Consider the following 57,035-nt stretch of genomic DNA (forward strand, 5'->3'; position numbering starts at 1 on the left):
ACGCCCGCGCCCCGCACCACCGCCCTGGTGCTCGACACCGGGGACACCGTCGCCTCCCCGCACCGCGCGCTGTGCGGTCCCGGCGGCGCCTTCTTCGAGGCCTGGCACCGTCTGACGGCTCAGGGCGTCCGCCCCGCCGTGGTCCTGGCCGAGCACGCGCACGACACGCAGCACCTGACCGCCCGCGGCATCACCGCGACGGTCACCCCCGAAGAGGTCGACTGACTCCCCCGTCCAAGGAGCTCATCAGCAATGACCCGCATGTCTCGTACGCCCGGTACACGCCCCGCCCGTCGCACCGTCGTCCTTGGCTCGGCCGCCGCCGCTGCCGCCCTGGCCCTGCCCTCCGTGCCCGCCCGGGCGGCGGCGCGCGGCGCGAGAGCCGCCACCGCGAACCTCCAGCCCTACGCGTCCTACTGGTTCCCGGACTCGCTGCCCAGCGGCACCCCCGGCACCGGCATCACCTGGCGCTCCCTGAAGTCGTGGACGGCCGCGTCCGACGCCGACCTGGCGTTCAACAGGTCGACGGTGCCGCTCGCGCCGCGCTTCACGCCGGTCCCGGTGAACACGACGGCCCGCACCGACCAGGCCAGGATCACCTCGCTGGTCTCCTTCGGCCCGACGGCGTCCAACCCGTCGCAGGGCGGGCCCACCGCCTCGTACTACGCGCTGACGCACTGGGCGTACATCGACGAACTCGTCTTCTGGGGCGGCTCGTCCGCCGAGGGCATCGTGCTCGCGCCCAACGCCCCGGTGGTGGACGCGGCGCACCGCAACGGCGTGACCGTCCTCGGCAACATCTTCCTGCCGCCCGCCGCGTACGGCGGCCAGTTGCAGTGGACCCGCGACCTCGTGCAGAAGGCGGCGGACGGCACCTTCCCCCTCGCGCAGAAGCTGGTGGACGTCGCGGTCGCGTACGGCTTCGACGGCTGGTTCGTGAACGCCGAGACCGGCGGCGGCGACGCGGCGCTCGCCACGCAGATGATCGCGTTCCTCAAGGAGCTCAAGCGGCTCGGCTCCGCGCACGGGCTGCGGATCGACTGGTACGACTCGATGGTCGAGTCGGGTTCGGTGTCCTGGCAGAACGCTCTGAATGGGCAGAACCAGGACTTCTTCGTGCAGTCGGACACCTTCTTCGTCAACTTCAACTGGACGGCTTCCGGGCTGAGTTCGTCGGCGCAGCTCGCCGAGTCGCTCGGCCGTGACCGCTACGAGCTGTGGGCCGGCGTCGACGTCGAGTCGAACGGCTGGAACACGAACGTCGACTGGGACGCGGTGATCCCGGCCGGCGCCGCGCACACCACCTCGTACGGCTTCTACCGTCCGGAGTGGACCTACAAGCACCTGGCCGCGGGCAGCACGCCGGGCCAGTTCCACGCGGCGGACGACCAGTTCTGGACCGGTACGTCGCTGGACCCGTCCCGCGCCTCGACCGGTTCCTGGCGCGCTCCGGCCACCGCCGTCGCGGACCGCTCGACGGTGTCGTCGCTGCCGTTCGGCTGCTCCTTCAACACCGGGCACGGTCTGGCCTGGTACGAGCGCGGAACGGTTCGCTCGACCGCCGCCTGGAACCAGCTCGGCGTGCAGGACCGGCTGCCGGGCCGCCGCTGGGTCACCCGCACCACGGGCAGCCGCCCCTCGGTCACCCTGGACTTCGCGGACGCCTGGCGCGGCGGCTCCAGCCTGCTCGTCGACGGCGACCTGAACGCGCCGGTCGTGGTCGAACTGCACGGCACCCGGCTGCCGTTGAACGCCGCTACGACGGTGACGCTCGCCCAGCGCGCGGCGTCCGGGTCGGTCACGGTCGAGGTCGGCGTGGCGCTCCAGGAGCCGGACAACCCCGGCGACCCGCTGACGTACTCGTTCCTGCCCGCGGGCACGGCCGGCGGCAGCTGGGCGGAGGCGACCGTGCGCCTCTCCTCCCTCGGCGCGGGCACGATCCACGGCCTGGCGCTGCGGCTCACCGGCACCGGCGCCGTGACGTACCGGCTCGGCGCGCTCCTGGTCCGGGACGCCGACGAGCAGGTCCCGGCGCCCAGCGCGCTCAAGGTCGACCAGGCGTCGGGCGACGGCCAGTTCCGCCTGTCGTGGCGGGCCGCGTCCGGCCACGTACGCCACTACGAGCTGTCCCGCGTCCTCAAGGACGGCACCCGCCGCTTCCTCACCGGGACCTGCGCGAACGCCGCGTACGTGACGGGGCTCGCCGCCGAGCGGGGCGAGCGCGCCGCCACCTTCGAGCTGCGCGCCGTCGGCGAGCTTTACACGACGTCCGCACCGATTACCGTCACTCACACCTGGTAACACCCGCACACCGCGCACCACTGAGCTCTACCCGCACCACTGGCAACACCACGAGAAGTTGGAGTCCCTCCATGCATGACGACCGCGCCCTCGTAGAGGCCCGCCTCAAGCGCGTGCTCGACGAGCGCATACGCCCTGCCGTGTACCCGCAGTCGGTGCCGTTGGCGGTCGAGGCGTGGACCGCGCCCGGTGAGCCGGTGCCGATCGCCGAGGGCCTGGCCGCGACGCACGAGCCGGTCGCGGTCGGCGACGCATGGGGGGCTCCGTGGGCCACGACCTGGTTCAAGGTGACCGGCGAGGTCCCGGCCGCGTGGGCGGGGAAGACCGTCGAGGCGGTCCTCGACCTCGGCTTCGACGAGCGGATGCCCGGCTTCCAGTGCGAGGCGCTCGTCTACACGCCTGACGGGGAGCCGATCAAGGCGGTCAACCCGCGCAACCAGTGGGTGCGGGTCGGCGACCCGGCGACGGGCGTCCTGGGCGGCGAGCGGGTCGAGTGGCACCTGGAGGCGGCGTCCAACCCGGTGCTGCTCGGCGACAACCCGTTCCGCCCGACCGACCTCGGCGACAAGGACACCGCGGGCGACGAGCCCCAGTACCGCCTGGAGCGGATGGACCTCGCAGTCTTCGACCGTACGGTGTGGGAGCTCGTCGCCGACCTGGAGGTGGTCGGCGAACTGATGGAGCAGCTGCCCGTCGAGGGCGGCCGGCGCTGGGAGCTGCTGCGCGCGGTCGGCCGCTGCCTCGACGCGATCGACCTCCAGGACGTCAACGGCACGGCGGCAGCCGCCCGTTCGCACCTGACCGGCGTCCTGTCGGCGCCCGCGGACGCCTCCGCGCACCGCATCAGCGCGGTCGGGCACGCGCACATCGACTCGGCGTGGCTGTGGCCGCTGCGCGAGACGGTTCGCAAGGTGGCTCGCACGACGTCGAACATGACGAACCTCCTGGAGTCGGAGGACGAGTTCGTCTACGCCATGTCCCAGGCGCAGCAGTACGCCTGGATCAAGGAGCACCGCCCCGAGGTCTACGCGAAGGTCAAGAAGGCGGTCGCCGAGGGCCGGTTCGTGCCGGCCGGCGGCATGTGGGTCGAGTCCGACACGAACATGCCGGGTTCGGAGGCGATGGCCCGTCAGTTCGTGCACGGCAAGCGGTTCTTTCTCGACGAGTTCGGCGTCGAGAACGAGGAGGCGTGGCTGCCCGACACCTTCGGCTTCGCCGCCGGTCTCCCGCAGATCATCAAGGCGGCGGGCTCCAAGTGGCTGCTGACGCAGAAGATCTCGTGGTCGCAGATCAACAAGTTCCCGCACCACACCTTCAACTGGGAAGGCATCGACGGGACCCGCATCTTCACGCACTTCCCGCCGGTCGACACGTACAACTGCTCCATGCTGGGCCGTGAGATCGCCCACGCCGCAAGCAACTTCAAGGACAAGGGCGTCGCCAAGCACTCGCTCGCGCCGACCGGCTGGGGCGACGGCGGCGGCGGCACGACCCGCGAGATGATCGCCAAGGCGAAGCGCATGAAGTCGCTCGAAGGCTCGGCGCACGTCACGTGGGAGACGCCGAAGGAGTTCTTCGAGAAGGCGGAGGCCGAGTACGCGAACCCGCCGGTCTGGGTCGGCGAGCTGTACCTGGAACTGCACCGCGCCACCCTCACCAGCCAGGCGCGGACGAAGCAGGGCAACCGCCGCTCGGAACACCTGCTGCGCGAGGCGGAACTGTGGGCGGCGACGGCAGCGGTCCGCACCGATTTCGCCTACCCCTACGCCGATCTGGACCGCATCTGGAAGACGGTCCTGCTGCACCAGTTCCACGACATCCTGCCCGGCTCCTCCATCGCCTGGGTGCACCGCGAGGCGGAGAAGACGTACGCGGCGGTGGCGGCCGAGCTCACCGCGATCATCGACGCGGCGCAGCGCGCACTCGCGGGCGAAGGATCGCAGGAGCTCGTCTTCAACGCGGCGGCGCACGAGCGCTCCGGCATCGCGGCGGGCGGCGCGGGCGCCCCGGCGCTGTCCGGCACGGTGGAGCTGACGGCCCGCCCGGACGGCGGCCACATCCTGGACAACGGCCTGCTGCGCGTCGAGATCGACGCCCGCGGCCTGGTCGTCTCGGCCTACGACATCGAGGCGGACCGCGAGACGGTCGCGCCGGGCGCGGCGGCGAACCTCCTCCAGATCCACCCCGACTTCCCCAACATGTGGGACGCGTGGGACGTCGATGAGTTCTACCGCAACGTGGTCACGGACCTGACGGACGTGGACACGGTGCAGGTCCTCGCCTCGACCCCGGCCGGGGTCTCGATCGAGGTGGTCCGCTCCTTCGGGGCCTCCCGCGCCACCCAGGTCCTGACGCTGGCGGCGGGCACCAAGCGCCTCGACATCGACACCGAGGTGGACTGGCACGAGACGGAGAAGTTCCTCAAGGCGGCCTTCCCGGTGGACGTCCACGCGGACCGGTACGCGGCGGAGACCCAGTTCGGGCACCTGTACCGCCCCACCCACACCAACACCAGCTGGGAGGCGGCCAAGTTCGAGGCCTGCAACCACCGCTTCCTGCACCTGGCGGAGCCCGGCTTCGGGGTCGCCCTGGTCACCGACTCGACGTACGGCCACGACGTGACGCGCACGGTACGGGAATCCGACGCGGGCACGACCACGACGGTCCGCCTCTCGCTGCTGCGCGCCCCGCGCTTCCCCGACCCGCACACGGACCAGGGCGTGCACCGCTTCCGGTACGCCCTCGCCCCCGGCGCCGGCGTGGTCGACGCGGTCCGCGAGGGCTTCGCGATCAACCTCCCCGAACGCCGCGTCACCGGCTCGGGCACGGTCGCCCCGCTGTGCTCGGTGGCGTCGGACGCGGTCGCGGTGAGCGCGGTGAAGCTGGCCGACGACGGCTCGGGCGACGTGGTGGTCCGCCTCTACGAAGCCGGCGGCGGCCGGGCCCGTACGTCGTTGCGGCTCGGTTTCCCTGCGGCCTCGGTGGTCGCGACGGACCTGCTGGAGCGCCCGCTCGCGGCCGCCGCGGCGTACACCGTGGAGGACGGTGAAGTGGCGCTGTCGCTGCGGCCGTTCGAGCTGGTGACATTGCGGTTCGGGCGCTAGGTCCGGACCCGGGTACGGCGCGGAGGCAGGGCAGGGTGGCCCCGCCCCCGCGCCGTACCCGTCAGTGCCTCCTGGTCACACGCGATGCCGTCCTCGTCGCGGTCCGGCTCGAGGCTGCAGCCGGGCTCGCCCCTGTGCAGCGGCGCCTTGTCCGCCACCCGCACCTCGATGCGGTTCCGGTGGTGGACGCTGCCACCGCCCACTCCGCTGTCGTGGTCCGAGGCACTACCGGAGCCGGAGTCCTGGTGCCGGTCCGGGTTGGGATCGGGATCCGGGTCACGCCGGGTGTACCGATCGGCCGGGCAGGCGTCCTTCGGCTGTACGAGGGCCAGGTCGACCGACGTCGTTCCAGGGTCGGTGCTCTCCTCGCCGGAGCGCGGGTCCTGGCCAGGTGCCGGCATCGGGCTGACGCATGACGACGGAGGTCGCGTCACCGTCCACGCCCACCACGCAGGCGACGGCCTGGTTGTCGAATCGGTAAGCCCAGGCCTCGATCAGCTGTGGCGGCTGCGGCACGACAGGGGGCACGACCCGCACGAGGTCTCCGAGGTGCGCGCCGGTCCTCTGGACGCGGAATCGCTCCACCGCCACGCTCTCCGCCTCGCGCTGCAGCTCGGCGGCTGTGGGCGGGCGCGACTGCAGGCCGACGGCAGGGCGAACTCCGCGCGCCCGGGTACGACTGCCGCCACCGCCCGAGGCGCGGCGCCTACCGCCGACGGTTCTGGACGCGAGGGGCACACCGGCTCCAACCCGAATCCCACTGAGTCCTTCCCGGCACCCACGACACATACAGCTCATACAGTGCGCATCACCACGCAAAAAGAGTCATGGTCATGCCCGGTCACCGTCGAGGCAGGGACGCTTCTCCGACCGGATCCATCCGGAGAGGCGAGTGGGGTCAGACAGCAACCACATGCACATCCGGCGGCGCCAGCACCTCCAGATAGGCGCGGAGGTCATCCGGATCACTCGTGAAAATCACCGCGCTGCCGTGCCTGGCTGCCGCCAGCGCAACCCAGGCATCCACCGCATCAGGACGCTTCTTGACCGGCAGCGCCGCCCGCCCCAGAGTGGTACCGATGCGCCGCCAGTCAGCAAGGTCCGGACCCGTCGCACAGGCCAGACACTCCGGACGGCCCGCCTTCGTCTCGCGCATCGGCGGCTCGGACGTACGGGCCTGCGGGACAGCACAGTCCTTGAGCACGCCGGACAAGGCGTGCACGAGCGCCGGTCGCGGCCGCCACACCTGAGCCAGGACCGGGCCGAGTACCAGCGCCCGGTGCGGGGCCACCCGCACCCCTTCATGAAGCGCCGTCGCCTTCGCCTTGCGGTCGGCGAGCGCGATGAGCATGCCCGTGTCGTACACCGGCACCCGAGCGTTCACGCGGCATGCCCCGGGCGGTCATGGCCATGGATAAGGCCAAGCGCCTCCTCGACCTCCCGCCGCTCCTGCTCCGTCAGTTCCACGGGCTCCGCGGCCTGCTCGCCGGACAGCTCCCCGGCCTCCCGCTCCGCCCGGGCGATCAGCGCATCCACTCCGGCGAACTGTTCCTCTATGGCGTCACTCTCCGCCATCTGCCGCGTCGCGGCATGCACCAAATACGCCGAGACATCCATGCCGGCGCGCTCGGCGTGCCGTCTGATGCGCTCGGCCTGGGCCTGATCGAGGCTGATGCTGATCCGAGTCTTCGCCATACAGCTAGCGTATGACGCGTATTACGAACCTTCAAGCGGCTATCGGTGCCGGGCCCCGAAGGGGCGATCACGCACGTCGCAACCCAGACAGCCGCCCCCAGCCCGACATCAAGGTGCCCACGCCCTAGGCCGACCACGCGTACTCCCGCTGGTAGTACTCGATGTCGTACCTGGCCTGCCCGAACAGGTCCTTCAGGTCAAACGTGTTCCCCTGCACCGGCACCGCGCCCATGGCCCACCCTCGGTCCGGACACCCTTCGCGGCATCAACTCCCCTGATCCCGCGGCGACTTACTCAGCGTATGGGGCCTCTTGCGGTACGTGAAGAACGCGAACCGCCCGGGGCACCGCGCACCAACGTCGACCTCGGTCGCCCCATCCGGGCCAGTACACGGAGATGCCCGTGCAGGGGCAGCCCCTGCACGGGCATCTCCGGTCCGCCGCCGTCCGGCCGCGCTCAGCTCTCGTCCGGCGCCAGCGTCAACGAGATCGAGTTGATGCAGTACCGCTGGTCGGTCGGCGTGGGATACCCCTCGCCCTCAAACACGTGCCCGAGATGCGAGCCGCAGCGCGCGCACCGCACCTCCGTGCGGACCATTCCGTGCGAGCGGTCCTCGATGAGCTCGACCGCGTCGGAGTCCTTCGGGTCGTAGAAGGACGGCCAGCCGCAGTGCGACTCGAACTTCTCGGTGGACGTGAACAGCTCCGCGCCGCAGGCACGGCAGGAGTAGACGCCCGTGGTCTTCGTGTCCGTGTACTCACCGGTGAAGGCGGGCTCGGTGCCGGCCTGGCGCAGTACCGCGTACTCCGCCGGGTTCAGCTCCGCGCGCCACTGCTCGTCCGGCTTCTCGACGTCGTACGCCATGTCAGGTGCCTCCTCAGCCCTTCAAGTGGTTCAGAATGCGCGGACCGAGGTCCGTGACGTCGCCCGCGCCCATGGTGAGAACGAGATCACCGGGCTTGGCCATTCCCGCGATCGCCGCGACGGCGGCGTCCTTGTCGTGGGCGGCCTGGACGTCGGCGCCCGCGGCGCGGGCCGCGTCGATGATGAGCTCGCTCGTGATGCCCGGGATCGGGTCCTCGCGGGCCGGGTAGATGTCGAGGACCACCGAGGCGTCGGCGAGGGCGAGGGCGTCGCCCATCTCCTTGCCGAGCTCCTGGGTGCGGGAGAAGAGGTGCGGCTGGAAGAGGACGAGCAGGCGCGAGTCGTCGGCCGCCGCGCGCATCGCCTCCAGGTCCGCCGACATCTCGGTGGGGTGGTGGGCGTAGGAGTCGATGACCTGGACGCCGCTCTCCTCGCCCTTGAGCTGGAGGCGGCGCTTGACGCCCGTGTACGACTTGATCGCCGAGGCGAGATTGCGCGCCGGGATGCCCATGGCGACGCCCGCCGCGAGGGCCGCGACCGCGTTGTGCGCGTAGTGGCGGCCGGGGACCGAGACGGTGAAGGTGAGCAGCTTGCCGTCGAGGAGGACGGTGACCTCGCTGGTCAGGCCGCGCGGGGTGATCTTGTGGATCCGGATGTCGGAGGACTCGGACTCGCCGTACGTGACGATGTTGAGGGAGGTCTTCTCGCGGATCCGGCGGGTCAGCTCGGCCGCGCCCGACTGGTCGGCGGCGATGACCAGGGTGCCGCCGGGGACGATCTTCGTCGTGAACGTCTCGAACGACTCGTAGATCTCGTCCATCGACGCGTAGTTCGCGTGGTGGTCGAGCTCGACGTTGAGGATGATCGCGACTTCCGGCTTGTACTTGTGGAAGCTGCGGTCCGATTCGTCGGCCTCGGCGACGAAGATGTCGCCCTCGCCGTGCAGCGCGTTGGAGCCGGGGGCGTCCAGGTCACCGCCGATGGCGTAGGACGGGTTCAGGCCGAGCGAGGAGAGCGAGACCGCGAGCATCGACGTCGTGGTCGTCTTGCCGTGCGTGCCGGCCACCGCGATCGGGCGCAGGCCGTCCATCAGTCCGGCCAGGGCGTCGGAGCGGTGCACGACCGGGATGCCGAGCTCCTTGGCGCGGGCCAGCTCCGGGTTGTCCTCGCGGATCGCGGAGGAGACCACGACGCAGGTGGTGTCCGGGGCGACGTGCGCGGCGGCGTGGCCGATGTGCACCGTGGCGCCGAGCGCGCGCAGGGCCTCGGCAGTGGCGGACTCGCGTGCGTCGCTGCCCGCGACCTGCGCGCCGCGCTGGGCCAGGATCTTGGCGATGCCCGACATTCCGGCGCCGCCGATGCCGATGAAGTGCGGTCGGTCCATGTCGCCCATGGACTGGGGCAGGCCGGATGCCATGCGTGTTTCTCCCCTGGGGTGCCGGTGCGGTGCTGGTGCGTGTGCGGTTCTGAAGCGTGCTGGTCCGGGGCCGGTGCGGCCGCGGGCCGGGCCCAGCCTATTGCCTCGGCCGGGGCCGCCCCGCACCCAGCACCGCGCCTCGCTACGCCTTGCTGTGCGAGAACAGCTTCAGAACCGGCACGCCGACCTTGTGGCGGGCCTGCGAGGCCCAGTCGCGGTGGAAGAACTCCTCGACGTAGTGCGGGTCGGTCAGCACAATCACCTCGTCGGCCTTCACCTCGTCGACCAGGGCCTTGAGAGCGTCCAGGGGGTGGTCCTCGATGAGCCTGCCCTCCGCTGCGCTGCCCGCCTGGCGCAGTGCGGTGAGGGAGACCTGGAGGGCCTGCTCGGCGGGCCCCTTCGCCTCGTCGCCCTCGGGTACCTCGCCCTCGCGTGTCGCCTCGTCCAGTTCGCCCATCGCCACGTCGTCGATGGCGCGCAACAGCCGGTCGGCCTGGTCGCCGCGGGGCTGGAGGAGCACATGGAAGGAGACCTCCTCGTCACCGTGCAGAGTGGTGACGAACTCCACGTCGGCGGACGTCAGGGCCTTCTCGATCATCAATACGCTCGTGAACACGACGGGCGCCCTTCTTCTCCTACCGTGGCCCGTCCTTCGACGGGTCCCTGCGGAACTGCGGAAACCATCCTGCCCCGTGTTTTCACGGGGTCTGCGAGATTTAGTGTGCCCAGCGGAGGCTAAACGGAACGGATCATTCCGGCGAGTGTCGCCTCCGACGGTAACGGGAGAAGAGAAAACCGTCCTCTTCCAGGAGAGAGACCAGCTCGAAACGTTCCGGCACAGCCAGCGTCGAGCCGCCCGCGATGCGCTGGGCGTCCCCGGCGGTGAGCATCGGCGACATCGTCAGACAGAGCTCGTCGAGCACCCGCCCGGCCACGAACTGCCCCAGCATCCGCGGCCCGCCCTCGGTGAGCAGCCTGCGGTGCCCGCGCGCGGCGAGCTCGGCCACGGCGCGGTCCGGCTCGACCGTCGCGCCGTCGCCCGCGAGCAGCACCTCGGCCCCGGCCTTGCGCACGGCCTCGATCCGGTCGGCCGGTGCGCCCGCGCCGGTGATCACGTAGGTGGGCACCAGCGGCGAGGTGAACAGGGGCAGCGAGAGGTCCAGGTCGAGGCTGGCGCTGATCACCGCGATCGACGGGGCCGGGCCCTGGCCCGCCGCCGCACGGCGCGCGGCGAACGCCTCCCGGGCGCGGGCCGGCCGGTACCCCTCCTGGCGGACCGTCTGGGCACCGACCACCACGACGTCGGCGAGGCCGCGCAGGGTGCCGAAGATGCGCATGTCGGTGTCGTTCGAGAGGGGCTGGGAGCGGCCGTCGTGCTGGGCCGCGCCGTCCAGCGTGGAGACCATGTTGGCGCGCAGCCAGGGCTCGTCGCCGGTCCGCGGCGGGTACGCGTAGGCGTCGGCGAGCTCGTCGAGGCTCCACTCCCGCCCCACCGGCCCCACCGGCCGCCCGGGGCTCTCCGCCCCCTCCCGGCCCGCGTGATCTGCTGTTTCGTACGTCACAGGGAACAGGCGTCGCATGACGTGCAGTGTGGCACGGCCACTAAGCTGATGAGCTGTGTCGTCCTCCACCGAAGCCAACGGATCGTCCCCGGTGGGCATCAGCCCCATACCCGGTGCGGCTCCGCTGTCCCTGTGCGCCCGCGAGCCGCACGTCCCCGCCGAACGTCTGGTCGCGGAGATGGTGCCGCCGCCCCGGTTCGCCTCGGCCCGCTTCGACACCTACATTCCGGACCCGAACCAGCCGAGCCAGACCCAGGCCATTCAGGTGCTGAGCGGGTTCGCGGCGGGCCTCGGCGGGGCACACGCCTCCGGGGCCGGCAAGAAGCGCGGGTTCCTCGGCTTCGGCAGGAAGCCCGCCGCCCCGGCGGGCCCCCGCGGCGTCTACCTCGACGGCGGCTACGGCGTCGGCAAGACCCACCTCCTCGCCTCCCTCTGGCACGCCACCCCGGCCGAGCCGCAGCTCAAGGCGTTCGGCACGTTCGTCGAGCTGACGAACCTGGTCGGCGCGCTCGGTTTCCAGCAGACGGTGAAGACGCTCAGCGACCACCGACTGCTCTGCATCGACGAGTTCGAGCTCGACGACCCGGGCGACACCGTCCTCGTCTCCACACTGCTCGGCAAGCTGGTCGAGGCGGGCGTCGCGCTCGCCGCCACGTCGAACACCCTGCCGGGCAAGCTCGGCGAGGGCCGGTTCGCCGCCGCGGACTTCCTCCGTGAGATCCAGGGCCTCTCGGCGCACTTCCGCCCGCTGCGCATCGACGGCGAGGACTACCGCCACCGGGGTCTGCCCGAGGCTCCACCGCCGTTCTCGGAGGAGCAGGTCACCAAGGCCGCGTACGCCACCGAGGGCGCTTCGCTCGACGACTTCCCGCACCTTCTGGAGCACCTCGCGCGCGTGCACCCGAGCCGGTACGGCGCGCTGACGGACGACCTGAAGGCGGTCTGCCTGACGGACGTCGCCCCCGTCCCCGACCAGTCGACGGCCCTGCGGCTCGTCGTGCTCGCCGACCGGCTCTACGACCGCGAGATACCGGTCCTCGCCTCCGGCCGCCCCTTCGACGAGCTCTTCAGCGAGGAGATGCTCAACGGCGGCTACCGGAAGAAGTACTTCCGGGCGATCTCCCGGCTGACGGCGCTGGCCCGGGACGCGAAGGGGCTCGTCCACGCATAGGGGGCTCGTACGGCACCGGAGCGGCAGGGTCACTTCCGGCGGCGGCGCCGCCGCTCGGCCGCACCGGCCACCACGAGGCCCACACCGAGGGCGAGCAGCAGGTAGAAAGCTCCCCACCCGGCGCTGCCCGGCCAGCCCTCGGCCGGGTGCTCGATCCGGTTCAGCACCGTGAAGACCACCCACAGCAGGCCGAGCCTGGTGGCCACCTTCCGCCAGGGCGGCAACGGGAGCGGGTCGACGGGGGCGCCGTGCTCCATCGCCTCGTACGTCATGCGTTCCCATCGGACGACCAGCGCGAGGAGCGTCCCGGGGACCACCGCCACACCGGCGATCGAAGGCGCATCGGAGAACTCGACACGCCACCCTGCGATCAGGCAGATGGACAGCATCAGCACCATGAGCCCCACGCCGAACAGGGCTCCCGAGCGCCCCGGATGCCGCCAGACGCGCCGCTGGAACCGCGTCGGCCGGCGCCGCACGTCAAGGCTCCACTGGCTCCGCCGATAGCGGACCCCGGCCCGGACCACCCATCCGTCGACCACACGTACGGCCTGCAGCAACACCTGGCCCCCCTCCCCGGTAGCGGGAGGCACGGTAGAACAGCGACACGAGTAACCGCACCCCAACTGGCGTTGCTACGCGCGTGGTTCCCGTGACGCGGGACGCGTGATAGACACAGCCGGGTCACAGTTCCTGTCCGCCAGCAGGAGGTTGCACCCATGTCACGCACCGCACGCACCACAGATGCACGACAGTCCGCAACACGACGTCAGATCCTGGCCCGCACCGGCGCGTTGGGGGTGGGGATCGCCTTCGCCGGTGAGCTGTCCGAGCTGTTCGCCGGTTCGGCCGCGGCCCAGGGGAGCTCCGGATACGGCCCGTTGGTCGAGGACCCGGCCGGACTGCTCGACCTGCCGGAGGGGTTCAGCTACAAGGTCCTGTCCCGCGAGGGGGACCAACTCCGTTCCGGGGAAGGCAGAGTACCCAGCAATCACGACGGCATGGCCGCCTTCGGGGGCAGACACGGCCGCGTGCACCTCGTGCGCAATCACGAGAACCGCGTCACGGGACGCATCCCGGTGCCGACCGTGGAGGGCATCACGTACGACCCGATGGGCAAGGGCGGTTGTACGGCGCTCACCGTCGACCGGCGGGGCGACGTCCTGTCCGAGCGGGTCGCCATCGCGGGAACCGCGGTCAACTGCGCCGGTGGGCACACCCCTTGGGGTACATGGCTGACCTGCGAGGAGACCGAGGACAAGGCCGGGACGAACGGCTACACCAAGGACCACGGGTTCATCTTCGAGGTCGACCCGGTCGACCCGCGTCGCTCGGGCGCGGTGCCGCTGACCGCGATGGGCCGTTTCCAGCACGAGGCGGTCGCCGTCGATCCGCGGCGCGGTGTCGTCTACGAGACGGAGGACGCGTTCCAGAAGCCGTTCGGCCTCTTCTACCGGTTCCTGCCCGACAGGCCCGAGGGCGGCCTCGGTTCGCTGCGCGCGGGCGGCCGGCTGCAGGCGATGCGCGTGCCCGGGGTGCCCGATCTGTCGGCGGTCCAGGAGACGGGTGCGACGTTCGGCGGCGTCGAGTGGGTCGACGTGCCCGACCCGCTCGCGGTCCAGACCCCCATCCGCAACCAGGACTTCGGCCCGAAGGGCATCACCCACGCCCAGAAGCTGGAGGGCTGCTACTGGGGCGGCAGCTGCGTCTACTTCGTCTCGTCGTACGCGCGCAGCCGCGAGGGCTCGGCCGCCGACCACTTCGGGCAGATCTGGCGCTACGACCCGTCGTCGCGCCGCCTGACCCTGGTCATCGTGTTCGGCCCGGACACCGATGTGCAGCTGCCGGGCGAGGAGCCCGACAACATCTGCCTCGCGCCCAGCGGCGGCCTGATGGTGTGCGAGGACGGCGAGGGCGCGCAGCACGTCTTCGGCGTGACCAGGAAGGGCGAGGTCTACCCGATGGCGCGCGGGCGGCAGAACATCGGCACGGCGCAGGAGCCCGCGTGGGGCGAGTTCGCCGGGGTCACGTTCGCGCCGGACGGCGACACGATGTACGTCAACTGCTACACGCCCGGGACGACGTTCGCGGTGACGGGTCCCTGGCACCCGTAGCAGTCCCGGCCGCTCCCCCGCACGGCGTGGGGAGCGGCCCCGGCCCGGCGCTGTCCTGATTTGGCCGGTGGGGCGCCGCGTGACACGCGTGGGGCGTGGGCAGGGTGCCAGCATGGACGAACGGTCAACCACAGCTTGGGAGTTCACCGACGACCGCGGGCATCTGGCCGCCGCGCCCGAGCCACCGGCCCGCGTCGCGGCGTACATACAGGCCGGTGCGAGCCTGTGGGATCTCGGGATACGCCCCGTCGGCATCTTCGGCTCGTACCACGACGGGGACCGCCCCGACCGGGCCAAGTCCGGTGCGCTGCCGCTCGACGACATCGCCTACCTGGGCGCGGGGGCGGACCTCGGCCTCGACGCCGTGCTCGGCGTCCGGCCGGATCTCGTGGTCGCGCTGACGTACGGGGGCGGGCAGGTCTACGGGATCGAGCCCGACACGGCGAAGCACCTGGAGGAGCACGTCCCGGTCGTGGTGATCGACGTGGGACAGGGGCGGACGCTGAGCGGCGTACGCGAGCGGTTCGCCGAGCTCGGCCGGTCGCTGGGCGTCACGGAGAGCTCGGCGGCGCTGACCGAACTGACGCGCGTGGAGAACGAGTTGGCGGCGCTGACGGAGGCCGGCGGCGGCGCGAGGCGGGTGCTCGCCCTGTCGCCGGGCGGCCCCGGCAGCGTGCATCTGGCGCGGCCCGCCAAATGGCCGGACCTGAGCGCCCTCACGGGCCTCGGCGTGCACACCGTCGAGCCGCCCGAGGGCCCCGGCGCCAACTGGCACACCGGCTCCTGGGCCGACGCGGCCGAACTCGCCCCGGACATCGTGCTGTTGGACGCCCGCGCCAACGCGGCACCGAGCACGGAGTACGCCGGCGAAGCCCACTGGGCCGCCGTGGCCGAGCGCGCCGTCGTCCTGCCGTGGAACCCGGAGATCCCGGCCAGCGCCACCGCGCACGCGGCGTTCTTCGGACGACTCGCGCGGGCGCTGCGCGGCGACGGCTGAGTCACGCGGGCGAGGCCGGCGTTCAGCCCGACGGCTCGTCCGGGACCGGCTGATCGGGGTGGACACCGCCGGAGCGCGGGGCACCCCTGCGGCCGGTGCCCGACTCGTCGGTCTCCGGCATGGTCTCGTCCGGGGTCGCGGCCTCGTCCTCCCCCCGCTCGCCGGGCACATCGAGCGGATCGCCGTCGTGCGCGCCCGCCTGCTGGTCGGGCAGGTCACGGGGGACCGCCGGCGGACGCCTGCCGGGGGTCTCGGGGCGCACGTCGGGTCCGGGGGCGGGGTCGGGGTCGGGGTTCCTCGTCACAGCCGTCCTTTCTCGCGGTTCGTCTCTCGGGGTTCGTCGGGTCTCCTGCGCCGGTCGGGTTTCCGTGCCCCCGGTTCCTCAAACTCGGCGTTTCCGTCCCGGAAGTTGTGGGCACCCGCGCGGCAGTCCAGGTGCCGTTGAGGGAGACGGAAATGGAGTGGTTGGACGGGGCAGCCTGTGTGCATGAGGACCCCGAGCTGTTCTTCCCGGTCGGCACGACGGGTCCCGCCGTGCAGGACGTCGAGGCCGCGAAACAGGTCTGCCGGCGCTGCCCCGTCGTCGCCGAGTGCCTTGAATGGGCCGTGACGACGGGGCAGACCAGCGGGGTCTGGGGCGGGACCTCCGAGAGAGAACGGACCGGGCTGCTCAGGGCCGAGCGGCGCCGCCGCGCTGTCCGGGCTCATTGACCGGGCCCGTTGAGGGGGCGGCCGGAACGCCTACCCGCGTGGGTGGTTGAGATCGCCCGTCGGCCGCGGGCCGTGCGTGGTTGCTCGCGCAGTCCCCCGCGCCCCTGACCGCCGGCCTCTGGCCGAACCGCCCACCCGCATGGGCAGTTGAGATCGTCCGTCGGTCGCGGGCCGGGCATGGTTGCTCGCACAGTTCCCCCGCCCCTGACCGCCCGCCCCCGGCCGAACCGCCCACCCACGTGGGCAGTTGAGATCGCCCGGCGACCGCAGGCCGCGCATGGTTGCTCCCGCAGTTCCCCGCGCCCCTGACCGCCCGCCCCCGGCCGAACCGCCCACCCGCATGGGCAGTTGAGATCGTCCGTCGGTCGCGGGCCGGGCATGGTTGCTCGCGCAGTTCCCCCGCCCCTGACCGCCCGCCCTCGGCCGAACCGCCCACCCACGTGGGCAGTTGAGATCGCCCGGCGACCGCAGGCCGCGCATGGCTGCTCGCGCCCCCAACAACCGGGCCCACCCCCGAGGCTCACCCCAGGGGACTCAGGCCCCTCCCTTCCCACCCGAGAACCGGCCCCCGGTCCGCACCCCCGTGACCGTCGTCGTACCGAACGCCCACCACACCAGCATCGTCACCCCGGCGCCGGCCAGTGCCCCGGCCGCCGTGTCCGTGAGCCAGTGGGCGTGCAGCCACGTGCGGCTCCACATCATCGTCAGGGTCAGCCCCAGCGCCACCGGCCACCACGCCCGCCGCCGGCCCTCGGGCACGCAGATCGCGCCGATCAGGATCACGGTCGTCGCCATCGTCGCCGCGTGCCCGGACGGGAACGACCCGTGGTCCACCGCCACCAGGGGGTGCGCGGGACGCGGCCGGTCCACCAGGTGTTTGAGGGCCTGCACCGCGATCTGCGTCGCCAGCGTCGCGGCCAGTACCAGCAGGCCCGCCCTGAACCGGCGCAGCACGAAGAGCAGGAGCATCGCCGCCGGCGGGACCAGGCCCCCTTGCGGCCCGCCGAACCAGTTCAGCGCGGAGGCCAGATCCTGCGCAACTCCCTGGTGGGGGCCGCCCATCCAGCCCAGCCAGGTGTCGTCGACCCCCCTGGAACGGCGGGTGCCGGTCCGCCCTGACGGTCGTACCCACCAGCACGGGCACCACGAGCAGGGCGAGCCCTCCGGGAAGCAGGAGCTTCGCGCGGGCAGGCGGGGGCGCGGTGACAACAGACATGTGAGGGCCTTTCCAGGCTTGCCGTACGGCACGACTCGGAGCGCCGAGATAGTTACACGTGTCACTGCTCGCGCGCCAGACCCGGGGACCTGAAGCTCACCGATCGCCGGGCGCCCCCGCGGCGTCAGCCCGTCGACGACTCCCGCACCTCGATGTGCGCCGCGGAGCGGAACCGCTCCCCCGGTGTCACCGAGGGATCCGAGATCAGCCGGTCGACCAGCGCCGCGACCTCCTCCGGTTCGGGCAGCCTCGTGCGGACGCTCGTCAGGCGCGGCCGCAGCAGCCGCGCGAGCAGCAGATCGTCCGCCCCCACCAGCGCGACGTCCCCGGGGATGCCGACCCCGGCGTCCTGCAGCGCCCGCATCAGCAGCATCGCGTACTCGTCGTTGTACGCGAAGACCGCGTCGAGCCCCGACTCCCGTACCCGCGCGGCCACTTGGGCCGCCGACTCCTCCGTGTGGGCGAGCGGCAACGCGGTCACCGACGCTCCGGGAAACACCCGCGCCGCCGCCTCGGCCCCGGCCAGGCGCGGACCGCTGAAGGGTTCGAGGCCGTGTTCGCGCGGCACCACCACACCGAGCCTGCGCCGCCCCCCGGCGAGCAGATGCGCCGCCGCCACGGCCCCGATCTCCTCCTGGTCCATCGTGATCCCGTGCGCCCCGGGCGCGGGCGGCGGGCCGAAGGAGAGCACGGCCCGGGTGCCGGAGCGGCGCAGTATGCCGACGGAGGCCGCGGTGAGCGGGGCGCCGAACGCGGCGAGGACCGCCGCGGGACGCAGCTCGGCCCAGGCGCGGGCGGTGTCCTCGGGCGAGCGGTCCGCCCGGGCGCCGTGCAGCACCCCGGTGTAGCCGTGGCGCTCCAGGGCGGTCTGGAACCGGGCGACGAACGCGGAGAACAGCGGCCCGAAGGCGGGGACCCGGTCGGCCGGCACCGCGATCAGAACCAGCGCGCTGCTGCCGGAGCGCAGCGAGCGGGCGGCGGCGTGCGGCACATAGCCCAGTTCCTGCGCGGCCTTCTTGACCTTGGCCTGGGTGGCGGCGCTGACCTTGCCCGCCGCCTGCCCGTTCAGGACGTAACTGACGGTGGCGCGGGAGACCCCGGCATGGCGGGCGACCGCGGCACTGGTGGGCGCGGGCGCGTTCTGGGCGCGGACGTTGTCGGCACGGTCGTTCATGGCTGATCCGCATCCTTTCACAGCGCCCTGCGCCGCTCGGGCCGGGATTTTCCGCCGGAGGTCTGGCGCGAACCCGACCAGGGGTGCTAAAAACCGTTCACACGCGTCACTTACACGTGTCATCACAGCTCTCGGAGCAGCACGGTGACCCTGCCGCGTCATGTCCCGTACATCCCGTCATGTCCTGTACATCCCGTCATGTCCCGTCTCGTCATGAGGAGGAGGGCAACGTGGCCCTTTCCGCTCAGCGTGGCCCCCGGCCCGACGCCGTCCCCGGCGCCACGACCCCCGCCGGCACCACCGCTCCCGCAGCCACCCCGCGCGGCCTGCTGCCCCTGCTCACGCTCGGCAACACCGCGATGTACACCCTCTACATCGGCGTGGGCGGCGTGCTGCTGCCGCTGCAGATCGAGCACATCGACAAGGCCGACAAGGTCGCGCTGCTCGGTGTGGTGAGCGGTGTCAGCGCGATCTTCGCCACCCTCTTCAACCCGGTGGCCGGAGCCCTCTCCGACCGCTCGGGGCGGCGCAACCCCTGGATCCTGTGGGGCGGCCTCGCCTCGGTCGGCGCCATGGCACTGCTCGGCAGCGTGCAAACGGTGCTGCTCGTGACGATCGCCTGGTGCCTCGGCCAGGCCACCATGAACGTCTTCCAGGCCGCGATCACCTCCGTGGTCCCCGACCGCGTCCCGCTCTCCGGGCGCGGCCGGGCGTCCGCGGCCGTGGGTCTCGGGATGCCCGTCGGGTCGACGCTCGGCGCCGTGCTCGGCGCCGCGTTCACCGACCACCTCGGCACCGGGTATCTGGTGCTGGGCGCGTTCGTCGCCGTCGCCGCCGTGCTGTTCACCGCCTGTACGCGCGAGGAGAAGCGGCCCGCGCCCGAACCGGTGCCGTGGAAGCGGCAGGCGGCGGCGTTCATGAACGCGCTGCGCGACCACGACTTCAAGTGGGCCTTCATCGGGCGGGCGTTGCTCGTCCTGGGGTACTTCTGTGTCTTCGGCTATCAGCTCTACATTCTTGATGATCACATCTCGCTGCCGAAGGGAATGGAGCCCGCCGATGCCGTCGCGATCCTCACGCCGGTCTCCTCGGTGGCGATGGCCGTGGCCACGCTGGTCGGCGGTGTGCTGTCGGACCGGCTCGGGCGGCGCAAGCTCTTCGTCGGAGTGTCGGCCCTCGTCTCCGCCCTCTCGCTGCTGATCCCCGCCCTCTGCCCGACCTGGCCCGCGATGCTCGTCTTCGCGGTGCTCAACGGGCTCGGCTTCGGCTGCTTCATGGCCGTCGACAACGCACTCGTCACGATGATCCTGCCGAGCGACGGCGACGCCGCCCGCGACCTCGGTGTGCTGAACATGGCGAGCGCGGGCCCGCAGATCCTCGCCCCGTTCGTCTCCTCGGTGATCGTGTCGGCGTGCGGCGGCTACACCTCCCTGTTCTTCGTCGGCGCGGCGCTGTCCGTGCTCGGCGCGCTCGCCGTCCGCCCCATCCGGGGCGTGCGCTGAGCACCGTACGTACGTAGCGATACGCGCGCACGCAGATCCACGCAGAGAAAGGCACCCTCGATGAAACTGCACACCCGGGAATGGGGCAGCGGTGACCGCGTCGCCCTGCTGGTCCACGGGATCATGTCGGACCACCGCACCTGGCGCCGGGTGGGGCCCGCGCTCGCCGCGCGCGGGTACCGGGTGATCGGCGTCGATCTGCGCGGGCACGGCGAGAGCGGGCGCGGCGGGTACTCCGCCGAGGGCTTCGCCGACGACCTGGTGGAGACGTTGCCGACGGGCGCGGAGCTCGCCGTCGGGCACTCCCTGGGCGGGATGGCTCTCGCGCTCGCCGTGGAGCGGCTCGCGCCGCGCCGCGCGGTGTACTCGGACCCGGCGTGGGCGCTCGGAAGCACCCCGGTGGACCCGGCGCTGTTCATGGAGTTCCGCGGCGCGAGCCGGCAGATGATCGCGAACCTCAACCCGCGCTGGGAGGAGGCCGACATCGATGTGGAGCTGGCGACGCTCGCGGCCTGGGACCCGCGGACGGCGCTCGCGGTCGCGGGTGAGCACGCGGTCGACCGGACGCCGGAGCGCGCCGTCGTGCCGTCGCTCGTGCAGGCCGCCGACCCGAGCTTCCTGGTCTCCGACGCGCTGAAGGAGGAGCTGGTGCGGCGCGGGTTCGAGGTGCGGACGGTGGCGGGCGCGGGACACACCGTCCACCGGGACGACTTCGACGGTTTCATGAAGTCGCTGGAGGGCTGGCTGTGAGCGGGAGCCGGGTGACCGCGCTGACCACGAGCGGCGAGGTGCGCGGGGAGCGGCTGCGCGGCGGCGTCGAGCGCTACCTCGGGATCCCGTACGCGGCCGATCCCGTCGGCGAGCTGCGGTTCCGCCCGCCGGTGCGGCCGGCGCCGTGGACCGGGGTGCGCGACGCCCGCGCGGCGTCGCCCGCCCCGCCGCAGGGCCCGGACTTCCTCCTGGAGAACGTCGTCGGGGCCGACCGGGTCGCCACCGACGAGGCGGGCTGCCTCACCGTCAACGTCTGGACGCCCGGCGGGAGTACGGTCGCGCGGCCGGTGATGGTGTGGGTGCACGGCGGGGCGTACGTCCAGGGGTACGGGCATCAGGTGTGGACCGACGGCGCCCGGCTCGCCGAGCGGTACGGCGTCGTGGTCGTCTCCCTCAACTACCGTCTGGGCGCGTTGGGTTGGCTGTACGTCGCCGAGCTGCTCGGCGACGCCTACGCCGCGTCCGCCAATCTGGGGCTGCAGGACCAGATCGCCGCGCTGGCCTGGGTGCGGGACAACATCGGGCGGTTCGGGGGCGATCCGCGCCGGGTGACGGTGTTCGGCGAGTCCGCGGGCGGCGGCAGTGTCGCCGCGCTGCTCGGGGCGCCCGCGGCCCGGCCGCTGCTGCACCGGGCGATCCTGCAGAGCCCGCCGCCACGCGAGGTGCACTCCCTCGACACGGCCCGCGAGGCGGCGCGCGCCTATGCCGGGGTGTTGAAGGAGCAGACCGGCAGCGACGACGTACGGGCCGCGACGGCCGGTCAACTCCTTGCGGCACAGGAGGAGTTGATGGCCCGCTCGACCCTCGGGTCGCTGCCGTTCCGGCCCGTGGTGGACGGCTCCGTGCTGCCGCTGCATCCGCTCCAGGCCCTGCGCAACGGCTGCTGCGCGCACATACCCGTGATCGCCGGGACGACCGAGCACGAGGGGCGGCTGTTCGTCGGGCTCGCCGGGCCCGTGGTCGAGGACGAGGTGGCGGCGGCGCTCGCAGCGGACTTCCCGGACGCGGGGCACCGTGAGCGGGCGGACGCCGTCTACCGCGCCCAGGAAGGGGATTCGGCGACCGCGCGGATGGCGGGGATCGTCACGGACCGGCTGTTCAGGGAGCCGACCGACGCGTTCCTGGACGCGGCGGCCGAGGGCGGCGGGCGCGTGTGGTCGTACCTCTTCCGGGAGCGGACACCGGTCCTCGGCGGGCAGCTCGGCTCCCCGCACACGCTGGAGATCCCGTACGTGTTCGACGTACTGGACGCTCCCGGGCTCGACGCCTGGGTGGGGGACGCCCCGGACCAGCGGCTCGCGGACGCGATGAGCGGTGCGTGGGCGCAGTTCGCGCACGAGGGGGCGCCCGCGCATCATCTGCTGCCGTCCTGGCCACGGTTCACGGCGGCCGAACGGGCGACGCTGCTGCTCGGCGGTGCCCTGCCGGGTGATCCGGTGGGCCGGGTGGCGTTTGACCCGTTCGGGGAGCGCAGGGCGCTGTGGGGTGAGACCGCCGTCCAGGAGGACGCCTACTGACCGATTAATCCCATTTGCGGGGTTATCGTCGCGGCGTGATCAGCTACCGCTCCCTCCGCCGTGCCGCTCTGACCTGCGCCGTCGGCGCGCTCGCCCTCGGGGCCACCGCCTGCTCCGGTGGCTCCGAGGCCGCGCCCCCGGGGCGGGCCGGGCGGCCCGCCGCCAGTCCATCGGCCGCGGCGACGCCGACCGGGCCGCCCAGACTCGCCCCGGGCCCGTCCGGACTCACTCCCGTCTTCAAGAACGCCCCGCGCGCGAGAAGCGCGAAGGAGCGCACGGTCGCGCTCACCTTCGACGCAGACATGACCGCGGACCAGGGCCCGCGCGCCGCCGCGGGCGAGCACTTCGACAACCCGCAACTCATCGCCACACTGCGGAAGTTGAAGGTTCCGGCGACGGTGTTCATGACGGGGCGCTGGGCCGACGAGTACCCGGCGCAGGCGAAGGACATCGGCGCCGACCCGCTCTTCGAGGTCGCCAACCACTCGTACAGCCACTACGCCTTCACCGGCGACTGCTACGGCCTGCCGACGGTGCCCGCCCCGAAGATGCGGGCGGACGTGGAGCGGGCGTTCACCGCGTTCCGCAAGGCCGGCGTGCGGCACGTCGTGCCGTACTTCCGCTTCCCCGGCGGCTGTTACGACAGCCGGTCGCTGCGGGCCCTCGCGCCGGCCGGGGTCACGGCGATCCAGTGGGACGTGGTCAGCGGCGACGCGTTCGCGACGGACGCGGGCGCGGTGACCCGGCAGGTGCTCGACGGGGTGCGCCCCGGGTCGGTCGTGGTGATGCACTGCACGCGCAGCGCGGCGCCGACGACGGAGCGGGTGGTGCGGGACGTGGTGCCGGCGCTGCGGGCGAAGGGCTACCGGTTCGTCCGGGTCTCCGAACTGGTCGGGGCGGCGGCCCGCACGTCCTGACGGCCGGGGCGGGGCCCGAGCGTCCTGACGGTCGGGGCGGCGGCCCGAGCGTCCAAACGGTCGGGGCGGCGGCCCGCACATCCTGACGGTCGAGGCGGCGGCCCGAGCGTCCAGACGGTCGAGGCGGGGCCCGAGCGTCCAGACGGTCACGACGACGGCCCGCACATCCTGACGGTCAGGGCGGAGCCCGAGCGCCCTGATGGTCGGGGCCGCGGCCCGCGCGCCGTGACGGCCGAACGCCTACGCTGGACGGTATGGCCGACTACTGCGCTCCCGACGACACCCGCCCCGCCCCTGCCGAGGAGGGGCCGTTCGCCGAGTGCGTGCTGTGCCGGAAGCCGACGGAGTACCCGGAGGCCACGAAGGGCGCGACGCTGTGCCCGGTCTGCGAGTGGCAGGAGGCCCAGCGCACGGCCTGCTCCGGCTAGGGCGACCAGGGCTCAGCGGCGGCCGGAGAGGCGGCAGGCGGCCGCCCCGCAGACCGCCGCCAGCGCCACGGCGCCCACGAGCGGCAGCAGCGGGAGCCTGATCACGCCGTCCTGCGACCCCGTGATCAGGGCGGTCACCGCCGCGCGTGCCGGAGAGCCGGGCGCTACCAGGGCGAGCAGTGCGCACAGCAGCATGGCGGCTACGCCTGGACCGGTGGCCCGCACCACCGGCCGGACGGTCACGGCACCCACCGCGGCGCCGACCAGCGCGCACACCAGCATGGCGAGGAACCCGGCGCCGACCGCGGGCAGCACCGCCAGCTTCACCCGGTGATCGGTACTGGCGGCGTCACTGATCAGGGCGACGACGCCGGTCGTCACGGTGCCGATGACGGCCGTCGCGAGGAACCCGGTGACCAGGCTCGCCAGGTGAGCGCGCCAGGGCCCGGTCGCGGCGGCGGTGCAACTGCGGGCGGCGGGCGGCTCGTTGGAGACGCAGATCCGCACCAGCCAGGACCCGACCGGCAGCAGGAAGGCGGCGGCGTACCCGAGCGAGTCGAGCACCGGCTGCCCGCTCTGCACGCCGACGCCCACGAAGGCCGCGTACAGAACCACGGGCGCGAGCCAGCGCTGCGAGCGCAGCAGCAGCCCGGACTGATAGGCGAGAAGGGCGCCGCTCATCGGCTCTCCACGGGGTTCTCCACGGGGTTCTCCGCCGGGCTCCCGACCGGCTCGCGCACGGCGGTGATGTGCCACGGCGGGCGGGCGTTCAGCAACGTACGCAGGACGAGGTCGGAGTGGGTGACGGGCGCGGCGACCCGGACGGTGCGGGCGTCGACACGGCTGAGGGTGTGCGGGCGGGGCAGCTCGGGCGGCTCACCGGCGCCGCGGGCCTCGATCACGACCTCGTCATACGGTCCTGATGAACCGTCACCATCGCTCACCGTCACCAGACTTGTTCCTTCGACGGCGTGCACGGCGTCGACGCTGCCCGCCAGGCGGCGCGGATCGTGGTCGACGAAGACGACGGCGCCACCGGCGGCGGTGCGTTCGGCGACGGCGCGGTCGAGTTCGGCGCGGGCGGCGCTGTCGAGCCCGGTCCACGCCTCGTCGAGGACCAGCAACTCCGGTGCGGCGAGCAGGGCTTGGGCTACGGCGACCTTCTGGCTGCTGCCCTTGGACAGCTCGGCGAGCGGGGTGTTCGCGTACGCGTCGGCACCGAACCGTTCCATCCACTCACCGGCCCGCCGCGCCGCCTCCGCGCGGGCGAGTCCGTGGACGCGCCCCAGATGTGTGAGGTAGCCGAGCGCGGTGCAGGGCAGGGCGGCCGGGAAGCGTTCGGGGACGTACGCGGTGCGCGGGCGGCCGACGACCCGGCCCCGGCCGGGCGCGTCGATCCCGGCGACGATCCGCAGCAGGGTCGACTTTCCGCTGCCGTTGGCTCCTCGTACGCGGATCAGGGCCCCGGGCGGCACGGTGAGGTCGATGTCGCGCAGCACCCAGGGGCCGCCGAGTCCGTAGCGGCGCCCGACGCGTTCGAGGGCGATGAGGGAGGCGGTGCGCATGGGGACATCGTCCCGCACGCCCGCGACGGCCGGGGACCCCGCACGGGAACTCTGCGGCTACTGGCAGACTGGAGGTCGTGACCAGCGACGACACCTCCGCCGACAGCCCCTTCCGCTCCGAGCCCACCGCGCGCGACGAGGCGCCGCAGTTCGTGCTGCCGCTCGTCGTGCACATCGAGCGGGCCGCGCCGCCGGCCCGTACCGACGCGCTGGAGACGGCGGCCCGCGCGGTGCTGACGATCCTCTCCGACGAGCGGTCCCTCGGCGACGGGGAGTGGGCGCAGGCGATGCGGGACTGGCAGGACGCCCGGATCCGCAAGGTGGTGCGGCGTGCCAGGGGCGCCGAGTGGCGGCGGGCCGAGGCGCTCGACGGCATCACGGTCACGGGCAGCGGCGGCACGGAGGTCCGGGTCTATCCGCCGGTCCCCCTCGACGGCTGGCCCAAGGACCTGGCCCGCCTCCAGGTCTCCGGCACGGACCTCGACGACCCCGAGCCACCGGCCCCCGCGGACCCGGCGGGCGTGACGTTGTGGCTCAACCCGGACCTGGACATGACCGCGGGCAAGGCGATGGCTCAGGCCGGGCACGGCGCCCAACTCGCCTGGTGGGAACTGCCGGAGCCGCGCCGCAAGGAGTGGCGTGAGGCGGGTTTCCCGCTCTCGGTCCGGGTCGCCGACGACCCCGCCCGCTGGACCGCCCTGACCCGCGCGGGCCTCCCGGTGGTCCGCGACGCAGGCTTCACGGAGATCGCGCCCGGCTCGTGCACGGTGGTGGCGGAGGGTCCGCGCGACGGCAACTGGCAGCCGGACCTCGGCCACGTCTGAGCCTCCGGCGTCCGCGCGAGCCTGCCTGAGCCTCCGGCACCCGCGCCGGCCCAACTGAGCCAACGGGCAACCGCGCGCGGCCCGTCAGTGATCGCCCTCCCGGCTCGCTCACAGGGATCGCGAAAGGCCCCGCACCGGCAACTGCCGGCCGGACCTCGATCACGCCTGAACACCCGGCACCCGCACCGGCAACTGGCAGCCGCAACTCGCCCACACCCGGCACCCGGCACCCGGCACCCGCGCGAGCCCACACCACCGGCACCCACCGGACCGCGCCCCACCGGACCGCGCCCCGCGGGCAACGCCCCACGCGCAGCGCACCACGCACCCCACTCACAGCGCACGCACCACGGACCGCACCCCACGCACAGCGCCCTAAATGCCATTGCCCCGCCCTCGACCGCCTGACAAGATCGCCCGCGGCCGGTACGGCAGGTTCCGGTCCGATGCGTGACTGGTCTCGCCCCCGAAGGGCCGACCGTCGCCGTCCCTTCCTTCCGCCGGCCGGTCCGCGACGTGCGTCGTCCGGCGGTTCTCTCGCGCCCGAAAGGTGCCTGCATGACCTTCACCAGCAGTGCCAGCAGTACCGCTCCACGTCTGTCCGCCGTGTCGGGACCGGGCGCGGAGCTCGATCAGATCCTCGATCTCACCTGCGCCGAACCCGTGTGGCGGCTGCCCGCCGACGCGTACCGGGAGGAAGCCGCGCAGCGGCAGTACCGCCCGGAGTGGACCTGGGCGGCCTGGAGCCCGGACGGCCGGGTGCTGGCCCGCGCCCTGTGGTGGGGGCAGAGCGACAGCGCCCACCCCATCGCACTCGACTGTCTCGCCGTCGCCGACGAGGTGCCCGCCGCCGAACGCGCCGCGCTGGGCGCCGCCCTCCTCGACGCGGGCCACCAGGCGTTCCGCGCGACGGGCGCCGAGGCCCCGCCGCTGTACAACCTCATGAAGCTGCCCGGCGCATGGCGGGACGACCCCGCGCACGTCGCCGCCGTGACCTGGCGCCAGGAGGCCGCCCGGCGCGCGGGACTGACCGTCGAGGTGGAGCGGCTGCAGTTCGAGTGGACGCCGCAGGATCCGCTGCCCGCCGAGCCCGAGCACCTGGTGTTCACCCCGGAACCCGACGACGAGGTCTTACTCCGGGCGATGCTGCGGGTCGCCGAGGGCACCCTCGACGCCCACACCCTGGAGAGCGAGGCGGCCACCGGGCCGGAGGCCACCGCCCGCGAGAGCCTGCAGTTCTACCTCGACCGGCCGGGCAAGCGGGAGTGGTGGCGCCTCGCCCACACCCCGGACGGCACCCTGGCCGGCCTGGCGATACCGTCGGCCACGCCGTACAGCCGCAACGTCGGCTACCTCGGCGTCGTCCCCGAACTCCGCGGCCGCGGCCACGTGTCGGAGATCCTCGCGGCGATCACCCGCTTCCAGGCGGCGGAGGGCGCCGAACGCGTCACCGCCACGACCGACCTCGGCAACCGCCCGATGGCGGCGGCGTTCACCCGCGCCGGGTACCGCACGACGGAGACCCGGCTCATCTTCTCGGCGCCGGTGGCGTAGCCGCCCCTACTTGTCGGCTCGGTGGAGCTGGATCTCGCGGTTGACGAAGAGCTGGACGTAGCCGCACCGCCAGCAGATCAGGCCGGTGGCCGTCTCATCGGCCCAGGCCATGTTGAAGAGCTCACCACCGGTGCTGTTCAGCTTCACGCCCCGCTCGCGGAACACGTCGCTCCTGCAGACCTGGCAGGTGATCCACATCTCGCCCAGCGATGCGCGAACCGGCTTGGCCATGGTCGTCCCCCGTGTCTCTCTGTGCCTTCTCCGCCTCCCTGGAGGCGGAGAAGCACGGTAGCAGCGGCCCCGAGAAGCTCTGCCCTATGACTCACGGAAAGCGACCGATTCGTACCCTGGCGGGCCGACACGCAGAGGCATAGCATCATTCGAGCAAGACATACATCAGATGATGCGGCCCGTCGGGTCGCCACACTCCGCCCCCGAGACCCCGGGTCCCTTCCGTACACCGTTCCCTGAGCGGCCGGGGGCGTTCTCGCCGACACGCGACCCTGGCCTCTCGTCCTCCTGGCCCCCGCGGGGCGAACTCCCGCACGCCCCCTGGCCGGTGGGGACGGTGAGCACGCGAGCCGCGCAGGGGGAGACGCCGGCTCGCGTGCTCGCGGGCCGCCGCCGATGCCGGCTCAGCCGCCGGCGGCGGCCGCTCCCCCGAGCACCTCGCGCCACGGCACCTGCAACCTCAAATGTTGCTCTGAACGTCCCCGCTCCTGGGTTCACCCGATCCGGCCGGGGCCATGACACCTGCACGGCGTCGACGCCGTACGGACGCAAGGCACCGCAGAGGAGGGGGACAGACATGCAGCAGCTTCCGCACCTGGGGACGGGGATCGGCTGGCGGCCGGAGATCGCCGGGGTCGTCGAGGCCATGCCCGGGATCGACTGGGTCGAGGCCGTCGCCGAGAACGTGTGTCCGGGGCATCTGCCCGACTCCCTGCTGCGGCTGCGCGAGCGCGGCGTGACCGTCGTGCCGCACGGAGTGTCGCTGGGGCTCGGCGGCGCCGAGCGGCCCGACGAGCACCGGCTCTCCGAACTGGCCGCGCGGGCCGAGGCCCTGGGCGCGCCGCTGGTCACCGAGCACATCGCGTTCGTCAGGGCGGGCGGCGAACGCACCGCGTCCCCGCTCCTCGAAGCCGGACACCTGCTGCCGGTGCCGCGCACCCGGGACGCCCTCGACGTGCTGTGCGAGAACATCCGGATCGCGCAGGACGCCCTGCCGGTGCCGCTCGCCGTGGAGAACATCGCCGCCCTGTTCGGCTGGCCCGGCGAGGAGATGTCCGAGGGACAGTTCCTGTACGAGATGGTGGAGCGCACCGGCGTACGGCTGCTGATCGACGTGGCGAACCTGCACACCAACCACGTCAACCGGGGCGAGGACCCGTCGAAGGCCCTGGACGAGCTGCCGGTCGAGGCCATCGCGTACGTGCATGTGGCGGGCGGGTTCGAGCGGGACGGGGTGTGGCACGACAGCCACGCCCACCCGGTGCCGCGGCCCGTCCTCGACATCCTCGCCGATCTCGCCTCACGGGTGACGCCCCCGGGCGTGCTGCTCGAACGGGACGACAACTTTCCCGAGGAAGCCGGGGAGTTGGGACGCGAGGTGGAGACGGTCCGGGCCACGGTCGCGGCGGGCGCGGCCGCCGTCACCGGCCCGGCGCCGCTCCCCCGGGCGTCCGTGCCGGACGGGCCCGTCGACGAGTCCGTGCGCGGCCGCGTCGCCCTCGCGCAGGCCGCCCTGCTCTCCTCCCTCGTCGCCGGCACCCCGGCCCCCGAGGGCTTCGACCGGGCGCGGCTCGTCGTGCAGAGCCGGGCGCTGGCGGGCAAGCGGGCCGACGTCGTGGCGAAGGTCGCGCCCGAGCTGCCGCAGATCCTGGGCGCGCCGGCGTACCGTACGGCGTTCCTCGCGTACGCGGCGCGGCGCCCGATGACTGGCGGCTACCGGCGCGACGCGCTCGACTTCGCCGAGGACCTGCTCCTCGAACAGCGGGTCCAGGAGCCGGGCGCGCGGCGGGAGTTGACCGACTGGTGGCTGGAGCGTTCCGGCCCCGCTTCGCTGGCGGGGCGCCCGGTGGCACGGGCGCTGCGCGCCGCACGGTTCGCGCTGCGCAGGGGATGACCGGTCGTGGGGCACCTACGGGTGGCTCTACTACGCCGTGTTCGGCGGGGCCTCGGCCCTGCTTTTCCGCGTGCTCGGGGGTGTCCGCGGGAGCCGTGAACCGCGGTCGCCCGCTCCGGCCGTCGCGGACGTCCTGGAGGGGGCGCGGCCGGCGGCCCGGAGCGCCTGGTCGACACGGCGTTCGCGGCGCCGCACCGGGTGGGCGTCATCGGCTTCGACGCGGCGGGGAACCTGGTCGGGCGCGACACCGGCGGAGCCCGCGACCGGGTGGAGCGGGCGCCGGTCGCCGCCCTCGGCGCCCCGCACGACGGCAACCTGTTCAGGATCCGCAGGTCCGTGGCCCGGGGCGCGGCCGTCGCCGGAATCGAGGGGCGGCTCGCGGAACGCGGGCTGCTGATCCCGCGGCGGACCGCAGGCCTGCTGGTGCCGGTCTCCGTCGCCCTGGCCGTCCTCGTGCCCCTCGCCCAACCGGCCACGCTCGGCGTGCTGGTGATCGGCCCCGACGGGGAACGCCTGGGGGGCCATCGCTGGCTGCCCGCCCCGGTGCTGCCCGCCGCCGTCGGGACGGCGCTGATCGCGGCCCGGGTCGGCGGCCGGGCGGGCGCCGGTCCCACGGCGGCCGGGCGGCGCGCCCTGCGGGCCTACCGCGCCGGGCGCTACGGCGCCGGTTCCCGCACCGCCGACGGTCCCGCGCTCGCCGTGTCGCTGCACGGCCCGAGCCGGATCCCGGACCCCGTCCTGCGCACGCCGCGCCCCTCGCCGTCGTCGCCCCGGGCGTCTGTTCGAGGCCTCCGCCCCCGTCACCGCCGCCCGGCTACTGACCGGGTCGGGGCGCAGGGACCGCACAACCCGCGCGTCCGGTACGGCAGTTGGCGTAGACCGTGCTGATGCCCGGCACTGCGTGCCGAGGGCGCACTAGCGTGCGGTGCCGCAACAGGAGGCACCATGCGACAGCACTTCCCCCGCCCGCGCGTCAGCGGCACCACGCTCATCGTCACCGGTCTGCTGGCCACTCTGGCCGCGCTCGCTTTCCCGATCTGGTCGTACGCGGACCGGTCGGGCACCGGTCTGGACACGCTCAACACCCAGTCGGTGCCCACCAGATTCGGCCCGCTCTCGGCGACCGACCGGATCTTCATCACGAAGGTCCGGCTCGCCGGTCTGTGGGAGATGCCCGCGGGACAGCAGGCCGAGGAGCGGGCACCGAGCAAGGCCGTCGAGACGGCGGGCGAGCATCTCGTCCAGGGGCACACGTTCCTGGACGCGCGGGTGCGGGAGGTCGCGGCGCAGCTCCACCTGGAGCTGCCCAACCAGCCCAACGACCAGCAGCAGGGGTGGCTGCGGACCCTGACGGCGGCGCAGGGCCCGGACTACGAGCGCAAGTTCGCCAACATCCTGCGCCGCGCCCACGGCCAGGTCTTCGCCCTCATCGGCCAGGTGCGCGCCTCGACCCGCAACACGCTGGTGCGTGAGCTGGCGGAGGACGCCAATGCCACGGTCCTCGACCACATGCGGGTCCTGGAGGCGACCGGCCTGGTCGACTTCGACGCGCTCGCGCAGGAGGCGGCGACCGCGAGCCCGCCGCCCGCGACCCGCTCCCCCGCCCCGCCGGGACCGACCTCGGCGCCCGGCTCGCCGACGCCGGTCAGTCCGTCGCCCACTCCGTCGTTCTCGCTGCCGCCCGCGGCGTCGAGCCCGAAGAACCCGGGGAGCGCGAAGAGCTCGAAGAGCCCCGAGGACGAGAAGAACGAGAAGGACGCCAAAGAGCCCAAAGAGAGCGAAGAGACCGAAGACGCCAAGGACTCTCGGGCCACGAAGGAGCCCCAGGGCCCCGGGGTGTCCGAGCGGACCGCGGCGCCCCGATGAGCGCCGTGTCCGCATAGTGAATGGCCTGTAGCGGACACCCGAACACCTGTCATAGAAACTGCACATGTTCTGGGTCCTGTTCCTCGTCCTGGCCTGCGCGGTCGCCATCGGCTCCTGCGGGCGGCTGTGTCTCGCGGCGGTGCGCGCCGCCGAGAGCGAGCACGCCGAACACGCCGAGAGCGCCGAGAGCGCCGACGCGCGCATCCTGCGGGACCACGAACTGTCCCTGTACGAGACGGCGTTCCTGTCCGGTGGCCCGGTCCGGGTCGCCGACGTGACCCTGGTGTCGATGGCCCGCGCCCGCCGGCTGCTGCTCGCGCACACCGGCTGGGCGACCGTCGTCGACCCGGACGGCACGGACGACATGGAGCGCTCGGTGATCGGCGCGATCGGCCCCGAAGGGCAGCGGCGGATCACCCCCCTGCGTGCGGCGACGGCCGCGGGCGACGCCGTGCGCGCGCTCGCCGAGCGGCTGGTCGCGGCGGGCCTCGCCGTCCCGGACGCCGCCCGCTCGACGCTCGCGGGAGCCGTCCGGCAGGTGCGCTCCGCCGCGATCGCGGTGGTGGGACTGGGCGCGCTCGCCACGCTCGCGCCGGGCCAGGGCGCGGAGCAGCAGCAGACGCCGGTGGCGCTCTGGTTCGCGCTGCCGCTGCTGCTGACGCTGAGCTGTCTGGCCATCGCCCGGATCGAGATCCACCCGTACACCCGCTGGGCCTCGCCGGTCGGGCAGCGGCTGCTCGCCGCGCGGCCCGCGGGCGCGGACGGGCTGTTCGCGGTCGCCGTGCGCGGGGTGCGCGCGGTGGACGATCCGGGACTGCGGGCCGCTTTCGGTGACGGCAGGGCGCGGCGCGCGGCCATGCCGGAGTGAGCCGCCGTCCCCGGTGGACACATCGGGGTCATTGCTCCGACATCGGCGACCTGGTGCTTTACTTCCCCGAGCGCCGCACGAAGTATCCCTTTCGTCCTGTCACGCGCACACGTCTGCCGCATCCGACGCGTCCGACGCACGCCGACGAAAGGGGTCACCCCAGCGATGAGACACGCGCTGCGAGCCACATCCGCCCTCTGTGCCGCCGCGGGATCGTTGGTCCTGTCCACGCTGGGCACCGCGAACGCCACCCCCTCCCCCCTGGATCCGCAGGAGCTGTCCGGCACCGCGGTCGCCGCAGGGCGCGCCGCCGCCAAGGGCATCACGTGGGGCGTCTGCCCGGACGCGGAGGGACTGCCGGAGCCGGTGCGCTGCGGCACCGTCTCCGTCCCCCTCGACTACGCGGACCCGGACGGCAGGCAGATCGCGCTGACGGTCAGCCGGATCGCGGCGAAGGGCGAGGACGCCGCCGGGAAGGTGGCGCGCCAGGGCGCGTTCGTCTTCAACCCGGGCGGTCCCGGCGGCAACGGGATGTACTTCCCGATGGCAGGTCTGATGCCGGAGTGGAAGCGCATCGCCGCCGCCTACGACATGGTCGGCTACGCGCCGCGCGGGGTGGGCCGCTCCGCGCCGATCTCCTGCCAGGACCCCCAGCGGTTCGCGAAGGCGCCGACGCAGTCGCCGACGCACCCTTCGGCCTCGTACAAGAAGGAGCGGATCGCGCAGGCGAAGTCGTACGCGGCGGGCTGTGCGAAGAACCCGGACATCGCGCACTACACGAGCCTGAACAACGCCCGTGACCTGGACGTGCTGCGGGCCGCGCTGGGCGAGCCGAAGCTGACGTTCATGGGCGCCTCGTACGGGACGTACATCGGCGCCCTGTACGCGCGGCTCTTCCCCGCGCACGTGCGCCGGATGGTCTTCGACTCGGCGGTCGACCCGGCGCCGGACCGGATCTGGTACGCGAACAACCTGGAGCAGTCGGCGGCGTTCGAGCGGCGCTGGGCCGACTTCCGGACGTGGGTCGCCAAGCACGACAAGACGTACGGGCTCGGTACGACACCGGACGAGGTGCTGCGTTCGTACGAGCGGGTGCGCGCGGAGCTGGCGCACAAGCCGGCCGGCGGGAAGGTCGGCCCCGGGCAGCTGCAGTCGGCGTATCTGCAGGCCGGCTACTACGACGACTACTGGCCGATGCGGGCGCTGGCGCTCTCCTCGTATCTGAAGGGCGACCCGAAGCCGCTGATCGGCCAGGCGGCCCCGCAGCCCGCGGCGTTCGCCGAGAACGAGAACGGCAACGCCGTCTACACGGCCGTCGAGTGCAACGACGCGCCCTGGCCGACGGACTTCCGGGTCTGGGACCGCGACAACACACGGCTGGCGCGAAGCGCCCCGTTCGAGACGTGGGACAACGCGTGGATGAACCTGCCGTGCGCCTACTGGTCGACGCCCCGGCAGCGGCCGGTCGACGTGCGGGTGTTCCCCGGTGAGCTGCCGCCGACGCTGATCCTGGCCGCCGAGCGCGACGCGGCGACGCCGTACACGGGCGCCCAGGAACTGAACCGGAGGATCGCCGGGTCGGTGCTCGTGACCGAGCGCGACGCCGGGACGCACGGGATCGGCGGGGGCGCCAACGCGTGCGTGAACGGGTACCTGGACGCGTACGTCCTGGAAGGGCGGCTGCCCGAGGAGCGAGCGGCGGAGTGTGCGGGGCACGCGGAGCCCGCCCCGCTCAAGTGAGGTCCCCGACCAGCTCCTCCGGCGCGGGGAGGCCGGGGGCACGGGGCGCTGCCCCGGACCCCGCTCCCCGATCGCCGGAGGGGCTTGCGGGCGCCTACGCCAGCCCGGCCACCAGCTCGGCCACGCTCTTGCGCCGCCCCGTGTAGAACGGGACCTCTTCACGGACGTGACGCCGCGCCTCGGACGCCCGCAGGTGCCGCATGAGGTCGACGATGCGGTACAGCTCGTCGGCCTCGAACGCGAGGATCCACTCGTAGTCGCCGAGCGAGAACGACGCGACGGTGTTGGCGCGCACGTCGGGGTAGCCGCGGGCCATCTTGCCGTGGTCGGCGAGCATCTTGCGGCGCTCGTCGTCGGGCAGCAGGTACCAGTCGTAGGAGCGCACGAACGGGTAGACGGAGACGTAGTTGCGGGGCGTCTCGTCGGCCAGGAACGCCGGGATGTGCGAGCGGTTGAACTCGGCGGGGCGGTGCAGCGCCATGTTCGACCAGACCGGCTCCAGGGAGCGGCCCAGCTTGGTGCGGCGGAAGAGGTTGTACGCCTCCTGCAACTGGTCGGCGGTCTCGGCGTGCCACCAGATCATGAGGTCGGCGTCGGCGCGCAGGCCCGACACGTCGTAGGTGCCGCGGACCGTGACGTCCTTCGCGGCGAGCTGGTCGAACAGCTCCTGGACCTCGTCGGCGTACCCGGCCCGGTCCTCCGGCAGGACGTCCTTCAGCTTGAAGACCGACCAGAGCGTGTAGCGGATGACCTCGTTGAGGTCCTTCGCCAGCTTGCCCTTGTTCGGGATGCGGTCGGCGGCCGCGTCGGTGGTGGTGTTCTCGTCGCTCATGTCCTTCATTCTCCCGCTCCGCCGTGCAGGCTCTGCACCGGGTTCGCCTTCAGGTACTCGCGCGCGGCGGTGTCGCCGTCCAGCTCGTCCGCGGCCGCGTACGCGCTCGCGATGCAGGCCGGGATGCCCACGCCGTCGTACGCGGCTCCGCACACGGCGACGCCCGGCAGCTGCCCGATGTATCCACGGATCCGGGCGACGCGCTCCGCGTGGCCGACGGGGTACTGGGGCAGGCCGTCCTGCCAGCGCGTGACGTGGGCGTCGAGGGGGGTGGCGGTCAGTCCGGTGGCCTCGCGCAGGTCGCGGCGGGCGATGTCGATCAGCTCCGCGTCGTCGCGGGCCAGGTCCTTGTCGTCGCCGTACCGGCCGACCGAGGTCCGTACGAGGGTGAGGTCCGGGTTCTGCTCCGCGATCCAGCCCCACTTGTGCGAGGCGAAGGTGGCGGCCTTGATGGTGCGGCCGTCGACCGGCGGGACGAGGAAGCCGCTGCCCGGCGGGAGGTCGGCCCGCGCCTTGTCGTAGGCCAGGGTGATCAGGGCCATGCTGGCGTACTCGATGCCGCGCAGTTCCTGGGCCGCGTTGGGCGATGCCGTCCGCAGCAGGCTGGCGGCGGGCTGGGCGGGGAGCGCGATGATCACTTGGGTCGCTTCAAAGGTGCGGCCCGATTCCGTGACCACGCGCCACAGGGGTTCGCGGGGCGTCGTCGGGTTCTCGTCGTCCGTGACCGGTCGCGCGCCGCGGCGCAGCCGCTGATCGGCGCTGCCTCGCGCCCCCAGCTGCACCGCCCGCTCCCCCAGTACGATCTCGCCGCCTCTTTCGCGCACCGCGTCCGCCACCGCGCCCGGCAGCGTGCCGATGCCGCCCTCGACGCCCATGAAGACCGGGGTCGGGTCGGCCGCCGGCTGCGGGGCCCTGGCCTGGATCGCGCGGACCGCCTCCGTCAGGGACGTGTGGCGGCGGGCCTCCTCGAAGAGCTGGGGGACGGCGCTGCGCAGGGAGATGCGGTAGGCGTCGCCCGCGTAGACACCGCCGAGGAGCGGTTCGACGAGACGGTCGACGACCTCGCGGCCGAGGCGGGCCGCGACGTACTCGCCGACCGCGACGTCGTCGCCGATCGGGGTGGGCGGCAGCTCGGCGTCCCGCTCGATGCGGGCGAGGCCCTCGTCGGAGAGGACGCCGGCGAGCGCGTCGGCGGAGCCGGGGACGCCCATGACGTGGCCCTTGGGCATGGGGCGCAGGGCGTCGCGGGTCCAGATCGAGGCGGTCGCGGTCGACGGCGGCTGCAGGCGGTCGCCGAGGCCGACCTCTCTGGCGAGGCCGACGGCCTCGGGGCGGCGTGCCAGCATCGACTCGGCGCCGAGGTCGATGCGCGCGCCGGCGATCTCGCCCGCGCGCAGTTTTCCGCCGAGCCGGTCGGAACTCTCCAGGACCGTGACCCGGACACCGGGGCTGCGGTCGAGCAATCGGTGGGCGGCCGCGAGGCCCGCGATCCCTCCGCCGATGACCAGGACGTCCCTGACGGTTTCCGTTTCCGTACGTGTGTCCGCTTCGCGCATGCTCCCACTCTCTCAGAACCGGGGCGGAGTTCCGGCGAGCCCGGACCGTTACCGGTTCGCCGCCGGGTCGCGACGAACGAAACGGCGCCTGGTGCGTCGAAGGAGGCGTCCGTCGACCGACACGTCCTTCGGGGGGTACATCCATGCATGTTTCCGGTTCGCGCACGGCGGCGCGGCTGCGGCCGCTGCACGCCCTGGCCCTGCTGCTGCTCGCCGCCGCGCTCGCGCTGACGGGGTGCTCGGGGGCGAACAGCTCCTCGGACTCCGGTGACGGGGACAAGGCCGCGGCCGGTGGCAAGGCGGCCTCCCGGGAGAAGGGCGCCGCCGACGGCGCGAGCGACTCCGGCAAGAGCAGCGCCAGGAAACCTCCGAGGCTCACCGGCGTGCACATCATCCGCACCGCCTCGCTCTCGGTCCGCGTCAAGGACGTGCCGGACGCGCTCGACCGGGCGCGCACCGCCACCGAGGACGCGGGCGGCTACGTGGGCAACGAGACGACCGACCGCGACGGCGACGGCCGCGAGCGCACCCGGGTCACCCTACGGGTGCCGCAGGAGTCGTACGAGGAGGTGATCGGGCAACTCGCGGGCACGGGACGTCTATTGTCGCGGAACGTGACCGCCAAGGACGTCACGGACCAGGTGGTCGACGTGGACAGCCGCGTCGCGTCGCAGCGGGCGAGCGTGGCGCGGGTCCGTGAACTCATGGACCGCGCGACCAAGTTGAGTGACGTGGTGACCCTGGAGGGCGAACTCAGCAGCCGGGAGTCCGAGTTGGAGGCGCTGCTCGCCCAGCAGGCGTCGCTGAAGGACCGGACGACGATGGCGACGATCACCCTCAGCCTGTCCCAGGCCCCGGTGAAGGCGGCCGACGGGGACGACGGCACCGGGTTCACGGACGCGCTGTCCGGCGGCTGGAACGCCTTCGTGACATTCCTGAAGTGGATCGGGATCGTGCTCGCGGCCGTGCTGCCGTTCGCGGCGCTGGTGGCCCTGTCGGCGCTGGTGTGGCTGCGGGTGGTGCGGCCCCGGCTGTCGCGGCGCCCCGCGCCGCGGCCCGTGCACACGGCGCTCGGCCCGCTGCCCGCCCACCCGAGGAGCGAGCCGGACGAGCCAAAGGAGCAGGACGAGCACGACGAGCAGGACTGACGGGTCGGGCCCACGTAGCGTGGGCCCATGACTGCTGAGCGACTTGTGGTGATCGGCGGCGACGCGGCGGGCATGTCCGCCGCGTCCCAGGCACGCCGCCTGAAGGGCCCGGACGAGCTGGAGATCGTGGCGTTCGAGCGGGGGCACTTCACCTCGTACTCGGCGTGCGGGATCCCGTACTGGGTGGGCGGCGAGGTCGGCGAGCGGGACGACCTGATCGCGCGGTCGCCCGAGGAGCACCGGGCGCGGGACATCGATCTGCGGATGCGGACCGAGGTCGTGGAGATCGACGCCGAGGGGCGGCGGGTGCGGGCCCGTGACGTCGACAGCGGGGCCGAGTCCTGGACGTCGTACGACAAGCTCGTGATCGCGACGGGCGCCCGCCCGGTCCGGCCCGAGCTGCCGGGGATCGACGCGGCGGGGGTGCACGGGGTGCAGACGCTCGACGACGGGCAGGCGCTGCTCGACACGCTGCACGCGGCTCGCGGCACCAGAGCGGTGGTCGTGGGCGCCGGTTACATCGGGGTCGAGATGGCCGAGGCGCTGGTGCACCGCGGGTACGAGGTGACGGTCGTGCACCGCGGGGCCGAGCCGATGTCGACGCTGGACGCGGACATGGGCCGGCTGGTGCGCGAGGCGATGACCGGTATGGGCATCAGGATGGTCGCCGGCGCCGAGGTCACGAAGATCCTCACCGGGGACGACGGGCGGGTGCGGGCCGTGGCAACTCAGGACGACGAATTCCCGGCGGACGTCGTGGTGCTGGGCATCGGCGTGACACCCGAGACCTCGCTGGCCCGGGCCGCGGGACTGCCGCTCGGCGCGTACGGCGGGCTGCTCACGGACCTGTCGATGCGGGTGCGCGGACCCGTCGCAGGAGGGGTCATCTGGGCGGGCGGCGACTGCGTCGAGGTCCTCGACCTGGTGTCGCGACGCGAGCGGCACATCGCGCTCGGCACGCACGCCAACAAGCACGGGCAGATCATCGGGTCGAACGTGGGCGGGGGGTACGGCACGTTCCCCGGGGTCGTCGGCACGGCGGTCAGCAAGGTGTGCGACCTGGAGATCGCGCGGACCGGTCTGCGCGAGAAGGACGCGCGCCGGGCCGGGCTCCAGTACGTGACGGCCACCATCGAGTCGACGAGCCGGGCGGGGTACTACCCCGGGGCCGCCCTGATGACGGTGAAGATGCTCGCCGAGCGGCGCACCGGACGGCTGCTCGGGGTGCAGATCGTGGGCCGTGAGGGCGCCGCGAAGCGGGTCGACGTGGCGGCGGTCGCGCTGACCGCGGGGATGACGGTGGAGCAGATGACGGCGCTGGACCTGGGCTACGCCCCGCCGTTCTCGCCCGTGTGGGACCCGGTGCTCGTAGCGGCGCGCAAGGCGGTGGCGGCGGTCCGGGCGCAGGGATAGCGCTTGCTCGCGCACAGGGTGGCCACAGGGCGCCCTGTGCCGGTGGCCGATTCGAATCCCCAGGTGGAAGCGGTTACCGGTTCAACTCCGCCATGAAACGTGTAAGGAGCACCCAGCGCGCTGAGCGGCTGCGCCGCCATAGAACCCTTCGCTCCGGCGAAGCCCGGCACCCCCGAGGGCGACCGGCAGCACCACTTACTCGTTGCCATCCCTTTTCCGCCAGGTTTCACAGAATCCGCACACAGCCCCTGATGGCGCCTCACTATGTGACGCGTCAGAGCGGCACGAACACGGACTGCGACCCGTGGGCGTGCCGCTGGGGGGCGGGCGCACGACGGTGGGGAGCCGTCGGGTGCGCACCGGGAGGGGACCACAACCACATGAAACGCTCTGCACGAGCGGCGGCTCTCGGCGCCGGCGCTCTGCTCCTTGCGCTCGCGCCGCCCGTGACCGGGGCGGCGGCGGACGAGCAGCCGCGCATCGATCTGCGGGTTCTGGTGGTGACCGACGGCGGCCCGGCCACCGCCGCGCTCACGGCCGAACTCACCAGCCAGGGAACGCCGTTCACGACGCTGGACCTCAGACGGGCGGACCGTCCGGTGATCGACGCGGCGTTCCTCGCCGACACCGTCGACGGGCGGCCGCGGGCCAGGTTCCAGGCGGTCGTCCTGCCCGACGACAACCCGTTCGGCGCCGGCTCGGCGGAGGCGACGGCGCTCGCCGACTACGAGCGTACGTATGCGATCCCGCAGGTCGACGCGTACACGTACGCGCGGGCCGACGTGGGTCTGCAGCCGCCCGGGTTCAGTGGCCCCCTGGACGGCACCGCGGCCGCGGTCACCGACGCGGGGAGATCCGGGCCCTTCGGGTATCTGGCGGGCTCGGTGCCGTTCGAGGACAACTCGCCCTCGGTGGACGAGAGTTACGGCTTCCTGGCCCGGCCCGCCGAGGGCGCCGACTTCACCCCGTACGTGGACGCGGCGATCCCCGGGACGGGCGAACGGGGCTCCCTGGTCGGCGAGTTGCGGCACGACGGGCGCCGCGAGCTCGTCGTCACGTTCGTCTACAACGAGTACCAGCAGCAGTTCCGGCTGCTCGCGCGCGGCATCGTCGACTGGATGACGCAGGGCGTGCGTCTGGGCGCCTCGCGCAACTACTTCGCGGTGCACGTCGACGACGTGTTCGCGGCGGACGACCGCTGGGACTCCACGCTCAACTGCACGCCGGGCGACGTGGACTGCCCGCCCGGGGAGGGCACCCCGGACGACATCCGGATGACGGCGGCCGACGCCACGTACGCCGCCGGGTGGTCGCGGCAGCGCGGGTTCACCCTCGACCTGGTCTACAACGGCGGCGGCAGCGAGCTGTACCGGGAGGAGAACGGCGGCTCGGACGCGCTCGCCGACCGGCTCGTCGCCGACAAGGCGGACTTCCGCTGGGTCAACCACACCTACAACCACCCCTTCCTCGGCTGTGTGCAGGACGTCACCGTCGTGCCCTGGAAGTGCGCGACGAACGCCGACGGCTCCACGCGGTACGTGTCGACGGCGGAGATCTCCCAGCAGATCTCCGACAACCGGGAGTGGGGCGACCGCAACGGACTCGCCCTGAACGACGCCGAGTTGGTGACCGGTGAGCACTCGGGCCTGCGCGTCCTGCCCCAGCAGCCGGACGACAACCCGAACCTGGTGCCCGCCCTCACGGCGAACGGCATCACGTCGCTCGGTTCGGACGCCTCACGCGACCCGGCCCAGCGGCAGGTCGGCCCGGCCCTGACCGTGCCGCGCCACCCCATGAACGTCTTCTACAACGCGGGCAGGGCGACCGACGAGGTCGACGAGTACAACTGGATCTACACCTCGAAGGCGGACGGCGGCAGCGGCATCTGCGAGGGTTCGACGACCACGACCTGCCTGGACGCCCCGCTGGACACGGCGACCGGCTACGCCTCGTACATCGTGCCGCTGGAGACGAGGACGGCGCTCGGCCACGTGCTGTCCAACGACCCGCGCCCGCACTTCGTCCACCAGTCGAACTTCGCCGAGGACCGTATCGCCTACCCGGTCCTGAACGGCGTACTGGACACCTACGCCTCGCTGTTCACCTCCGCCGTCCCCGTGGTGAACCTGCCGATGGCGGACATCGGCAGGGAGATGAAGCGGCGGGCCGCGTGGCACTCCGCGGTGGACAACGGCACGGTGACCGCCTACCGGATCGGCACCTCGGTGACGGTGCGGGCGCCCGACGGCGTCGCGGTCACGGCGACGGCGCCGACCGGCACGGTCCAGCAACTCACCGCAGGAACACAGGACTTCGGCTCCACCTATGCGGGCAGAACGTCGGGCTGGGTGTCACCGGACGTCTCCCAGAACGCCGTGACGCTGAACCTGCCCGCCTGATCCCGCACTCCGCCCCCACATCCGTAACGAACGCCCGCGGAGCCCCACCATGCCCGAAGTCCCGTATCCGTTACGTTCCGGCCCTCATGTCACCCTGCTGACCGAAGGCACCTATCCGCACAGCCACGGCGGCGTCAGCGTCTGGTGCGACCAGCTCGTCTCCGGCATGCCCGACGTCCGCTTCGACGTGCTCGCGGTCACCGGCACCGGCCGCGAGTCCCTCGCCTGGGAACTGCCCCCGCACGTGTCGGCGCCGACGGTGCTGCCCATGTGGGGCCCGGCACCGCAGGGCAGGCCCCCGCTCGGCCGCCCGCTCCGCCGACTCCTCACCGTCTACGAGCAGTTCGTCACGGCCCTCCTCGAACCGGCGGCGGAGGACGACTTCTCCCCCGCCCTGTACGAACTGGGCCGGCACGCCCGCGCCGGCACGCTCTCGCCGATGCTGCGCGGGGACGCGGCGGTGCAGGTCCTGGCGGCGGTGTGGAACCGGCCCGGCCTCGACGTCGCCGCGGCCCGCCCCACCCTGCACGACGCGGTCACCGCGACGACCCTGCTGGAACACGCCCTGCGCCCTCTGGCCGCACGCCCGCCCGAGCACGGCGTCGCACACGCGGTGAGTGGCGGCATCGCGGCCCTCCCGGGCCTGATGGCCCGTCAACTCCATGGCGTGCCGCTGCTCTTGACCGAGCACGGGGTGTATCTGCGCGAGCGCTATCTGGGCTACCGGACGGGCCCGTACGCCTGGCCGGTGAAGGCGCTGCTGCTGGGCTTCTTCCGGCTGCTCGCCGAGGAGACGTACCGCAGGGCCGCGCTGATCACTCCCGGCAATCGCTACAACCGGCTGTGGGAGGAGCGGGGCGGCGCCGATCCGGCGCTGATCCGCACGGTCTACAACGGCGTGGACCCGGCGGCGTTCCCGCCGGCCGGCCCCGAACCGGAGCGTCCCACGCTCAGCTGGGCCGGCCGGGTCGACCCGATCAAGGACCTGGAGACGCTGATCCGCGCGTTCGCCGTGGTCCAACAGAACGTCACCGACGCGCAGTTGAGGCTGTTCGGCGGCACTCCACGGGGCGGCGAGGGGTACCGGGAACGCTGCGAGGCACTGGCGGCCTCCCTCGGCGTCGGCGACGCGGTGCGTTTCGAGGGCCGCGTGGAACACATCAAGGACGCCTACGCGGCGGGCAACGTCGTGATGCTCTCCAGCATCAGCGAGGGCTTTCCGTTCACGCTCATCGAGGCGATGTCGTGCGGCCGCGCCACCGTCTCCACGGACGTCGGCGGGGTCCGCGAGGCGGTCGGCCCGACCGGCCTGGTCGTCCCGCCCCGCGACCCGCAGGCGATGGCGCGGGCGGCCCTGGAGCTCCTCTCCGACGGCCCGCGCAGGGCGGCGATGGGCGAGGCGGCCCGCCTGCGGGTGATCGAACAGTTCACACTGCGGCAGACCGTGGAAGCGTTCCGCGGCATCTACGAGGAACTGGGCGCGGGCGGCCCGCGGTCGGCCGGGGTGGCGGCATGAGCGGCCCCCTGGACCTGGAGCGCCCCGAAGGGGCACGGGGAACCGCGCGAGGACGGACCACGATCCGCACCCGGCCACGTACCAAGAGGGGTCCGGGGACGCAGTCCCCGGTCTCGGGGCGGGACGGTACGGCGGGGGCGCCCTCCCTCACCCGGACGACGGCGGGGGCGGCCCCCTCCCCCCGCACCGACCAGCCCACCACGACCCTGCGCCTGGCCCGCCCCGACGACCCGGTGAACGACCTGGCCGCATCCCTGGCCGACGTCGTCGCGGCAGCCGTCCACCCGTACGAGGTGGCCGCCCTGCTGGAGGCCCAGGGCATGACGGCCGACCGTATCCGCGACACCTACGGCCACCCCGACCTGTTCACGCTCGCGGAGGCCGTCTACCACCGGGTCCCCCGCGACCCCCCGGCGCCGCCGCTCCCCGTCAATCCCTGGCGCCCGGACCACCTGCGCTGCGCGCTGCGCGGCCTGCTCTTCGCGCTGCCCGGCGCCGCCTATCTCCTGGCCGCCGGCGCCTGGCGGACCACGGCGGGCCTGCACGGGCTGATCGCCGCCGCACTGGTCTCGTGGGCGTGGACCCAGGCGCTGAGCCACCGTGCGTACGTGCGTCTCGTCAGCGGCCGCCGGGCGGCGGCCCGCACCCTGCTGATCGGCGCCCCGCTCGGCGCGGCGACGGCGACGGGCGCCGGGCTCGCGGTGGCGGGTCCCGGCCCCGGCGCGCTGTTCGCCGCGGCGCAGTCTGCGTATCTCGCGGCGGCGGGCGTGCTCCTCGTGTTCGGCAGGGAGCGCCTGCTGGCGGGGGCGCTCGCCCCGGTCGCGGCGGGCGCGGCGGCGTTGGTCCGGTGGCATCCGCCGGGCGCCCTGCGGACCGGCCTCACACTGCTCACCCTGGCCCTGGCGATCGCCGCGGCGGCGCACACGATACGTACCGCGCTGCGGGCGCCCGTACCCGCGGTCGAGGGCCCGCGACCGCCGCTGCGGGCCTCGCTCCCGTACGGCCTGTTCGGCCTGGCCGCCGGCATCCTCACCCTGCTCGCCGGACGTGAACACCCCTATGCCGTCGTGGTGTTGACCCTGAGCATGGGCCCGGCCGAATGGCTCCTGCACCACTACCGCGGCCTCGCCGTGTCCGCCCTGCACGCCTCCACCACCCCCGGAGGCTTCCTGCTGCGCGCCACCCGCGCGCTCCTGCTCTGCGAGGCCGTGTATCTCACCGCCCTGGCCGGGGGCGCGCTCGCCATATCGAGCCCGGTCGCCGAACTCCTCGCCCTGGGCGCCGTGTTGTGGTCGGCGCTGCTGATGCAGGCGTTCGGTGCGGCCTGGACACCGGCGGCGCTCACCGGCGCGGCCGCCGCGTCGGCGCTCGTCCTGCCGGCGCCGCTGAGCACCGCGGCGGCGGCCTGTCTCCTGCTGGCTCTGGCGGTACGCCACCTGGGCGTCCCGACCGCACACGCCTGACAACACCGCGCGCTCCTGGGCCCGGCCCCCGCCCATCCCCTCACCACCGCATCCCTCACCATCCGTTCCAGCACCCTGGAGTACCCATGACCACGGCACCCCTTGTCGCCGTCACCGGAGCCGAGGGCTTCATCGGCTCCCACCTCACCGAAGCCCTCGTCGCCACCGGCCACCGCGTCCGCGCGATGGCCCAGTACAACTCCTTCTCCAGCTACGGCTGGCTGGAGACCCTCCCACCCGAAACCCTCGCGGAAGTCGACATCGTCCTCGGCGACGTCCGCGACCCCGGCTCCGTACGCGACCTCCTCCAAGACGCCGAAACCGCCTACCACCTCGCCGCCCTCATCGCCATCCCCTACTCCTACCGCGCCCCCCACAGCTACGTCGACACCAACATCACCGGCACCCTCAACGTCCTCGAAGCCGTCCGCCAACTCGGCACCCCCCGCCTCGTCCACACCTCCACCAGCGAGACCTACGGCACCGCACAGACCGTCCCCATCACCGAGGACCACCCCATCAACACCCAGTCCCCCTACGCCGCCTCCAAAGCCGGCGGCGACCGCCTCGCCGACAGCTACCACGCCTCCTTCGACACCCCCGTCATCACCCTGCGCCCCTTCAACACCTACGGCCCCCGCCAGTCCATGCGCGCCGTCATCCCCACCGTGATCGGCCAGATCGCCGCAGGATCCCGCCGCATCACCCTCGGCGACCTGCGCCCCACCCGCGACTTCACCTACGTCGAGGACACCGCCCGCGCCTTCCTCGCCGTCGGCACCGCACCCCTGGACCAGGTCGCCGGCCGCACCTTCAACGCCGGCACCGGCACCGAGATCTCCATCGGCGACCTGGTCCGCCTCATCGGCAAAGTCATGAACACCGACCTGGACATCCACGAGGACGACCAACGCGTCCGCCCCACCGGCTCCGAAGTCATGCGCCTGATCGCCGACGCCACCCGCCTGCACCACGCCACCGGCTGGGAACCCGCCCACACCCTCGAAGAAGGCCTCACCCACACCGCCACCTTCTTCAGCGACCCCGCCAACCTCGCCCGCTACAAGACCGACATCTACAACATCTGACCCCCGCTTCGGACGCCGGGTCGCACCCGCCCCACCAGACCGGCACACGACCCGCACCACACCCCGGCCCACCGACCAAGGGAGCCCGAACCCATGCACGCCGTCATCCTCGCCGGAGGCAAAGGCGTCCGCCTGCGCCCCTACACCACCGCCCTGCCCAAACCCCTCGTCCCCATCGGCGACCAGCACGCCATCCTCGAAATCGTGCTCCGCCAACTCGCCGCCGCCGGCTTCACCACCGTCACCATCGCCATCGGCCACCTCGGCCACATCATCCGCGCCTACGTCGGCAACGGCGCCCGCTGGGGCCTGCGCGTCGGCTACGCCACCGAAGACAGCCCCCTGGGCACCATGGGCCCCCTGCTCACCATGATGGACCGCCTCCCCGAACACTTCCTCGTCATGAACGGCGACATCCTCACCGACCTCGACTTCGCCGCCGTCCTCCACGGCCACCAGCAATCCGACGCACCCCTCACCATCGCCACCTACGCCCGCCAAGTCCACATCGACTTCGGAGTCCTCACCACCGACAACTCCCGCGTCGTCGCCTTCACCGAGAAGCCGCGCATGGACTACCGGGTCTCGATGGGCGTGTACGGCGTCTCGCGCGAGACGCTCGCCCCGTACACCCCGGGACTCCCCCTCGGCTTCGACGAACTCGTCATCGACCTGCTCAAGTCCGAAACTCCGCCCCGCGCCCACAACTTCGACGGATACTGGCTCGACATCGGCCGCCCCGACGACTACGACCGGGCCAACGCCGAGTTCACCACGCACCGTTCCCTCCTGCTGAAGGGAGCGTGACGGATCCCGTGCGCATCCTCGTCCTGGGCTCCACCGGATACCTGGGCGGGCACATCGCCGAGCGGCTGCGCGCCCTGCCGGGCGTGCGGCTGCTCACCGGCGGACGCTCTCCCGACGACGACGTCCGAGTCGACCTCGCCCATGTCGCCCCGAGCACGCTCGCGGACCTGCTGGAGTGGGCCGCGCCCGACGCCGTCGTGAACTGCGTCGGCGTGGTCGGCGGCTCCGCGCTCACGCTCGTCGAGGCCAACTCCCGTGGCCCCGCGACCCTTTGTGAGGCCCTGCACAGCGCGGCGCCCGCCGCGCGCCTGGTCCATCTCGGCTCCGCCGCCGAGTACGGCCCGACGATCCTCGGCGAAAGCACACCCGAGGACGCCCCGGCCGGCCCGGTCTCCCTGTACGGCGCCACCAAACTGACAGGCACCCTCGCCGTCACCGGCTCCGGCCTCGACGCAGTAGTCCTCCGCGTGACCAACCCGGTCGGCCCGGGCGCCCCCACCGCCGGACTGCCCGGCCGACTCACCGCCGAACTACGCACCGCCCTGCACCACGACCCACACGGCACCATCCACGTCGGCAACCTCTCCGCACACCGCGACTTCATCGACGTACGCGACGTGGCCACAGCCACCGCCCTCGCCCTGACCGCCCCCGGACCCCTGCCACCCCTGCTCAACATCGGCAGCGGCCACGCCGTCCCCGTCCGCGACCTCGCCCACGGCCTCATCCGCGCCTCCGGATTCCGAGGCCGCATCGAGGAGACCCGGGGGGCCGTCGGCCGCTCCGCCACCGTCCCCTGGCAGTGCGCCCGGATCAGCCTGGCGGCGCGGGAGTTGGGATGGCGTCCGGAGCACACCCTGCACGGGTCGCTCGCCGCGCTGTGGGCGGCGGACGGCACTCTGGCCCGGGAGCCCAGATGACCCAGCTCGTACCGATGTACGTCCATCCGGCCGCGGACCCTGCGGCCTGGCAGGCGCTGGTCGCCGCCGCGCCCCAGCTGTACGGGGTGGTCCTCAACGCGGCGGACGGTCCGGGCATCGCCCCCGACCCCGCCTTCGCCGCGGCCTCGCGCGCGCTGCGCGAGGTCGGGGTACGGGTCCTCGGCTATGTCGACACGGCGTACGGGGACCGGGAGCCCGCGCCGGTCGCCGACGACGTGTCGCGCCACCTCGACTGGTACGCGGTCGACGGCTGCTTCTTCGACCGCGTCGCCCCGGGCCGGTCCGATCTGCGCCGCACCCGGCGCCTGGTCCACTCGGCACGGGCCCGCGGGGCGTCGACGGTCGTGCTCAATCCGGGCGTGCACCCGGCGGCGTCCGGCTACGCCCGCCTCGCCGATCTGCTGGTCACGTTCGAGGGCCACTGGTCGACGTATCTGCGGTCCTTCGACGCGCCGCCCTGGGCGGGCCGGCACTCCCCCGACCGCTTCTGTCATCTGGTCTACGGGGTGCCGCCGTCCCTGACCCGGCTCGCCGCCCGGACGGCCCTGCGCCGCGGCGCCGCCGTGCACTGCGCGGCGCCCGGCGCCGGACCCAATCCGTGGAACCGGCCCCCGGGCTTCTCGAGGGAGGAGGGCCGATGAGACGCGCCCTGCGCCCCGCCGTGCCGCTGGCCGCACTGCTGCTCACGCTCACCGCGTGCACGCCCGGGGGCAGGACAGGGGCGGGTACCGGGAGCGGAGGCGGTGACGTGAGCGCGCAGGGCCCCCGTCACACCACCCGTTGGCAGCCCCGCCCGGGCACGCCGTGGCAGTGGCAGCTCGACGGGCGCGTGGACCCGTCCGTCGATGTGCCCGTCTACGACATCGACGGCTTCGAGAACACGGCCGCCGACGTGGCCCGTCTGCACCGGGCGGGCCGCCGCGTCATCTGTTACGTGAACGCGGGCGCCTGGGAGGACTTCCGCCCGGACAAGGGCGCGTACCCGAAGCGGGTGCTGGGCCGGACGAACGGCTGGGCGGGCGAGCGCTGGCTCGACATCCGCCGGCTCGACGTCCTGGGGCCGATCCTGGCCCGCCGCTTCGACATGTGCCGCGCGAAGGGCTTCGACGCGGTCGAGCCCGATCTGCTGGACGGCTACGCCAACCGCACCGGGTTCCCGCTGACCGCCCGCCACCAGCTGGCCTTCAACCGGATGGTGGCCCGCCTCGCCCACGCGCGCGGCCTGTCCGTCGGGCTGAAGAACGATGTGGACCAGGTCCCCGCGCTCGTACGGGACTTCGACTTCGCCGTGAACGAGGAGTGCGCGCAGTACCACGAGTGCGCCGCGCTCACCCCGTTCGTCAAGGCGCGCAAGGCGGTGTTCCACGTCGAATACGCGCTCCCCAACTCCCGCTTCTGCGCCGAGGCGAAACGCCTCGGGCTCTCCTCCATGCGCAAGAAGCTGAAGCTGGGGGTCTGGCGCAGGCCCTGCTGATACCGGCGGGAGATCAGCGGGCGGTCTGCGTGTGCACGTACTCCACGAGGCGGGTGAGCGCGTCCGGGTCGGTGGACGGCAGCACGCCGTGCCCGAGGTTGAACACGTGGCCTTCGAGGTTCGCCGCCGCGTCGAGCACCTCGCGGGCCTTCTCCTCGACCGCCTCGGGGGTGGTGAAGAGGATCGCCGGGTCGAGGTTGCCCTGCAGCGCCTTGCCGGGGCCGACGCGGCGGGCGGCCTCGTCGAGCGGGACGCGCCAGTCGACGCCGACGACGTCCGCGCCGGCCTCGCCCATGAGGCCGAGCAGCTCACCGGTGCCGGCACCGAAGTGGATGCGCGGGATGCCGTACGACTCCACCGACCGGAAGACCTTCTCCGAGGCGGGCATGACGCAGCGGCGGTAGTCGGCGGGTGACAGGGCGCCGACCCACGAGTCGAAGAGCTGCACGGCGCTGACGCCCGCTTCGATCTGCACCTTCAGGAACGCGGAGGTGATCTCGGCGAGCCGGTCGAGCAGGTCGGCCCAGAGCTGCGGGTCGCCGTACATGAGGGCCTTGGTGTTCTCGTGGTTGCGGGACGGGCCGCCCTCCACGAGATAGCTGGCGAGCGTGAACGGCGCGCCGGCGAAGCCGATGAGCGGCGTCGAACCGAGCTCGGCCGTGAGCAGGCCGATGGCCTCGGTGACGTACGAGACGTCGTCCGGGGTCAGATCGCGCAGCTGCGCCAGGTCGGCGCGCGAGCGGATCGGGTCGGCGACGACCGGGCCGACACCGGGCTTGATGTCGAGGTCGATGCCGATGGCCTTGAGCGGGACGACGATGTCGCTGAAGTAGATGGCGGCGTCGACCTTGTGGCGGCGCACCGGCTGCATCGTGATCTCGGCGACGAGCTCGGGCCGCGTGCACGACTCCAGCATGGGAATGCCCTCGCGCACCTTGTGGTACTCGGGCAGCGACCGGCCCGCCTGTCGCATGAACCACACCGGGGTGTGCGGCACGGGCTCGCGCCTGCACGCCTTGAGGAAGGCGGAATCGTATGTCGCTGACGGCTGCTGGCCCGTGGCCTCGGTGTTGGCACTCACACCGGAGAGTTTCGCACGGCCGGGCGGTACGGCGGCAACGGCCTCGGCGCCGGGTGTCCTTACCCGCGCCGGGCGCCCGTTCCCCTTAACCTTCCCCGCATGGCTGCGGCTCAGGAGCGCCGGCCGGACGGCCGGCGCGACGACTCGAACGGGATGAGTGAATCGGTGCGGGAGGGGCAGAACGCTCGGGACATGAACGCTGCACAGAAGAAGGACGAGACCGCCGGCACGGCGCCCGCCGCCCCCCACGCTTTTCGTGCGGCGGTCGAGGCGCTGCGCACCGCGCGGCTGCGCCCCGAGATCGAGATCGACCCCACGCGCGCGCCGCAGCGCCTGGCCCCCTTCGCGCACGCGCTCGAAGCCACGGTCGTGGATCCCGCGGACGAGGACGAGGCGCTGGCCGACGGCCGCCTGGTCCTGCTGCACGACCCGGCGGGGCACGAGGCGTGGCACGGCACGTTCCGGCTGGTGACGCTGGTGCGCGCGGAACTGGAACCGGAGATGGCGGCCGACCCGCTGCTGCCCGACGTGTGCTGGTCGTGGCTGACCGGCGCACTGCAGACGCGGGGCCTGTCCTACGGGGAGCCGTCGGGCACGGTCACCCGCGCGAGTTCGCACTACTTCGGGGGGATCGGGGACCGCCCGGCCGCCTCGCAGATCGAGATCCGTGCGTCGTGGACGCCGCGGGAGGGTCTGGGCGGGGTGCCGGACACGGCGGCGCACCTCGCCGCGTGGTGCGAGTTGCTGTGCCAGATCGCGGGACTGCCGCCCGCCCCCGCCGGATCTCAGGGCACTGACGGCGCCGTGGTGACGCTTCCGCAGCGCCGGGGCCCACAGACCCACTGAAACCCCGCTGTATCAGGGGGCGGTTTTCGGCCGCGTCGGCCGCACCGCCCCTTTTTCATGTCTCTTCCACCCCCGGGACACCTCCCTCTTACGGGGCTTCTATTCGGTTCGATCTTCGGATCGTCGATCGCCTGTCCGAATTGCGTGAATTGTTACTCACCAAATCGTGATCTTTCTCTAAAGGCGGGCGGGTTTGCTGCCGAAGAAGCCAGTGACCTTGAAAGCACGGTTCGTCCCGGCTTCATCCCCGAGCCGGCTCCGTCCCGCACCCCAGGAGGCCTGGTGTCCGTTCTCCTCGAGCAGCCCTCAAGCCTGGTCGCCTACCGCCCGAACAAGCCGACCGCGATGGTCGTCGTGGCCGACCCGCGCGTCCGTTCCACCGTGACCCGTCATCTCTGGGCCCTCGGTGTGCGTGACGTGATCGAGGCCTCGTCCGTCGCGGAGGCTCGTCCCCGCATCGGCAACCCCCGTGACATCTGCGTCGCCGACGTCCACCTCCCCGACGGGTCAGGACTGACGCTTCTCTCCGAAACCCGAGCCGCGGGCTGGCCCAACGGGCTGGCCCTCTCCGCCGCCGACGACATCGGCGCCGTACGCAACGCCCTGGCGGGCGGTGTGAAGGGCTATGTCGTCACCGGTACCCGCACCAATGTGGGCATGCCGACCCGGCCGGGCGCCGCCCCGATCGGTTCCGCGGCCGCCCGTATGCACCGCCGCCCCCCGGGTGCCCCGAGCCACCCGGGCGGCTACCGCGAGCTCTCCGGCCGTGAGGTCGAGGTGCTCCGGCTCGTCGCCGAGGGCCAGTCGAACAAGGCCATCGGCGTCTCGATGGGCCTGTCCGCACTGACCGTCAAGAGCCATCTCGCCCGGATCGCCCGCAAGCTCGGCACGGGTGACCGCGCCGGGATGGTGGCGGTCGCCCTGCGCACCGGAATCATCCACTGACCCCGAACGATCGCCACCTGGCCGGATCCTTCCGGTTTACGCACCTTCAGCGCCCGTCGACGGAACGTTCCGTCGACGGGCGCCGTCCGTTCACAGATACCCTTGACAGGTGACCGACGCCCAAGAATCCGCAGCAGACAGCTCACTGCGCACCACCGGGGGCCCGCGGCGGCAGCCGCTGATGTCCCAGCCTCCGGCCGACGATGTCACTGCTGACGGGGCGCCGATCCCGCTGCTGGAGCCGCGCGAGGGCATTCCGCCGGTGATCGCCGACGAGGCCGCGCTCGCCGATGTGGTCGCGGCCTTCGCCGCGGGCACCGGACCGGTCGCCGTCGACGCCGAGCGCGCGTCCGGCTACCGCTACGGGCAGCGTGCCTATCTGGTGCAGCTGCGCCGCGAGGGTGCGGGCACCGCGCTCATCGACCCCGTCGCCTGCCCCGACCTGTCCGCGCTCGGCGACGCGCTGGCCGACACCGAGTGGGATCTGCACGCCGCCACCCAGGACCTGCCGTGCCTGCGCGAAATAGGCATGCGCCCCTCGCGGCTCTTCGACACGGAACTCGCCGGACGGCTCGCCGGGTTCCCCCGGGTCGGCCTCGGCGCCATGGTCGAGAACGTGCTGGGCTACGTACTGGAGAAGGGGCACTCGGCGGTCGACTGGTCGACACGGCCGCTGCCCGACCCCTGGCTGCGGTACGCGGCCCTCGACGTCGAGCTGCTCGTCGATCTGCGCGACGCGCTGGAGAAGGAGCTCGACCGGCAGGGCAAGCTGGAGTGGGCCCAGGAGGAGTTCGACGCCATCGCCTCGGCGCCGCCCGCGCCGCCCCGCAAGGACCCGTGGCGGCGGACCTCCGGGATGCACAAGGTGCGGCGCCGTCGGCAGATGGCGGTCGTACGGGAGCTGTGGACGACCCGGGACAAGGTCGCGCAGCGACGCGACGTCTCGCCGGGCAAGGTGCTCGGGGACGCGGCGATCGTCGAGGCCGCGCTCGCGCTGCCGCCCAATGTGCACGCGCTCACCGCGCTTCCCGGGTTCGGGAACCGCATGGGCCGGCGCCAGCTGGAACAGTGGCAGGCCGCCGTCGACCGGGCCAGGGCGCTGCCCGAGGCCGAGCTGCCGCAGCCGGGCCAGCCGGTCGCCGGGCCGCCGCCGCCGCGCGCCTGGGCCGACAAGGACCCGGCCGCCGCGGCACGCCTGTCCGCCGCGCGGGCTGCGGTGACGGCGCTCGCCGAGACGCTGAACATGCCGCAGGAGAACCTGATCACCCCGGACACCGTGCGCCGGGTCTGCTGGGAGCCGCCGGCCTCGGTGGACGCGGCGTCCGTCGCGCAGGCCCTGGCCGGGCACGGGGCGCGGCGGTGGCAGGTGGAGCAGGTCACGCCTGTGCTCGTCGCTGCGCTGGGCTGACCCGGTGTTGTCGCGCCCCCCGATCCATGGTCGGGGGGCGTTTTGCATGTCCGCGGCTTCGGTGGGGGCCGGGCGCGCGGTTCCCCGCGCCCCCTGGCATGCAGGCGCCGCGCGCCGCATTTCCCCGATGTGACCTTCGCCGCTCCCGCCGTGGGGACTGGGCAGCATGGTTACCCGCAAGTAGCATGAGGGGGTGAGCGCACGCTCAGTCGTGTGCCCCGCAGCAGTGCAATCCCGCATCTGGAGGAGAGCCATCGTGCCTCGTACCGTCAGGGACGTCGTCTTCGTCGACGGCGTCCGCACCCCGTTCGGCAAGGCGGGCCCGAAGGGCATCTACCACGAGACCCGCGCCGACGACCTCGTCGTGAAGGCCATCCGGGAGCTGCTGCGCCGCAACCCGAACCTGGATCCGGCCAAGATCGACGAGGTCGCCATCGCCGCGACCACGCAGATCGGCGACCAGGGCCTGACCCTGGGCCGCACGGCGGGCATCCTCGCCGGGCTGCCGCAGTCCGTCCCCGGCTACTCGATCGACCGTATGTGCGCCGGTGCGCTGACGGCCGTGACGACGACCGCCGGCTCCATCGCGTTCGGCGCGTACGACGCCGTCATCGCCGGCGGCGTCGAGCACATGGGCCGTCACCCCATGGGCGAGGGCGTCGACCCGAACCCGCGGTTCGTGAGCGAGAAGCTCGTCGACGAGTCGGCCCTGTTCATGGGCATGACCGCCGAGAACCTGCACGACCGCTACCCGCACATCACCAAGCAGCGCGCCGACGAGTACGCCGTGCGCTCGCAGGAGAAGGCGGCCAAGGCGTACGCGAACGGCAAGATCCAGCAGGACCTGGTCCCGATCTCGGTGCGCAACACCAACGCCGAGGTGGGCGAGACCGGTTGGGGTCTGGTCACCGCCGACGAGCCGATGCGGCCGGGGACCACCCTGGAGAACCTCGCCGGGCTCAAGACGCCGTTCCGTACGCACGGCCGCGTCACCGCCGGCAACGCCGCGGGTCTCAACGACGGCGCCACCGCGTCGATCATCGCGAGCGAGGACTTCGCCCGCGAGCACAACCTGCCGGTCAAGATGCGTCTCGTCTCGTACGCCTTCGCGGGCGTCGAGCCGGAGGTCATGGGCTACGGCCCGATCCCGGCCACGGAGAAGGCGCTCGCCAAGGCCGGTCTGTCCATCGAGGACATCAACCTCTTCGAGGTCAACGAGGCGTTCGCCGTCCAGGTCCTGGCCTTCCTGGACCACTACGGCATCGCGGACGACGACGCGCGCGTCAACCAGTACGGCGGCGCCATCGCGTTCGGCCACCCGCTCGCCTCCTCCGGCGTCCGTCTGATGACGCAGCTGGCCCGCCAGTTCGAGGAGCAGCCTCAGGTCCGCTACGGCCTGACCACCATGTGCGTCGGCTTCGGCATGGGCGCGACCGTCATCTGGGAGAACCCGCACTTCGAGGGGGACAAGTGAGCACCACCACTGCTGAGCTGCTGAAGGGTGCGGCCGAGCTGTTCCCCGGCGAGGTCGTCACGTCCGCGCACGTACGCCACCTCGAACTCCCCTACGGAGCGGGCCGGTTCGCGCTCATCACGCTGGACAACGGCTTCGACCACACGAAGCCGACGACGTTCGGCCCGGGTTCGCTCGCGAACCTGAACGCCGCCATCGACCAGGTGGAGAAGGAAGCGGCCGACGGTGAGATCGTCGGTATCGGCATCACCGGCAAGCCGTTCATCTTCGCGGTCGGCGCCGACCTCAAGGGTGTCGAGCTGCTGAAGAACCACGACGACGCGCTCGCCATCGGCAAGGGCGGCCACGAGGTCTTCAAGCGCCTCGCGGGTCTGGCCGTGCCGACGTTCGCGTACTACAACGGTGCCGCCATGGGCGGTGGCGTCGAGGTCGGTCTGCACTGCACGTACCGCACCGTCTCGAAGGCGCTGCCCGCCTTCTCGCTGCCCGAGGTCTTCCTCGGTCTGGTCCCCGGCTGGGGCGGCTGCACGCTGCTGCCGAACCTGATCGGTGCCGACCGCGCCGTCTCGGTGATCATCGAGAACAGCCTCAACCAGAACAAGCAGCTCAACGGGAAGAAGGTGCACGAGCTCGGGATCGCCGACGCGATCTTCGAGGGGGCCGACTTCCTGGAGCAGTCGCTGATCTGGACGGCCGACGTCCTCAAGGGCGACGTCAAGGTCGAGCGTCCGGACGTCGACCGCGGTGAGGCCTGGGACCAGGCCGTCGCGCGCGGCAGGTCCATCGCCGACTCCAAGGTGCACGGGGCGGCCCCGGCCGCGTACCGCGCGCTGGACATCATCGCCGCCGCCAAGGACGGTGACCTGCAGGCCGGTTACGACGCCGAGGACCAGGCCCTCGCGGACCTGATCATGGGTGGCGAACTGCGGTCCGGCATCTACGCGTTCAACCTGGTGCAGAAGCGCGCCAAGCGCCCGGCCGGCGCCCCGGACAAGTCGCTCGCGCGCCCGGTCACCAAGGTCGGCGTCGTGGGTGCGGGCCTGATGGCCTCGCAGCTGGCGCTGCTCTTCCTGCGCCGCCTCGAGGTGCCGGTGGTCCTCACCGACATCGACCAGGAGCGCGTCGACAAGGGTGTGGGCTACGTCCACGCCGAGATCGACAAGCTGCTCGGCAAGGGCCGCGTCAACCAGGACAAGGCCAACCGCCTGAAGGGCCTCGTCTCCGGCGTGCTCGACAAGGCCGAGGGCTTCGCGGACGCGGACTTCATCATCGAGGCCGTCTTCGAGGAGATCGGCGTCAAGCAGCAGGTGTTCGCCGAGGTCGAGGCCGTCGCCCCGGCGCACGCGATCCTCGCCACCAACACCTCGTCGCTGTCGGTGTCCGAGATGGCGTCGAAGCTGAAGCACCCCGAGCGGGTCGTCGGCTTCCACTTCTTCAACCCGGTCGCGATCCTCCCGCTCCTGGAGATCGTGCGCGGCGAGCAGACCGACGACGCGGCGCTCGCCACGGCGTTCGGTGTCGCCAAGAAGCTGAAGAAGACGGCTGTGCTGGTGAAGGACGCCCCGGCGTTCGTCGTCAACCGCATCCTGACCCGCTTCATGGGCGAGATCCAGAACGTCATCGACGAGGGCACCCCCGTCGAGGTCGCCGAGAAGGCCGTCGAGCCGCTCGGTCTGCCGATGTCGCCGCTGGTCCTCCTGGAGCTGGTCGGCCCGGCGATCGGTCTGCACGTCTCGGAGACCCTGAACCGCGCGTTCCCGGACCGCTTCACGGTGTCCCCGAACCTGGCGGCGGTCGTCAAGGCGGGCAAGCGCGGCTTCTACGTCTACTCCGCCGAGAACGGTTTCAAGCCGGAGCTGGACCCCGAGGTCGCGGCGCTGCTCAAGCAGGGCGATGTCGTCCTCACCGAGGAGCAGGTCCGCGACCGTGTCCTCGACGCCGTGGCCCAGGAGATCGGGCTCATGCTCGACGAGGGTGTCGTCGCCGAGGCGCAGGACATCGACCTGTGCCTGATCACCGGCGCCGGCTGGCCCTTCCACCTGGGCGGGATCACTCCGTACCTGGACCGTGAGGGCGTCTCGGAGCGGGTGAACGGCAAGCCGTTCCTGGCGGCGGGCGTCGCGAGCGTCCCCGCGTAACACCGCACCACCTCTGTCACCGGGGCCCCGCGGACCGTACTGGTCCGCGGGGCCCCGCGTGTCTACGCTGCCCTCATGGTCAAGGACAACGAACTCCCCCACCTGCGCCGCTGTGTCGAACTCGCCGCCGAGGCGCTGTCCGTCGGCGACGAGCCGTTCGGCTCGGTCCTGGTCGGCGCCGACGGCAGCGTGCTCGCCGAGGACCGCAACCGGGTGGCGTCCGGCGACCACACCCGCCACCCCGAGTTCGAGCTCGCCCGCTGGTCGGCGGCGCACATGAGCCCCGCCGAGCGCGCGGCGGCGACGGTCTACACGTCCGGTGAGCACTGCCCGATGTGCGCGGCCGCCCACGCCTGGGTGGGCCTCGGCCGGATCGTGTACGTGGCGTCCTCGGCCCAACTGAGCAACTGGCTCCAGGAGTTGGGGGTCCCGCAGGCCCCGGTGCGGGCCCTGCCGGTCAACGACGTGGCGCCCGGGGTCACGGTCGAGGGCCCGGTGCCGGA

Annotated in this window: 50 protein-coding genes and 2 pseudogenes (2 of these 52 cut by a window edge); 35 read left to right on the forward strand and 17 right to left on the reverse strand. The window is 72.8% G+C overall.

Features of this window, described 5'->3' with window-relative positions; translation table 11 throughout:
* The 3 genes from J3486_RS30320 to J3486_RS30330 form a co-directional block, all read left to right on the forward strand.
* A protein-coding gene (locus J3486_RS30320; protein WP_207826011.1) for a glycosyl hydrolase crosses the window boundary here: on the forward strand, positions 1–225 show its end. Its footprint begins 1,038 nt before the window's first position; 225 of the gene's 1,263 nt are visible here — the last part of the coding sequence; its start codon lies beyond the left edge, outside the window; the stop codon is at positions 223–225.
* 27 nt (positions 226–252) lie between these two features.
* Positions 253–2,301 (forward strand): endo-beta-N-acetylglucosaminidase, encoded by a 2,049-nt coding sequence (locus J3486_RS30325; RefSeq protein WP_207826013.1) that lies wholly within the window; start codon positions 253–255, stop codon positions 2,299–2,301.
* Positions 2,302–2,372: 71 nt separating this feature from the next.
* On the forward strand, positions 2,373–5,405 hold the full coding sequence (locus J3486_RS30330) for a glycoside hydrolase family 38 C-terminal domain-containing protein (RefSeq protein ID WP_207826014.1): 3,033 nt from the start codon (positions 2,373–2,375) through the stop codon (positions 5,403–5,405).
* Here J3486_RS30330 and J3486_RS30335 read toward each other — a convergent pair.
* The 7 genes from J3486_RS30335 to J3486_RS30365 form a co-directional block, all read right to left on the reverse strand.
* Complete coding sequence (locus J3486_RS30335; protein ID WP_207826017.1) at positions 5,402–5,806, reverse strand: excalibur calcium-binding domain-containing protein; 405 nt, start codon at positions 5,804–5,806, stop codon at positions 5,402–5,404. The genes J3486_RS30330 and J3486_RS30335 overlap by 4 nt on opposite strands.
* Before the next feature lie 497 nt (positions 5,807–6,303).
* Complete coding sequence (locus J3486_RS30340; RefSeq protein WP_229378848.1) at positions 6,304–6,756, reverse strand: hypothetical protein; 453 nt, start codon at positions 6,754–6,756, stop codon at positions 6,304–6,306.
* A gap of 29 nt (positions 6,757–6,785) precedes the next feature.
* Positions 6,786–7,100: a ribbon-helix-helix protein, CopG family gene (locus J3486_RS30345; RefSeq protein ID WP_207826020.1), complete on the reverse strand. Its 315-nt coding sequence runs from the start codon at positions 7,098–7,100 to the stop codon at positions 6,786–6,788.
* 456 nt (positions 7,101–7,556) lie between these two features.
* A complete protein-coding gene (gene msrB, locus J3486_RS30350) occupies positions 7,557–7,964 on the reverse strand; it encodes a peptide-methionine (R)-S-oxide reductase MsrB (protein WP_207826022.1) in 408 nt (135 codons plus the stop codon).
* 13 nt (positions 7,965–7,977) lie between these two features.
* Positions 7,978–9,381 carry a UDP-N-acetylmuramate--L-alanine ligase gene (murC, locus tag J3486_RS30355; RefSeq protein ID WP_207826024.1) on the reverse strand — a complete coding sequence of 468 codons (1,404 nt, stop codon included), beginning with the start codon at positions 9,379–9,381 and terminating at the stop codon, positions 7,978–7,980.
* 142 nt (positions 9,382–9,523) lie between these two features.
* On the reverse strand, positions 9,524–9,997 hold the full coding sequence (locus J3486_RS30360; protein WP_207826026.1) for an indole-3-glycerol phosphate synthase: 474 nt from the start codon (positions 9,995–9,997) through the stop codon (positions 9,524–9,526).
* 133 nt (positions 9,998–10,130) lie between these two features.
* Complete coding sequence (locus tag J3486_RS30365; protein WP_229378849.1) at positions 10,131–10,961, reverse strand: pyrimidine reductase family protein; 831 nt, start codon at positions 10,959–10,961, stop codon at positions 10,131–10,133.
* Between the two features lie 37 nt (positions 10,962–10,998).
* On the opposite strand from J3486_RS30365, the gene zapE reads away from it, so the two are divergent.
* On the forward strand, positions 10,999–12,114 hold the full coding sequence (gene zapE, locus J3486_RS30370; protein WP_374194790.1) for a cell division protein ZapE: 1,116 nt from the start codon (positions 10,999–11,001) through the stop codon (positions 12,112–12,114).
* Positions 12,115–12,143: 29 nt separating this feature from the next.
* Here the strand turns inward: zapE and J3486_RS30375 are convergent, their stop codons facing one another.
* Positions 12,144–12,677 (reverse strand): hypothetical protein, encoded by a 534-nt coding sequence (locus J3486_RS30375; protein WP_207826035.1) that lies wholly within the window; start codon positions 12,675–12,677, stop codon positions 12,144–12,146.
* 156 nt (positions 12,678–12,833) lie between these two features.
* On the opposite strand from J3486_RS30375, the gene J3486_RS30380 reads away from it, so the two are divergent.
* The gene (locus J3486_RS30380; protein WP_207826036.1) at positions 12,834–14,228 is read left to right on the forward strand and encodes an alkaline phosphatase PhoX; all 1,395 of its coding nucleotides are present in this window, start codon (positions 12,834–12,836) and stop codon (positions 14,226–14,228) included.
* Positions 14,229–14,340: 112 nt separating this feature from the next.
* A complete protein-coding gene (locus J3486_RS30385; protein WP_207826037.1) occupies positions 14,341–15,225 on the forward strand; it encodes an ABC transporter substrate-binding protein in 885 nt (294 codons plus the stop codon).
* A 22-nt stretch (positions 15,226–15,247) separates the two neighbouring features.
* On the opposite strand, the gene J3486_RS30390 is transcribed toward J3486_RS30385, so the two are convergent.
* On the reverse strand, positions 15,248–15,529 hold the full coding sequence (locus J3486_RS30390; protein WP_374194791.1) for a hypothetical protein: 282 nt from the start codon (positions 15,527–15,529) through the stop codon (positions 15,248–15,250).
* A gap of 152 nt (positions 15,530–15,681) precedes the next feature.
* Here J3486_RS30390 and J3486_RS30395 point away from each other — a divergent pair, with 152 nt between their 5' ends.
* On the forward strand, positions 15,682–15,936 hold the full coding sequence (locus J3486_RS30395) for a WhiB family transcriptional regulator (protein WP_207826038.1): 255 nt from the start codon (positions 15,682–15,684) through the stop codon (positions 15,934–15,936).
* Between the two features lie 534 nt (positions 15,937–16,470).
* Here the strand turns inward: J3486_RS30395 and J3486_RS30400 are convergent.
* Together J3486_RS30400 and J3486_RS30405 are read right to left on the reverse strand one after the other, a co-directional pair.
* On the reverse strand, positions 16,471–16,998 hold the full coding sequence (locus J3486_RS30400; RefSeq protein WP_207826039.1) for a phosphatase PAP2 family protein: 528 nt from the start codon (positions 16,996–16,998) through the stop codon (positions 16,471–16,473).
* A gap of 278 nt (positions 16,999–17,276) precedes the next feature.
* Positions 17,277–18,326 (reverse strand): LacI family DNA-binding transcriptional regulator, encoded by a 1,050-nt coding sequence (locus J3486_RS30405; protein WP_207826040.1) that lies wholly within the window; start codon positions 18,324–18,326, stop codon positions 17,277–17,279.
* Between the two features lie 230 nt (positions 18,327–18,556).
* Between J3486_RS30405 and J3486_RS30410 the strand changes: the two genes are divergently transcribed.
* From J3486_RS30410 to J3486_RS30430, 5 genes are all read left to right on the forward strand, one after another.
* Positions 18,557–19,828: an MFS transporter gene (locus tag J3486_RS30410; protein WP_307804998.1), complete on the forward strand. Its 1,272-nt coding sequence runs from the start codon at positions 18,557–18,559 to the stop codon at positions 19,826–19,828.
* A gap of 60 nt (positions 19,829–19,888) precedes the next feature.
* On the forward strand, positions 19,889–20,578 hold the full coding sequence (locus J3486_RS30415) for an alpha/beta fold hydrolase (protein WP_207826043.1): 690 nt from the start codon (positions 19,889–19,891) through the stop codon (positions 20,576–20,578).
* Positions 20,575–22,116 (forward strand): carboxylesterase/lipase family protein, encoded by a 1,542-nt coding sequence (locus J3486_RS30420; protein ID WP_207826044.1) that lies wholly within the window; start codon positions 20,575–20,577, stop codon positions 22,114–22,116. Before J3486_RS30415 ends, J3486_RS30420 begins: the two co-directional genes overlap by 4 nt.
* A gap of 35 nt (positions 22,117–22,151) precedes the next feature.
* Positions 22,152–23,033, forward strand: a complete 882-nt coding sequence (locus tag J3486_RS30425) for a polysaccharide deacetylase family protein (protein ID WP_307804999.1) — start codon at positions 22,152–22,154, stop codon at positions 23,031–23,033.
* 254 nt (positions 23,034–23,287) lie between these two features.
* A complete protein-coding gene (locus tag J3486_RS30430; protein ID WP_207826046.1) occupies positions 23,288–23,461 on the forward strand; it encodes a hypothetical protein in 174 nt (57 codons plus the stop codon).
* Positions 23,462–23,473: 12 nt separating this feature from the next.
* On the opposite strand, the gene J3486_RS30435 is transcribed toward J3486_RS30430, so the two are convergent.
* Together J3486_RS30435 and J3486_RS30440 are read right to left on the reverse strand one after the other, a co-directional pair.
* The gene (locus J3486_RS30435; RefSeq protein WP_207826049.1) at positions 23,474–24,142 is read right to left on the reverse strand and encodes an ABC transporter; all 669 of its coding nucleotides are present in this window, start codon (positions 24,140–24,142) and stop codon (positions 23,474–23,476) included.
* The gene (locus J3486_RS30440; RefSeq protein ID WP_207826057.1) at positions 24,139–25,026 is read right to left on the reverse strand and encodes an ATP-binding cassette domain-containing protein; all 888 of its coding nucleotides are present in this window, start codon (positions 25,024–25,026) and stop codon (positions 24,139–24,141) included. The genes J3486_RS30435 and J3486_RS30440 overlap by 4 nt, the downstream gene beginning before the upstream one ends.
* Positions 25,027–25,103: 77 nt before the next feature.
* Here J3486_RS30440 and J3486_RS30445 point away from each other — a divergent pair, with 77 nt between their 5' ends.
* Both J3486_RS30445 and J3486_RS30450 read left to right on the forward strand, forming a co-directional pair.
* Complete coding sequence (locus J3486_RS30445) at positions 25,104–25,850, forward strand: peptidyl-tRNA hydrolase (protein ID WP_207826059.1); 747 nt, start codon at positions 25,104–25,106, stop codon at positions 25,848–25,850.
* A gap of 558 nt (positions 25,851–26,408) precedes the next feature.
* Positions 26,409–27,404, forward strand: a complete 996-nt coding sequence (locus tag J3486_RS30450) for a GNAT family N-acetyltransferase (protein WP_229378850.1) — start codon at positions 26,409–26,411, stop codon at positions 27,402–27,404.
* 6 nt (positions 27,405–27,410) lie between these two features.
* Here J3486_RS30450 and J3486_RS30455 read toward each other — a convergent pair whose 3' ends face one another.
* Entirely contained in the window at positions 27,411–27,635 is a 225-nt protein-coding gene (locus tag J3486_RS30455) for a hypothetical protein (protein ID WP_207826061.1), read from the reverse strand.
* Positions 27,636–28,212: 577 nt separating this feature from the next.
* Between J3486_RS30455 and J3486_RS30460 the strand changes: the two genes are divergently transcribed.
* From J3486_RS30460 to J3486_RS30480, 5 genes and pseudogenes are all read left to right on the forward strand, one after another.
* A complete protein-coding gene (locus J3486_RS30460; protein WP_207826064.1) occupies positions 28,213–29,529 on the forward strand; it encodes a DUF692 domain-containing protein in 1,317 nt (438 codons plus the stop codon).
* Between the two features lie 159 nt (positions 29,530–29,688).
* A pseudogene (locus J3486_RS30465) lies at positions 29,689–30,417 on the forward strand (TIGR04222 domain-containing membrane protein); the annotation flags it as partial.
* Positions 30,418–30,474: 57 nt separating this feature from the next.
* Positions 30,475–31,236 (forward strand): annotated as a pseudogene (locus tag J3486_RS30470) (DUF4142 domain-containing protein); the annotation flags it as partial.
* Between the two features lie 223 nt (positions 31,237–31,459).
* The gene (locus tag J3486_RS30475) at positions 31,460–32,263 is read left to right on the forward strand and encodes a TIGR04222 domain-containing membrane protein (RefSeq protein WP_207826067.1); all 804 of its coding nucleotides are present in this window, start codon (positions 31,460–31,462) and stop codon (positions 32,261–32,263) included.
* 165 nt (positions 32,264–32,428) lie between these two features.
* Complete coding sequence (locus J3486_RS30480; protein ID WP_207826076.1) at positions 32,429–34,003, forward strand: alpha/beta hydrolase; 1,575 nt, start codon at positions 32,429–32,431, stop codon at positions 34,001–34,003.
* A 94-nt stretch (positions 34,004–34,097) separates the two neighbouring features.
* On the opposite strand, the gene hemQ is transcribed toward J3486_RS30480, so the two are convergent.
* Together hemQ and hemG are read right to left on the reverse strand one after the other, a co-directional pair.
* Positions 34,098–34,844 carry a hydrogen peroxide-dependent heme synthase gene (hemQ, locus tag J3486_RS30485; RefSeq protein ID WP_374194792.1) on the reverse strand — a complete coding sequence of 249 codons (747 nt, stop codon included), beginning with the start codon at positions 34,842–34,844 and terminating at the stop codon, positions 34,098–34,100.
* Positions 34,841–36,391: a protoporphyrinogen oxidase gene (hemG, locus tag J3486_RS30490; RefSeq protein WP_207826081.1), complete on the reverse strand. Its 1,551-nt coding sequence runs from the start codon at positions 36,389–36,391 to the stop codon at positions 34,841–34,843. Before hemG ends, hemQ begins: the two co-directional genes overlap by 4 nt.
* Positions 36,392–36,534: 143 nt before the next feature.
* Here hemG and J3486_RS30495 point away from each other — a divergent pair, with 143 nt between their 5' ends.
* From J3486_RS30495 to J3486_RS30540, 10 genes are all read left to right on the forward strand, one after another.
* A complete protein-coding gene (locus J3486_RS30495; RefSeq protein ID WP_207826083.1) occupies positions 36,535–37,539 on the forward strand; it encodes a DUF4349 domain-containing protein in 1,005 nt (334 codons plus the stop codon).
* Positions 37,540–37,566: 27 nt separating this feature from the next.
* Positions 37,567–38,952, forward strand: a complete 1,386-nt coding sequence (locus J3486_RS30500) for an FAD-dependent oxidoreductase (protein ID WP_207826084.1) — start codon at positions 37,567–37,569, stop codon at positions 38,950–38,952.
* Positions 38,953–39,332: 380 nt separating this feature from the next.
* Positions 39,333–41,351 carry a hypothetical protein gene (locus tag J3486_RS30505; protein ID WP_229378851.1) on the forward strand — a complete coding sequence of 673 codons (2,019 nt, stop codon included), beginning with the start codon at positions 39,333–39,335 and terminating at the stop codon, positions 41,349–41,351.
* Between the two features lie 49 nt (positions 41,352–41,400).
* A complete protein-coding gene (pelF, locus tag J3486_RS30510) occupies positions 41,401–42,867 on the forward strand; it encodes a GT4 family glycosyltransferase PelF (protein WP_207826085.1) in 1,467 nt (488 codons plus the stop codon).
* Positions 42,864–44,330, forward strand: a complete 1,467-nt coding sequence (locus tag J3486_RS30515; RefSeq protein WP_207826086.1) for a hypothetical protein — start codon at positions 42,864–42,866, stop codon at positions 44,328–44,330. The genes pelF and J3486_RS30515 overlap by 4 nt, the downstream gene beginning before the upstream one ends.
* 86 nt (positions 44,331–44,416) lie before the next feature.
* Positions 44,417–45,418, forward strand: a complete 1,002-nt coding sequence (locus tag J3486_RS30520; protein ID WP_207826087.1) for a GDP-mannose 4,6-dehydratase — start codon at positions 44,417–44,419, stop codon at positions 45,416–45,418.
* Between the two features lie 93 nt (positions 45,419–45,511).
* A complete protein-coding gene (locus tag J3486_RS30525) occupies positions 45,512–46,225 on the forward strand; it encodes a nucleotidyltransferase family protein (RefSeq protein WP_207826088.1) in 714 nt (237 codons plus the stop codon).
* Between the two features lie 8 nt (positions 46,226–46,233).
* A complete protein-coding gene (locus J3486_RS30530; protein WP_207826287.1) occupies positions 46,234–47,145 on the forward strand; it encodes an NAD(P)-dependent oxidoreductase in 912 nt (303 codons plus the stop codon).
* On the forward strand, positions 47,142–47,807 hold the full coding sequence (locus tag J3486_RS30535) for a spherulation-specific family 4 protein (RefSeq protein WP_207826090.1): 666 nt from the start codon (positions 47,142–47,144) through the stop codon (positions 47,805–47,807). Before J3486_RS30530 ends, J3486_RS30535 begins: the two co-directional genes overlap by 4 nt.
* Positions 47,804–48,640 carry an endo alpha-1,4 polygalactosaminidase gene (locus J3486_RS30540; protein ID WP_207826093.1) on the forward strand — a complete coding sequence of 279 codons (837 nt, stop codon included), beginning with the start codon at positions 47,804–47,806 and terminating at the stop codon, positions 48,638–48,640. Before J3486_RS30535 ends, J3486_RS30540 begins: the two co-directional genes overlap by 4 nt.
* A gap of 13 nt (positions 48,641–48,653) precedes the next feature.
* Here the strand turns inward: J3486_RS30540 and hemE are convergent, their stop codons facing one another.
* Positions 48,654–49,721 carry a uroporphyrinogen decarboxylase gene (gene hemE, locus J3486_RS30545; protein ID WP_207826095.1) on the reverse strand — a complete coding sequence of 356 codons (1,068 nt, stop codon included), beginning with the start codon at positions 49,719–49,721 and terminating at the stop codon, positions 48,654–48,656.
* Positions 49,722–49,820: 99 nt separating this feature from the next.
* Between hemE and J3486_RS30550 the strand changes: the two genes are divergently transcribed.
* The 6 genes from J3486_RS30550 to J3486_RS30575 all read left to right on the forward strand — a co-directional run.
* Positions 49,821–50,567, forward strand: coding sequence for a DUF3000 domain-containing protein (locus tag J3486_RS30550; RefSeq protein ID WP_207826097.1), 747 nt, complete (start codon positions 49,821–49,823; stop codon positions 50,565–50,567).
* Between the two features lie 282 nt (positions 50,568–50,849).
* Positions 50,850–51,512: a response regulator transcription factor gene (locus tag J3486_RS30555; protein WP_188336336.1), complete on the forward strand. Its 663-nt coding sequence runs from the start codon at positions 50,850–50,852 to the stop codon at positions 51,510–51,512.
* Between the two features lie 109 nt (positions 51,513–51,621).
* On the forward strand, positions 51,622–52,920 hold the full coding sequence (locus J3486_RS30560) for a ribonuclease D (protein WP_207826098.1): 1,299 nt from the start codon (positions 51,622–51,624) through the stop codon (positions 52,918–52,920).
* A gap of 256 nt (positions 52,921–53,176) precedes the next feature.
* Positions 53,177–54,394 carry an acetyl-CoA C-acyltransferase gene (locus J3486_RS30565; RefSeq protein WP_207826099.1) on the forward strand — a complete coding sequence of 406 codons (1,218 nt, stop codon included), beginning with the start codon at positions 53,177–53,179 and terminating at the stop codon, positions 54,392–54,394.
* Positions 54,391–56,532 (forward strand): 3-hydroxyacyl-CoA dehydrogenase NAD-binding domain-containing protein, encoded by a 2,142-nt coding sequence (locus J3486_RS30570; protein ID WP_207826100.1) that lies wholly within the window; start codon positions 54,391–54,393, stop codon positions 56,530–56,532. Before J3486_RS30565 ends, J3486_RS30570 begins: the two co-directional genes overlap by 4 nt.
* A gap of 75 nt (positions 56,533–56,607) precedes the next feature.
* A protein-coding gene (locus tag J3486_RS30575) for a nucleoside deaminase (RefSeq protein ID WP_207826102.1) crosses the window boundary here: on the forward strand, positions 56,608–57,035 show its 5' portion. Its footprint extends 61 nt past the window's final position; only the first 428 of its 489 coding nucleotides appear in the window; the start codon lies at positions 56,608–56,610; its stop codon lies off the right edge, out of view.

The organism is Streptomyces sp. VRA16 Mangrove soil (assembly GCF_017377775.1).
GTDB lineage: Bacteria > Actinomycetota > Actinomycetes > Streptomycetales > Streptomycetaceae > Streptomyces.

What these genes read in the sequence shown, in the direction of transcription:
- J3486_RS30325 (WP_207826013.1), top strand. Translation starts at nt 253, where the DNA reads ATGACCCGCATGTCTCGTACGCCCGGTACACGCCCCGCCCGTCGCACC.
- J3486_RS30330 (WP_207826014.1), top strand. Translation starts at nt 2,373, where the DNA reads ATGCATGACGACCGCGCCCTCGTAGAGGCCCGCCTCAAGCGCGTGCTC.
- J3486_RS30335 (WP_207826017.1), bottom strand. Translation starts at nt 5,806, where the DNA reads ATGCCGGCACCTGGCCAGGACCCGCGCTCCGGCGAGGAGAGCACCGAC.
- J3486_RS30340 (WP_229378848.1), bottom strand. Translation starts at nt 6,756, where the DNA reads ATGCTCATCGCGCTCGCCGACCGCAAGGCGAAGGCGACGGCGCTTCAT.
- J3486_RS30345 (WP_207826020.1), bottom strand. Translation starts at nt 7,100, where the DNA reads ATGGCGAAGACTCGGATCAGCATCAGCCTCGATCAGGCCCAGGCCGAG.
- msrB (WP_207826022.1), bottom strand. Translation starts at nt 7,964, where the DNA reads ATGGCGTACGACGTCGAGAAGCCGGACGAGCAGTGGCGCGCGGAGCTG.
- murC (WP_207826024.1), bottom strand. Translation starts at nt 9,381, where the DNA reads ATGGCATCCGGCCTGCCCCAGTCCATGGGCGACATGGACCGACCGCAC.
- J3486_RS30365 (WP_229378849.1), bottom strand. Translation starts at nt 10,961, where the DNA reads ATGCGACGCCTGTTCCCTGTGACGTACGAAACAGCAGATCACGCGGGC.
- J3486_RS30380 (WP_207826036.1), top strand. Translation starts at nt 12,834, where the DNA reads ATGTCACGCACCGCACGCACCACAGATGCACGACAGTCCGCAACACGA.
- J3486_RS30385 (WP_207826037.1), top strand. Translation starts at nt 14,341, where the DNA reads ATGGACGAACGGTCAACCACAGCTTGGGAGTTCACCGACGACCGCGGG.
- J3486_RS30395 (WP_207826038.1), top strand. Translation starts at nt 15,682, where the DNA reads ATGGAGTGGTTGGACGGGGCAGCCTGTGTGCATGAGGACCCCGAGCTG.
- J3486_RS30400 (WP_207826039.1), bottom strand. Translation starts at nt 16,998, where the DNA reads ATGGGCGGCCCCCACCAGGGAGTTGCGCAGGATCTGGCCTCCGCGCTG.
- J3486_RS30405 (WP_207826040.1), bottom strand. Translation starts at nt 18,326, where the DNA reads ATGAACGACCGTGCCGACAACGTCCGCGCCCAGAACGCGCCCGCGCCC.
- J3486_RS30415 (WP_207826043.1), top strand. Translation starts at nt 19,889, where the DNA reads ATGAAACTGCACACCCGGGAATGGGGCAGCGGTGACCGCGTCGCCCTG.
- J3486_RS30430 (WP_207826046.1), top strand. Translation starts at nt 23,288, where the DNA reads ATGGCCGACTACTGCGCTCCCGACGACACCCGCCCCGCCCCTGCCGAG.
- J3486_RS30435 (WP_207826049.1), bottom strand. Translation starts at nt 24,142, where the DNA reads ATGAGCGGCGCCCTTCTCGCCTATCAGTCCGGGCTGCTGCTGCGCTCG.
- J3486_RS30440 (WP_207826057.1), bottom strand. Translation starts at nt 25,026, where the DNA reads ATGCGCACCGCCTCCCTCATCGCCCTCGAACGCGTCGGGCGCCGCTAC.
- J3486_RS30450 (WP_229378850.1), top strand. Translation starts at nt 26,409, where the DNA reads ATGACCTTCACCAGCAGTGCCAGCAGTACCGCTCCACGTCTGTCCGCC.
- J3486_RS30455 (WP_207826061.1), bottom strand. Translation starts at nt 27,635, where the DNA reads ATGGCCAAGCCGGTTCGCGCATCGCTGGGCGAGATGTGGATCACCTGC.
- J3486_RS30460 (WP_207826064.1), top strand. Translation starts at nt 28,213, where the DNA reads ATGCAGCAGCTTCCGCACCTGGGGACGGGGATCGGCTGGCGGCCGGAG.
- J3486_RS30475 (WP_207826067.1), top strand. Translation starts at nt 31,460, where the DNA reads ATGTTCTGGGTCCTGTTCCTCGTCCTGGCCTGCGCGGTCGCCATCGGC.
- J3486_RS30480 (WP_207826076.1), top strand. Translation starts at nt 32,429, where the DNA reads ATGAGACACGCGCTGCGAGCCACATCCGCCCTCTGTGCCGCCGCGGGA.
- hemQ (WP_374194792.1), bottom strand. Translation starts at nt 34,844, where the DNA reads ATGAAGGACATGAGCGACGAGAACACCACCACCGACGCGGCCGCCGAC.
- hemG (WP_207826081.1), bottom strand. Translation starts at nt 36,391, where the DNA reads ATGCGCGAAGCGGACACACGTACGGAAACGGAAACCGTCAGGGACGTC.
- J3486_RS30495 (WP_207826083.1), top strand. Translation starts at nt 36,535, where the DNA reads ATGCATGTTTCCGGTTCGCGCACGGCGGCGCGGCTGCGGCCGCTGCAC.
- J3486_RS30500 (WP_207826084.1), top strand. Translation starts at nt 37,567, where the DNA reads ATGACTGCTGAGCGACTTGTGGTGATCGGCGGCGACGCGGCGGGCATG.
- J3486_RS30505 (WP_229378851.1), top strand. Translation starts at nt 39,333, where the DNA reads ATGAAACGCTCTGCACGAGCGGCGGCTCTCGGCGCCGGCGCTCTGCTC.
- pelF (WP_207826085.1), top strand. Translation starts at nt 41,401, where the DNA reads ATGCCCGAAGTCCCGTATCCGTTACGTTCCGGCCCTCATGTCACCCTG.
- J3486_RS30515 (WP_207826086.1), top strand. Translation starts at nt 42,864, where the DNA reads ATGAGCGGCCCCCTGGACCTGGAGCGCCCCGAAGGGGCACGGGGAACC.
- J3486_RS30520 (WP_207826087.1), top strand. Translation starts at nt 44,417, where the DNA reads ATGACCACGGCACCCCTTGTCGCCGTCACCGGAGCCGAGGGCTTCATC.
- J3486_RS30525 (WP_207826088.1), top strand. Translation starts at nt 45,512, where the DNA reads ATGCACGCCGTCATCCTCGCCGGAGGCAAAGGCGTCCGCCTGCGCCCC.
- J3486_RS30535 (WP_207826090.1), top strand. Translation starts at nt 47,142, where the DNA reads ATGACCCAGCTCGTACCGATGTACGTCCATCCGGCCGCGGACCCTGCG.
- J3486_RS30540 (WP_207826093.1), top strand. Translation starts at nt 47,804, where the DNA reads ATGAGACGCGCCCTGCGCCCCGCCGTGCCGCTGGCCGCACTGCTGCTC.
- J3486_RS30550 (WP_207826097.1), top strand. Translation starts at nt 49,821, where the DNA reads ATGGCTGCGGCTCAGGAGCGCCGGCCGGACGGCCGGCGCGACGACTCG.